Source organism: Cellulomonas gilvus ATCC 13127 (assembly GCF_000218545.1).
Taxonomy (GTDB): domain Bacteria; phylum Actinomycetota; class Actinomycetes; order Actinomycetales; family Cellulomonadaceae; genus Cellulomonas; species Cellulomonas gilvus.
In genome coordinates, this window is sequence record NC_015671.1 from 2,223,675 (window position 1) to 2,281,345 (window position 57,671).

Genomic DNA, 57,671 nt, shown 5'->3' on the forward strand with positions numbered 1-57,671 from the left:
TGCCCGAGCGGTCCTTCTGGGCCAGGCACCCGCCCACCGCGATCTGCATGCCGCCGGGCCTGCTCCGCTTGGTGCCCGCGAGCCTGCCCAGGTTGCCGTACAGCTTGTCCGCGGCGTTCTCGCGCACCGCGCACGTGTTGATCACGATGACGTCGGCGTCCTCGGCCGCGGCCTGCTCGGGGCTCGCCGCGACGTAGCCGGCCGCCTCGAGCATGCCGGCCATGTGCTCCGAGTCGTGCACGTTCATCTGGCACCCGAGCGTCTTGACGAGGTACGTCCGTCGGGGCGTCTGCGGGGTCGACGCGGTCGTGCTGGCGTCGGTCAGGGTCGTGGACATCACCGTCCAGGGTAGGCCCGGCCCGGGTGTGCGACGTCACCCGCCGCGGGGCTCTCGCCCGCCCCGGAGCCGGTCCGCCTCGGCCGCCTCGCACCGCAGTGGATGCGAGGTCGGACATTTCACCCTACGTTCGTCGGATGGTGGACGCGGCGACGGCACGGCACCCCGGGGGCCCGGCGGAGCAGACGAGGACGGGCACGCCCCTCGTCGAGCTCAGGGGCGTCGACAAGCACTTCGGCGACCTGCACGTCCTGCGGTCGATCGACCTGACGGTGGACCGCGGCGAGGTCGTCGTCATCATCGGCCCGTCCGGCAGCGGCAAGTCGACGCTCTGCCGCACGATCAACCGCCTCGAGACGTTCGACCACGGCACGATCCGCATCGACGGCCGGGAGCTGCCCGACGAGGGGCGCGAGCTCGCGCGGCTGCGCGCCGAGGTCGGCATGGTGTTCCAGTCGTTCAACCTGTTCGCGCACAAGACCGTGCTGGAGAACGTCACGCTCGGACCCGTCAAGGCCAAGGGCGTCAAGAAGGCCGTGGCCCGCGCCCGTGCGGTCGAGCTGCTCGAGCGCGTCGGCGTCGCGAACCAGGCGGACAAGCTGCCCGCACAGCTGTCCGGAGGTCAGCAGCAGCGCGTGGCGATCGCGCGTGCACTGGCCATGGACCCCAAGGTCATGCTGTTCGACGAGCCGACGTCCGCGCTCGACCCGGAGATGATCAACGAGGTCCTCGACGTCATGGTCGGCCTCGCACGCGACGGCATGACGATGCTCGTGGTCACGCACGAGATGGGCTTCGCGCGCCGCGCGGCCAACCGCGTCGTCTTCATGGACGCGGGCGAGATCGTCGAGGAGGCCGATCCCGAGACCTTCTTCACCGCGCCGACGAGCGCGCGCGCCCGCGACTTCCTGTCCAAGATCCTCACCCACTGACCCGACCCGGCCCGACCCGACCGCTCCCGCACGACACCCGCGACACCCGACACGAAGGGACTGCTCATGCGCACGAGACACCGGACCAGGACGCTCACCGCACTGACGCTCGCCGGAGCGCTCGCGCTCGCCGCGTGCTCGTCGGACTCCCCCGACGACGACGACGCGACCGGAGGCACCGGCGGCGACACCATCCGGATCGGCATCAAGTTCGACCAGCCCGGCCTCGGGTTCAAGGACGGCGACACCTACACCGGCTTCGACGTCGCGGTCGCGACGTACGTCGCGGACAAGCTCGGGTTCAGCGAGGACCAGATCGAGTTCGTCGAGTCCCCGTCCGCGCAGCGCGAGACCATGCTGCAGAACGGCCAGGTCGACATGATCTTCGCGACCTACTCGATCACCGACGAGCGCAAGGAGGTCGTGTCCTTCGCGGGGCCGTACTTCGTCGCCGGTCAGGACCTGCTGGTCGCGGCGGACGACAGCTCGATCAGCGGCCCCGAGGACCTCGAGGGCAAGAACCTGTGCTCCGTCACCGGCTCGACCTCGGCGCAGCGCATCAAGGACGAGTACGCCGCCGGGACCCAGCTCCTCGAGCAGCCGGGCTACAGCGAGTGCGTGACCGCGCTCACGGCCGGCACGGTGGACGCCGTGACGACCGACGACATCATCCTCGCCGGGCTCGCGTCGATCGCCGCGAACGAGGGCAAGGTCAAGGTCGTCGGCAACCCGTTCTCCGAGGAGAACTACGGCGTCGGCCTGCCCAAGGACTCCGACCGGTGCCAGGCCGTGACCGACGCGATCTCCGCGATGATCGAGGACGGGTCCTGGCAGAGCGCGCTCGACGAGAACGTGGGCGCCTCCGGGTACGTGCCCTCCGACGCGAACCCGCCGACGCCCGCGGCCTGCGGCTGACGCCTCCCCCGTGGTGCGCGCGCCGCCGCGCGCGCACCACGGGGCTGCTGCACCCAGCACCCGCGCCGGGCGGGACCCGACCCCGCGCGTCCCCACCAGACGGAAGGAGAGCCCGTGGACGACCTGACGTCGCTGTTCCGTGAGTTCGACGTGCTCGGCGCGTTCTGGGTGAACCTGCAGCTGACGTTCTGGGCGGCGATCTTCGCGCTGGTCATCGGGACGGTGCTCGCGCTCATGCGCATCTCCCCCGTGCCGAGCCTGCGGTTCGCGGGCACCACCTACGTCACGTTGCTCCGCAACACCCCGCTGACCGTCATCATCGTCTTCTGCGTGCTCGGGCTGTGGGGGCAGCTCGGCATCACGCTGTCCGGCGACTTCCAGCAGAACTTCTTCTGGCTCGCCGTGCTCGGCCTGACGGTCTACCACGCGGCGTTCGTGTGCGAGGCGCTGCGCTCGGGCGTCAACACCGTCCCGGTGGGTCAGGCCGAGGCCGCTCGCGCGATCGGGCTGGGGTTCGCGGCGAGCGCGCGGCTGGTCATCCTGCCCCAGGCGTTCCGGGGGGCCGTCGCCCCGCTCGGCAACGTGCTCATCGCGCTCACCAAGAACTCGACCGTCGCGGCCGCCGGGTCGGTCGTCGAGACGTCCAGCCTCATGCGCACCATGATCGAGGCCCGGGGCGACGTGACCGTCCTCGTGTTCCTCGTGTTCGCCGTCGGGTTCGTCCTGATCGTGGTGCCGATCGGGCTCGTGACCACCGCCCTGTCCCGGCGCTGGGCGGTGGCCCGGTGAGCGGCTCGGTGCTGTTCGACTCCCCCGGTCCGCGCGCCCGTCGGCGGATGGTCTGGATCAACGTCGTCGCGACGCTCGTCGTCGCCGGGATCGGCGCCTATGCGCTCGTCCTCCTGGACCGCAAGGGACAGCTCGCGGGCGCGTTGTGGCAGCCGCTGCTGACCGCGAACGCGTGGGAGAACTTCCTGCTCCCCGGGCTGCGGCAGACCCTCGTCGCGGCAGGGCTGTCGATCGTCACCGCCGGTGCCTTCGGCCTGGTGTTCGGGCTCGGCCGGCTGTCGGCGTCGCGTGCGGTGCGCTGGGTCAGCGGCGGGGTCGTGGAGTTCTTCCGCGCCGTGCCCGTGCTCCTCATGATGGTCTTCTTCTACCTGTTCCTTCCGCAGCTGGACGTCGTCGACCCCGTGGACCTCCCGCTCGTCGCGGTCGTGCTCGGGCTCACGCTGTACAACGGCGCGGTGTTCGCCGAGCTGGTGCGGTCGGGCGTGCACAACCTGCCCAAGGGTCAGCGGGAGGCGGCGCTGGCCACGGGCCTGACGCGTGGGCAGTCGTTGCGCCTGGTCGAGGTCCCGCAGGCGGTGATCGCGATGCTCCCCGCGATCGCGAGCCAGCTCGTGGTCATCCTCAAGGACACCGCGCTGGGCGCGATCATCACGTATCCCGAGCTGCTCGCCGCGGCCCGCCGCTTCGGGTCCGGCAACGGCAACATCCTGCAGTCGCTGGTCGTCGCGGCCGTCGTGTTCATCGTCATCAACTGGCTGCTCACCCGGCTCGCGGAGGTTCTCGCGGGGCGGGTCGGGCGCCGGACCGCGGGCCGCGCGCGCGCCGAGGCACCGAGCCTGGCGGCCACGGGCCGCGACGCGTCCTGACCGCGACCGGTCAGCCGGCCGTCGCGCTCGCCCTGATCTCCCGCACCACGGTCACCTTGATCTCACCCGGGTACGTCAGGTCCGCCTCGATGTGCCGCGCGATCGCGACCGCGAGCTGCGGCAGCGCGTAGTCGTCCACCTCGGTCGGCTCCACGACGACACGCACCTCGCGACCCGCCGACATCGCCAGAGCGCGCCGCACCCCCGCGTGCGCGGCGACGAGCGCCTCGAGCTTGTCCATGCGCTCGACGTACTGGTCGAGCTCCTGCCGCCGCGCGCCCGGGCGGGAGGCGGAGATCGCGTCCGCGACCTGCACCAGGACGCCCTCGACCGTCTCGACCGGGACCTCGTCATGGTGCGCCGCGATCGCGTTGACGATCTCCTCGGGCTCGCCGTGCCGGCGCGCCAGGTCGGCTCCGATCGTCGCGTGCGTCCCGGCGACCTCCTGCGTCAGCGCCTTGCCGATGTCGTGCAGGAACGCCCCGCGTCGCGCGACCACCGGGTTGGCGCCCACCTCGGCCGCGAGCGACGCCGCGAGCAGCGCCGTCTCCACGAGGTGCTCGAGCACGTTCTGCCCGTAGGAGGTCCGCAGCCGCAGCCGGCCCAGCGTCCGGATCAGCGTGGGGTGCAGCCCCTCGACGCCCGCACGCTCAGCCGCGTCGTGGCCTGCCGCGACCGCGCGCTCGTCCGCACCGGCGAGCGCCTCGGCGTACGCGGCCTCGATCCGCTGCGGATGGATCCGCCCGTCGGCCATGAGCGCCTCGAGCGTGATCTGCGCGACCTCGCGGCGCTCGGCGTCGAACGAGGAGAGCACCACCGAGTCCGGCTGCTCGTCGACGAGCACGTTCACACCCGTCAGCGCCTCGAAGTGCCGGATGTTGCGGCCCTCCTTGCCGATGATCCGGCCCTTCATCTCGTCCGACGGGAGGGCCAGGACCGTGATGGCCGACTGCGCGCTGGTCGCGACCGCGGTGCGCTGCACCGCCGTGGCCACGATCCGACGCGCCCGGGCCTCCGCGGTCCGGCGCGCCTGTGCCTCCGCGCGGCGCACCTGCGACGCCGCGTCGTTCTGCGCCTGCTCGGTGATGCGCCGGGTGAGCTCGAGGCGTGCGTCCTGCGCGGTGAGGCCGGACGCCTGCTCGAGATCCGTGAGCGCCTTCGCCTCGGCGTCGGCGAGCAGCCGGCGGGCCGCGTCCTCCGCGCGCGCGACCTGCGCGGCAGCGCGCCGCTCGGCGGCGGCGAGCTCGCGCTCGGCCACGCGCTCCGCCTCCGCCGCCGCCCTTTCGTGCTCACGCGCGCGCTTCTCGTGCTCGGCGGCCTGCGCCTGCTCGGCGACCGCGGCGAGCTCGCGCTCGCGTGCGCGCTCCTCCCGCCGTGCGGCGGCCTTGAGGTGGTTGCGCGCCTCCTCCTTGATGCCCGCGACGTCCTGGGCCGCCTGGGAACGCTGCGCGGCGGCCTCCCGGCGCGCCAGCAGCACCAGCAGCAGCGCGACCAGGCACGCGCCGAGCAGGCCGACGATCAACGCGATGTCGCTCTCCTGCACGCACTCCTCCGATCGCCCGTGGCTGGTCCGGTCGTCCGTCGGGGACGCGGATGCCGGTCGCGCGCCACGTCTGCGGCGCCCCCGCCGCGACCGGTGGCACGGCCATTCTCACGCACGCGACGCGCGCACGGGGGCAGCGGGGCCGCGCCGCGCCGGTCGGGCCTGCGCCGATCCGGTCCGTCGGCCCGTCGGACCGCGGGACCGCGATCGACCCGGGCGCGGCGGGACGTCCCTCGGCCGGCCTCCGCTCGGTCATCGACGCGCGCACCGCCCCGGACCCCGACGGCGGGCGTCAGTCGTCGAGCTCGAGCACGGTGGCGTCCGGGCTCGGGCGACCGCCCGGCTCGTCGCCGGCGGCCGCGAGCTCCTCCGCGACCACCCGGAACACCACGCCCGCGGGGTAGCCCTTGCGCCCGAGCACGCCCTGCAGCCGGCGGGCCTGCACCTCGGGCGCGAGCCCCCGCATGCCGCGCAGCTTGCGCCGCACGACGTCACGCGCGGCCGACTCCTCGTCGTCGGCGTCGATCTGACCGAGCGCCTCGACCGCGGTCTCGTCGTCGACGCCGCGCCGACGCAGCTCGAGCGCGATGGCCCGGCGCGACATGCCCCGCTCGGCGTGCCGTGTCCGCACGAGCATCTGCGCGTACTGCGCATCGTCGACCAGCCCGACCTCGGTGAACCGGTCGAGCACGCGCTCGGCGACCTCCTGGGGCACGTCGCGGCGCGCCATCGCCTCGGCGAGCTGCGCACGGCTGCGGGGCGCCGCCGTCAGCTGCCGCAGCGCGATGGCGCGTGCGACGGACTCCTGGTCGGGCTCGGCCTCCACGGCGGCGCTCCCCGTCGTCGGCGGCTCGCCAGCCGGCCGACGACGGGGACGCCCACCCGCCGCGCGCGAGCTCAGAAGTCGACCGCCGCGGCGGCGTCGGCCGGTGCGTCGATGCGCGCACCGATGCCCAGCTTCTCCTTGATCTTCTTGTCGAGCTCCTCGGCCAGGTCCGGGTTGTCGCGCAGGAACTTGCGCGCGTTCTCCTTGCCCTGTCCCAGCTGGTCGCCCTCGTAGGTGAACCACGCGCCCGACTTGCGGACGAACCCGTGCTCGACGCCCATGTCGATGAGCGAGCCCTCACGCGAGATGCCGACCCCGTACAGGATGTCGAACTCGGCCTGCTTGAACGGCGGCGCCATCTTGTTCTTGACGACCTTGACGCGCGTGCGGTTGCCGACGGCCTCGGTGCCCTCCTTGAGGGTCTCGATGCGGCGGATGTCCATGCGGACCGATGCGTAGAACTTCAGCGCCTTGCCACCCGTGGTCGTCTCCGGGGAACCGAAGAAGACGCCGATCTTCTCGCGCAGCTGGTTGATGAAGATCGCGGTGGTGCCCGACGAGTTGAGCGCGCCGGTGATCTTGCGGAGCGCCTGCGACATCAGGCGCGCCTGCAGACCGACGTGGCTGTCCCCCATCTCGCCCTCGATCTCGGCCTTGGGCACGAGCGCCGCGACCGAGTCGATGACGATGATGTCGATCGCGCCCGAGCGGATCAGCATGTCCATGATCTCGAGCGCCTGCTCACCGGTGTCCGGCTGCGACACGAGCAGCGCGTCGGTGTCGACGCCCAGCTTCTTCGCGTACTCCGGGTCGAGCGCGTGCTCGGCGTCGATGAACGCGGCGATGCCGCCCGCGCGCTGCGCGTTGGCGACCGCGTGCAGCGCGACCGTCGTCTTGCCCGAGGACTCCGGGCCGTAGATCTCGATGATGCGGCCCCGAGGCAGGCCGCCGATGCCGAGCGCGACGTCCAGCGCGATCGAGCCGGTGGGGATCACCTCGACGGGGGCACGGCCCTCGTCGCCGAGGCGCATGATCGACCCCTTGCCGAACTGGCGGTCGATCTGGGACAGGGCGGCCTCGAGGGCCTTCTCGCGGTCCTGCGGTGCGGGCATGGTGCTCCACCTTCGTCTCGGGCAGCTCTCGTGCTGCGCCTACGGGGGCTGGTCTCGTCGTCGCGGGTGACGCTATGCCCGACCACCGACATGCCGACCGCCCGGCCCGGCCCGCTGTGGACGGCTGCGCTCGCACGCGGCCTGGGGACGGGGTGCGACGCGGTCGTCCTCACCCACGGCACACCATAACCGAACAGACGTTCGACCGCGCCCGACACGCCGTCCGGCTACGCGACGCCCAGCCGGAGCTCGTCCCCGGGGTCGAGCACGTGCACCGCGCACCCGGGCGCGACGCGGCCCGCAGCCGCAGCGAACGCGGGGCCCGCCTCGTCCATCCAGCCCGGCGGCAGCCGCCGGGACACGGGCGCGTGCAGCGTGCCCCAGTGCACGGGGACCGCCGCGCGCGCCCCCACAGCCGCCACGGCGTGCGCGGCCTGCACGGGGTCCATGTGCCCGCCCGACAGCCGCGGACCCCAGCCGCCGACCGGGACGAGCGCGAGGTCGACGGTCCCGCCGAGCAGCGCCGGGACCTCGGACATCGCCGGGTGCGGTGCGGTGTCCCCCGCGAACCAGACCCGCACGTCCCCGCACCGCAGCACGAACCCGACCGCCGCGTTGGGCCGGTGCGGCATGGGACGGTGGCCGTGCTCGGCCGGGACGGGCATCACGCGCACGGACGTGCCGGGCACGTGCCACCACCGTCCCTCGGGCACTCCGATCCCGGCGAAGCCGTGGGCACGCAGCCAGCGCGCGTTCGCGGGCGCCGCGACCACGGGGACGTCCCCGAGCAGCTCGAGCGAGCCGATCTCGGCGTGGTCGTGGTGCAGGTGCGAGACGAGCGCGGCGTCGGCACCGCCCCAGTGCGCGGGCCGTGGAGCGCCACCCCGCCGACGCAGGAGGCCCGCGTGCCGGCGCAGGAGCGGGTCGGTGAGCACGCGGACCCGCCGCGGCGCTCCGTCCGCGTCATGACCCGGCAGGTCGAGGACCACGCTCGCGTGGCCCAACCAACGCACCACCAGGTCGGCCGGCGCGTCCGTCACGGCGAGACCTCCTCGAGCGGTGCGGCCGGCGCGTCGTCCAACCCGTCGCGCAGGCCGTGCCGTCGCGCCCACCGCACGAGCTGCTCGTGCACGGCCTCGGCGCCGACCAGCAGCCGCTCGTCGCCCACGCGCGTGCGCAGGTCGTCGTCGACCGGCCACTCCGTGGGGTGCAGCAGCATCGCGCGGTTCTGCGCGCCACCGATCCCGCCGTGCGAGCCGACCTGGCCCTCGAACGCGTGCACGTGCCCGCGCTCGGTGACCCTCGAGACCAGCAGCAGGTCACCCGTGTGCGGCAGCCGTGCGGCACGCGCCAGGTCCGCACGCCCGCGGGGCCCGTAGCCCGCGAGCGGGTCCTCACCCTCGCCGTCGCCGTCGGAGTCCTCGAGCGTCACGAACCCCCGTGCGCCGAACGCGACGAGCCCGCGCGCGGCGGTGTCGACGACCACCGCGCCGATCGCGGGCCGCGACGCGAGCCCGGCGACGAGGCCGGGCCACCGCTCCTCGAGCTCCTCGAGCACCAGCCGGTGGTCCGCGCGCGGGAACCAGATCAGGCCCAGGTTGCCCGAGCCCACCACGACCACGTCCGGCGTGCCCGCGGGCTCCCGGCCCGATCGCTCGCGCGCGTCGGGTCCTACCGCGCTGCTGCCGGCCGACCCGGTCACGCTCGTCACCAGGGCGTTCAGCGGACCCCAGTCCTCGCCGGTGCCGCTCTCCAGCCCCGCCGCGTCGGGCTCGGCCATGAGCGCGCGCACCGTCTCGAGCAGGCTGCACCCCTCGACCTGCTCGAAGGTCGCGCCGAGTGCCTGACCGTGGTCGGACAGGACCACGACGCGGTACGCACGCGGCGCGACCGCGAGCGCGTGCTCGAGCGTGCGGAGCACCCGGTCGAGCCCTTCGAGCGCGCGCATCGACTCCGGCCGCGTGGGGCCGGCGTGGTGCGCGATCTCGTCGTAGTCCACGAGGTCGACGAAGACCGCAGGGTCTCCGCGGACCACCGCCTCGGCCACGAGAGACGTGGCGAGGTCACGCATCAGCACGTTGGTCACGGCCCGCAGCAGGACGTACCAGCCGCCGCGCGAGATGCGCGGCTCGACCCCACGCACGTGCTGGCGACGGGCCTGGTACAGCTCCTTGACCATCTCGCCGACCGTGAGCGAGACCGCGCGCGCCAGCACGAACGGGCTCGCGAAGAACCGCACGAAGTCGGCTCCGGGCCCCAGCCCCGCACCGCTGCCGTCGGGCCCGCGCGTGCGGGCGCGGCTCATCACCGCGTAGCTGCGGGCCGCGTCGCCCGTGAACATCGTCTGCACGGCCGTGCCCCCGCCCGCGAGCAGGCCCCGGCCGGACGTGAGCCGCTCCTCGACCAGCGCGGCGTCGGCCGGGTGGTTGGTCACGACCAGGCGACCGAGCCCGCGGTCCCACCAGCGGAACGCGGGGACGGGTGTCGAGTCGCCGTGCAGCAGCCCCGCCTGGCTCGCGGGCGTCGTCGAGGGCACGCGCGCCCACCACGTCTCGAGCCGATGGGTGCCCTCGGTCAGCCACCGCTGCATGGTCGGGGCGAGACCCGCCTCGACCGCCTCCCGCAGCACGGGTTCGGAGACGCCGTCGAGCTGCACGACGAGCAGCCCGGGCGGACGGTCGGGATGCGGCACGGCGCCCGCACGGCGCGCCTTGTTGCGGGCACGCCGCAGCACGTCGCCGATCACGTAGTCCGAGTCGTTGGCGCCGATCAGCCAGCGGCCCGCCGCCATCACGACGGCGGACAGCACGATCACGACGGGCACGGCACCCGCACCCGTGACCTCGATCCCGGGCACGAGCATCAGCGCCGCCCACGCGATCGCCACCTGTCCGACCAGCCCGAGCAGAAGCGCACCCATCGCACCGAGCACGCGCGCGAGCGCACGCAGCGGCGCACGCACCACGAGGTCGCCCGCGGAGACGAGCACGGCCGCGAGCAGCACGCCCGCCGGGCCGGGTGCCGCGATGCCGTCCACCAGGGAGATCGCGGCGCCCAGGCCGAGCGCGGTGGTGACCAGGCCGAGCGTCGCGTCCGCGAGGTCGCCGAGCGTCGGGTGCCAGCGCGACCGGGTCCGCGGGCCGGCGGCCGGCGAGCCACCGGCACGGTCCGGGCCGACCTCGTCCGGCGCCCGGCTGGTGGTCATCGCCGTGGTGGCGCAACCCGACGCAGGTCCGCGCCCCAGCGTTCGCTCTCGGGGATGTCGAGCTCGTCGCACAGCGCGTGCCAGACGGTCCGCGGCTCGGCGCCGTCCTCCAGCGCCGCCGCCGCCGTCCGGTTCTCGAGCCCGCCCACCACGAGGTTCGCGACGATCTCCCGGCCGGGCGCGCTGCCCAGCACCTCCTCGACCAGCTCCCAGAACTCGCTGTACCTCACCCGGACAGCCTCGCACGTGGCGCCCACGATCGACGAGCGTGCGGGCACGTGACGCGCAGCGGGACGGCACGTGTGGGCGCCGGCTGACACCATGGCGCCGTGGTGCTGACCAGGTTCTCCGAGCCGACACGTGCGTGGTTCACGGGCGCGTTCGCCGAGCCGACGGCCGCCCAGGCCGGTGCATGGGAGGCGGTCGCGGGTGGCAGCCACGCGCTCGTGGTCGCACCCACCGGCTCGGGCAAGACGCTCGCGGCGTTCCTGTGGGCGCTCGACGGCCTGCTCACCGCCGAGCCGCCGCAGGACGCCGCCCACCGGTGCCGCGTGCTGTACGTCTCGCCGCTCAAGGCGCTCGCCGCCGACGTCGAGCGGAACCTGCGCTCGCCGCTCGTCGGGATCCGGCAGGCGGCGACTCGCCTGGGCCGCACGCTGCCGGACGTCAGGGTGGGTATCCGCACGGGTGACACGCCCCCGGCCGAGCGCCGGTCGTTCGCGACGACGCCGCCCGACATCCTCATCACCACGCCGGAGTCGCTGTACCTGGTGCTCACGTCGGGTGCGCGCGCGGGCCTGGCGGGCGTGCGCACCGTGGTGCTCGACGAGATCCACGCGGTCGCGGGGACCAAGCGCGGCGCTCATCTGGCGCTGTCGCTCGAACGCCTCGACGCGCTGCTCGAGGCCGGTCCGGGACCGGCGCAGCGCATCGGCCTGTCGGCCACCGTGCGACCGGTCGACGCGGTGGCCTCGTTCCTGGCGGGTGCGCGCCCGCCCGCCGAGGGCGGACGTGACACCGTCGTCGTGCAGCCGCCGTCGACCAAGGAGATCCGGGTCGACGTCGTCGTCCCGGTGCCGGACCTGACCGACCTGGCGGGCGTCGTGGCCGCGGCCGACCCCGTGTCCGAGCCCGACCTGACCGGTGCCGCCGCGGCGCCCGCGCGGCGCGCGTCGGTGTGGCCCCACGTCGAAGAACGCGTCGTCGACCTGGTCGCGGCGCACCGCTCGACGCTCGTGTTCACCAACTCGCGGCGCGGTGCCGAGCGGCTCACGTCACGCATCAACGAGGTGTGGGCGGGCCGCCAGGGGCTCGACGTCCCGGACGTGGGTGCCGCCCAGCCCGCGCTGGCGCCCGGTCAGTCGGGTGCGGCCGCAGGCATCGACACGCGGGAGGCGTCGGCGATCCTCGCGCGCGCGCACCACGGCTCCATGAGCCGCGCCGAGCGCACCCGCACGGAGAGCGAGCTCAAGGCGGGCGACCTGCCGGCGGTCGTCGCGACGTCCTCGCTCGAGCTGGGCATCGACATGGGCGCGGTCGACCTGGTGGTCCAGGTGGGCGCGCCGCCGTCGGTCGCGAGCGGGCTCCAGCGCATCGGGCGCGCGGGTCACCAGGTGGGCGCGGTCTCGCACGGCGTGGTGTTCCCCACCTACCGCGCCGAGCTGGTCGCGGCCGCCGTCACCGCGCAGCGCATGCGCATGGGCGACCTCGAGCCGTTGCACGTGCCCGCGAACCCGCTGGACGTGCTCGCGCAGCAGGTGGTCGCCATGGTCGCGGTCGAGGACTGGTCCGTGACCGACCTCGCGCGCGTGGTGCGGCGGGCGGCGCCGTTCACCCAGCTCGGCGACGCGACGCTGCGCGCGGTGCTCGACATGCTGGCGGGCCGCTACCCGAGCGAGGAGTTCGCCGAGCTGCGTCCGCGGGTGGTGTGGGACCGGGTGACCGACGTGCTCACGGGCCGGCCGGGTGCGCTGCGGCTCGCGGTCACCAGCGGGGGGACCATCCCGGACCGCGGCCTGTTCGGCGTGTTCCTGGCCACCGAGAGCTCGGGCGGCGTGCCCGTGGACCCGGAGACGAGCGGCGGCCGGGTGCGCGGCGGCAAGCGGGTGGGCGAGCTCGACGAGGAGATGGTCTACGAGTCGCGCGCCGGTGACACGTTCACGCTCGGGTCGAGCACCTGGCGCATCGAGCAGATCACCACCGACCGCGTCCTGGTGTCGCCCGCGCCCGGCGTGCCGGGTCGCCTGCCGTTCTGGAAGGGCGACTCACCCGGGCGGCCCGCGGAGCTGGGCCGCGCGATGGGCGCGTGGGTCCGCGAGCTCGCCACGGCGCCGGACGACGCGGCTCTCGCCACGGTCCAGGCGGCCGGGCTCGACCCGTGGGCGTCGGACAACCTGCTGGCCTACCTGCGGGAGCAGGTCGCCGCGACGGGTGTGGTGCCGAGCGACACCGCGCTGGTCCTGGAGCGGTTCCGCGACGAGCTGGGCGACTGGCGCATCGTGCTGCACTCGCCGTACGGGGCGCGCGTGCACGCACCGTGGGCCGTGGTCCTGGGCGCCCGGATGCGCGAGCGGTACGGCACCGATGCGGCGGTGATGCACTCCGACGACGGCATCGTGCTGCGCCTGCCCGACTCCGTCGACGCCGCGCTGGACGCCTGGTCGCTGGACTCCACCGCGCCCGTCACCGATGCGGGCGGGCCGGGCATCGAGCTGTCCGACCTGCTCCTGGACGCCGACGACGTGGTCGCGCAGGTCCGCGCCGAGCTCGGGTCGTCGGCGCTGTTCGGCGCGCGCTTCCGCGAGGCGGCGGGCCGGGCGCTGCTGCTCCCCCGCCGCCGGCCCGACCGCCGCCAGCCGCTGTGGCAGCAGCGCCAGCGCTCCGCGCAGCTGCTCGCCGTCGCGGCCCAGCACCCCGACTTCCCGATCCTGCTCGAGGCCGTGCGGGAGTGCCTGCAGGACGACTTCGACACGGCCTCCCTCGCGGCGCTCATGCGGGACGTGGCCGCGGGGCGCGTGCGCGTGGTGGAGGTCACCACGCCGTCGCCGTCGCCGTTCGCGCAGTCGTTGCTGTTCGGGTACACCGCGCAGTTCCTGTACGACGGGGACGCACCGCTCGCGGAACGCCGTGCCGCCGCCCTCACGCTCGACCCGACGCTGCTCGCGGAGCTGCTGGGCCAGGCCGGGCAGTCCGCGCTCGCCGACCTGCTGGACCCGCGCGCGGTCCTGGAGACCGAGGCCGAGCTCACCGGACGCGCACCCGAGCGCCAGGCGACGACGCTCGAGCAGCTCGCGGACGCCATCCGCCGGCACGGCCCGCTGCCCGCCGCGGAGCTCGCGGAGCGCGTGCGCCCCGAGGTGCGCGACCACGTGCCGACCTGGCTCGACGAGCTCGCGGCGGCACGGCGCGTGATCGCCGTCCGCGTCGGGGGCGTCGACCCCGCGCGTGCCGAGCAGTGGGCGGCCGTCGAGGACGCGGGCCGTCTGCGGGACGCGCTCGGCGTCGCGCTGCCCGTCGGCGTGCCCGAGGCCTTCACCGAGGTCCTGCCGGACCCGATCGGGGACCTGGTCCGGCGCCACGCGCGCACGCACGGCCCCTTCACGGCGACCGCGCTGGCCGAGCGGTACGGCTGGGGGGTGGCAGTCGCGGCGTCCGCGCTCGCACGGCTCGAGACCGCGGGCGCCGTGGTCCGGGGTCGCCTGCGTCCCGACGAGCTGGGCGGCACGGGCGACGAGTACTGCGACGCGGAGGTGCTGCGCACGCTGCGTCGCCGGTCGCTGGCCGCGCTGCGCTCGCAGGTCGAGCCCGTGGACCCGCGGGCGCTCGGGGTGTTCCTGCCGCGGTGGCAGTCGGTCGCACCCGTGCTCGGGTCGTCCGGCAGCGGGGTGCGGGGCGTGGACGGGCTGGCCCGCGTCGTCGAGCAGCTCGCGGGCTTCGCGGTGCCCGCCTCCGCTCTCGAGACGCACGTCCTGCCGGCCCGCGTCGTCGACTACCGACCCGAGATGCTCGACGAGCTCACGGCGGCCGGCGAGGTGCTCTGGGCGGGGCACGCCGCACTGTCCGGCCATGACGGCCTCGTCTCGTTGCACCCCACCGCGGTCGCCGATCTGACGCTGCCGCGGCTCCCCGCCCCGGGTCCCGACGAGCCGGACGTCGCGGCAGGTCCTGTGCACGCGGCCGTGCTCGCCGCGCTCGCGGGCGGTGGCGCCTGGTTCGCGGGCCCGCTCGCCGCCCGTGTGCGCGAGCTCCTCGGCTCCGACGCGGAGGCCGCGCAGATCGCGGACGGGACGGCACCCGGTGCCGGTCTGACGAGCGAGGCCGATGTCGTCGCCGCGCTGTGGGACCTGGTGTGGGCCGGCCGGGTGACCAATGACGGCCTGGCCCCGCTGCGGGCCTGGCTCGGCACGGGATCGACCGCGCACCGCACGCGCGCACCCGCGCCGCGCGGACGCACGATGCGACCGCGCCTCGGGCTGCGCGGTGCGCTCGCCGCCGGCCGGCCCGCGGGTCCACGTCCCGGTGCCGGCCCTGCCGCCGGTCGCTGGTCGCTCCTGCCGCAGCGCGAGCCGGACCCGACGCTGCGGGCGCACGCCCTGACCGCGCAGCTGCTGGACCGCCACGGAGTGCTCACCCGGACGGTCGCGCCGCTCGAGGGCATCGGCGGGACGTTCGCCGACGTCTACCGCGTCCTCGGGACGCTTGAGCAGGGCGGCCAGGTGCGGCGCGGCTACTTCGTGGAGCGGCTGGGGGGCTCGCAGTTCGCGCTGCCCGGTGCGGTCGACCAGCTCCGGACGGACGCGTCCGTCGTCACGCTCGCGCTGGAGCGCGCCGCGCAGCGCGCGGACGACTCCGCACCCGCCGCGCACGCGAGCGCCTCCCCGACCGTCGTGGTGCTCGCCGCGACCGACCCGGCCAACCCGTACGGCGCCGCGCTGCCGTGGCCCGCACCCCCCGCCGCACGCGAGGGGACGGATGCGGCCGCACGCCACCGCCCCGGGCGCAAGGCCGGCTCGCTCGTCGTGCTCGTCGACGGCGCACTGGTGCTGTACCTCGAGCGCGGGGGGCGGACCGTGCTCACGTTCGACGACGACACGCCGACCCTGGAGGCCGCGGCACGAGGTCTGGCCGCGGTCGCCCGCCGCACGGGACGTCTGACGGTGTCCCGCATCGACGGCGCCGGTGTGCTCGCCGACGGCGCGGCGCGCTCGGCCGCCGGTCGGGCGCTGGTCGCGGCCGGCTTCGCGACGACCCCGCGCGGGCTGCGCGTGGACGGTCCGCGGTGACGGGCACCGTGCGGGGCGGCCGTGCCCGAGGGTGACATCCTGCGCCGGGCGGCGGCGGGCCTCGACCGCGCGCTGGCCGGTCAGGTCCTGGTCCGAGCGGAGCTGCGCTGGCCGTCGGCCGCGGGTGTCGACCTGGTGGGACGCACGGTCCTCGGCACCACGCCGTACGGCAAGCACCTGCTGACGCGGTTCGACGACGGCCGCACGCTCCACACGCACCTGCGCATGGACGGGCACTGGCGGTTGGCGCGGACGGGCTCGTCGGAGGCCGCCGCGCGCGGCGGCGACGTGCGCGCGGTCCTGGCGTCCGCGACCTGGACCGCGGTAGGCCGGTCGCTCGGCATGCTCGACGTCGTGCGCACGCGCGACGAGTCGAGCCTGATCGGGCACCTGGGGCCGGACGTCCTGGCGGACGAGCTCGACCTCCCGGAGATCGGGCGCCGATGGACCGCCGCGGGCCGGACGCCGGCGGCCGAGGTGCTGCTGGACCAGCGTGTCGCGGCCGGCATCGGCACGATCTACTGCGCGGAGTCGCTGTTCGCGGAGCGGCTGTGGCCGTGGACACCGGCCAGCGAGGTCCCGGCGCCCGCGCGCCTGTACGTCGTGGCGCGACGGCAGATGCAGCGCTCGGTGGTGACGGGTGACGCCCCCGGCCAGGTCCACGGACGCGTGCGTCAGCCGTGCCGGCGCTGCGGGACGCCGATCGCGGTCGCACCGGCACGCCGCCCACCCATGGAACGTCCGGTGTTCTACTGCCCGTCGTGCCAGCGACCGCCGAGCACCTGACCCCGTCTGCGCCGCAGCCTGCACGCCGCACCGCGCGGGACCGCACGGACGTGCGACGAGGCGCCGGTGAGACGGACCCACCGGCGCCTGGTGCGCGACGACCCGCGGCCGGAGGCCGCGGGTCGGTCAGGCCACGGGTCGATCAGCCGACCGGTGCCAGCACCGGGCTGATCTCGGCGCGCGTGCGCGCCCAGCCGCCCTCGGTGCACCCCATGGACGCTGCGAGGTCCGCGGGGACGGTGTCGGGGATCAGGAGACCCTCGGCGACGGCGACGCGATCGCTGACCTCGCGCAGCACCAGGGACATCGGCACGTCGAGCGCCTCACAGATGCTGTGCAGAAGCTCGGACGACGCCTCCTTCTGCCCCCGCTCCACCTCGCTGAGGTAGCCCAGGGACACCCGCGCAGCCGACGAGACCTCACGAAGGGTCCGACCCTGGCGCTGACGCGCGTCCCGCAGCACGTCGCCGATCTCGCGACGGAGTACGACCATCGGGGCTCCCCCTCTCGTCTCGTCCCTCCGCTCGACGGTCCGGCCGTCGACGCGGTGTGCCGTCTGGTTCGGCACCTGGCCACCGTACCGCGCACCACCCGCACGTGCGGTCGGGCGACGCAGGGGCGGTCGAGTGTTCATCACGCCTGCTCCAACGTCGTCGCACGTCCCGGTGTTCCCCGCCCCGGCCGGGACGTCGGCGGCCGGCGTCCACGATTCACCCGGCCGTGTCTCGAGCGGTGGTCACCGCGCCGCCCGGTCGGGGGTCCAGGACGCTGCGCAGCAGGCCGAGCGCCGCATCCGCTGCGGCGTCGCGCACCTGCTCGCGGCTCCCCGGGAGCAGCAGCGAACGCACGACGCGCTCGTCCGGCGTGGCCACCGCGACGTGCACGGTGCCGACCGGTGCGTCTCCCTGCGGCTCGGGGCCCGCCACGCCCGTCGTGGCGACGCCGACGTCCGCCGCGAGCGTCCGCCGCGCACCCTCGGCCATCTGCGCGGCCACGTCGGGATCCACCGGGCCACGTGCGGCCAGCAGGTCCGCGTCGACGTGCAGCACGCGCGCCTTGAGGTCCGTCGCGTACGCGACGACCCCCCCGCGCAGCACCGCGGACGCCCCCGGGACCGCGACGAGCCGCGCGCACACGAGTCCCCCGGTCAGCGACTCGGCGACGCCGAGGGTCCAGCCGCGAGCGCCGAGCGCAGCCAGCACCGCGACCGCAGGGTCGCGCGACGTGCCGGCGGCACCGGTCACGGCAGCGCCCTCACACGCCCGGTCCGACGGTCGCCGTCCGGCGGACGCGCACCGCGGTGCGCACGTAGTCCATGCCGGTGACCACGGTCACCACGACCGCGCCCGCCATGACCACGCCGGCGAGCACCTCGACCGCGGCGGGCAGCGAGTCCAGCGGGAGCAGGTAGAGGCCGATCGCCACGGACTGCAGCACGGTCTTGAGCTTGCCGCCGCGCGAGGCGGGCAGCACCACGTAGCGCAGCAGGAACAGCCGCAGCACGGTGATCCCGAGCTCACGGACCAGGATGACGACCGTGACCCACCAGGGCAGGTCGCCCAGCGCGGACAGCAGCACCAGCGCGGTGCCGATCAGGAGCTTGTCGGCGATCGGGTCGAGCAGCTTGCCGAAGTCGGTGACCTGGCCGGTGCGGCGCGCGTACCAGCCGTCGATGCGGTCGGTCACCGCGGCGACCGCGAAGATCGCCGTCGCGAGCAGCCGGAAGCGGACGTCGTCACCCGCCAGGAGCGCCCACGCGAACACGGGCACCAGGAGGACGCGCAGGACCGTCAGCGCGTTGGCCAGGTTCCACGTCGGCGCAGGTGCGGGGCTCACCCGCACAGACTAGGTCGTGGCGCGCGTGCCCCTGCCGACCGGTGCGTGCGCGCGGCGCGTCCGCCCACCGGTCCCGACCCGGCCCCGCGACGGGCGGCTAGGGTCCCGGTGTGACACGACACGCCCGCGCGCACACCCGATCACCGCTGCTCGCGGGGCTGCTCACGCTGGTCCTGATCCTGGCGTGCGTGGGCGGTGCGGTCGCAGCGCTGCGGCCGTGGGAGCGGGATGCGGCGACGCCGCCGGACGCCGCGCCCACCACACCCGCGCGCTCGACGAGCCCCACCCCGACCCCCTCGCCGACGCCGGACCCCGACGCCGAGATGACGATCGTCGCGGCGGGGGACGTGCTGCCGCACCTGCCGGTCATCGCGTCCGCGACCCGCGGTGGCCGCGTCGACTTCGGCCCGCTGCTGGCGCCGATGGCGCCCTGGGTCGAGGGTGCGGACCTGGCGCTGTGCCACCTGGAGGTGCCCGTCGCGCCCCCGGGCTCGAGGCCGAGCGGCTACCCCGTGTTCGCCTCCCCCGTCGAGATCGCGCAGGGCCTGGCGGACAACGGCTGGGACGGCTGCTCGACCGCCTCCAACCACTCGGTCGACAAGGGCTTCGCGGGTGTCGCCGCGACGCTCGACGCGCTCGACGCGGCGGGGCTCGGGCACGTCGGCACCGCGCGGACCGAGCAGGAGGCCGCCCGGCCGCAGCTGTACCGGCTCGAGCGCGCGGGCCAGGAGGTCACGGTGGCCCACATCGCGGCGACGTACGGCACCAACGGCATGCCGGTGGACGCCGACAAGCCGTGGTCGGTCACGCGCATCGACGTGCCCGCGATGGTCGCGCAGGCCAAGCAGGCACGCGCCGACGGTGCGGACGTCGTCGTCGCGAGCGTGCACTGCTGCACCGAGTACCAGACCCCGCCCACGGCCGAGCAGGAGCAGGTGGCTCAGCAGCTGGCGGACTCGGGCGAGATCGACCTGTACATCGGCCACCACGCGCACGTGCCGCAGCCGATCGTGCACCTGGACGGCGGACCCGACGGGTCGGGCATGTGGGTCGCGTACGGGCTGGGCAACTTCCTGTCCAACCAGGACGGCGACTGCTGCACGCCCAAGACCGACTCGGGCGTGCTGCTGACCGCGCACCTGAGCAGTCCGGGCGCGTTCGCCGCCGACGGACGCGAGGCCGGGCCGGTCCGCGTCACGGGCGTCGAGTGGACCCCCATCACGGTCGACCGCCTGGGTGGGCACGTCGTGCACGCGCTCACGGACGTCGTCGACGGCGCCGGCACGCTGTCGGCGCGCGACGCCGAGCAGCGCACGGGCCGCGTCACCGAGGCGGTGGGCACCGCGGCCCCGCTGCGCCGCACCCCCGGTGAGCCGACGGGCCCCGCACCCGAGGTCGTCGGGCGGCCGAACGGCTGAGACGCGGCGCGTCAGGCCGAGCGGGGCGCGAGACCGGTGGCCGGGGGCGCGGCCCCGAGCGTCGCCGACGCGGGCTGCGCTCCCCCGTACAACCAGCCCTGCCCGTACCGCCACCCGTTGCGGTGCAGGTACTCGGCCTGCTCGGCGTGCTCGATGCCCTCGGCGATCGTGACCATCGCGAGCTCCCGCGCGAGCGCACCCAGGGCACGCACCACCTTGCCCGCCGTGGGGTCGTCGGGGATCCCGGACGTGAACGACATGTCCAGCTTGACGCCCGCGACGGGCAGGTCGCGCAGGTAGGACAGCGGCGAGACGCCCGTGCCGAAGTCGTCGAGAAGGATCGGCACACCCGCGGCGGAGAGCTGCGTGAGCTCGTGGCGGATGCGCGTGCCCGACGCCACGAGCGAGGACTCGGTCAGCTCGACGACGATGCGGCCCGCCATGAGCCGGTGCCGGGAGATCTCCGCGAGCAGCGTCGTGGCGAACTCCCCGTCCCCGAGCTGGTCGGCGGACACGTTGACCGACACCCAGGTGGTGCGGTCGGGGGACGACGCGACGAACTCGGCGACCTTCGTCGCGACGAACTGCCCGAGCGGCACCGCGAGCCCGGCCTCCTGCGCGAGCGGCAGGAACGCCGCGGGCAGCAGGAGCCCGCGGTACGGGTGCTGCCAGCGCACGAGCGCCTCGTACCCGACGACGCGCGTGTCGGCCAGGTCGACGATCGGCTGGTAGTGCACCACGAGCTCGTCGGCGTCGAGCGCCTCGCTCAGCTCGCGCAGCAGGTCGACGCTCGAGGACTTCGCCATGGACTGGTCGTAGACCTCGGTCCGCCCGCGCCCGGCGGCCTTGGCCTTGTAGAGCGCGGCGTCGGCCGCCGCGAGCAGCGTGGGTGCACCGCCCTGGATCGTGTCCGGCTCCGCGAGCGCGATGCCGATGCTCGCGGCCACGGGCAGGCGGCGCCGCGCCACGCGCACGGGCTCGGCCAGGCCCGCGTGGATCGCCGCCGCGACCTCGAAGACCGCCTTGGGTCCGTCGATGTCCTGCACCACGACCACGAACTCGTCGCCGCCGAGCCGCGCGACGGTGCCGCGCCGCGCGGTCGCCGCGCGCAGCACGCCCGCGACGTGCACGAGCACCTCGTCGCCCGCGGCGTGCCCGTACCGGTCGTTGATCTCCTTGAAGCCGTCCAGGTCGCACGCGAGCACCGCGACGCGGTCCACCACGCCCGGCTGCTCGAGCACCGACTGCAGCACCTCCTGCAGGAGCGTGCGGTTCGCCAGCCCCGTGAGCGGGTCGTGCATCGCGCGGTGCGTCAGCATCTCCGCCTGCAGCCGCGACTCGGTCGAGTCACGGACCTGGACGACGAAGTGGTCGGGCTCGCCCGACGCGGTCCGCACCAGCGCCGCGTCCAGCACCACCCACACCAGGTGGTCGTCGGCGCGCTGGTAGCGCTTCTCGATCGAGAACCGGTGCTGCCCGCCGCCCAGGAGCCGGTCCACCTCGAGGCGCTCGCTCGCACGCGACTCCGGAGTGCCGAGCGCCTCCATCGGGTACCCGCGCAGCGCCTCGACCGTGGTGCCCAGGAGCTCGGCGAGCGCGGCGTTCGCCTCGACCACGTGCCAGTCGAGGTCCACGAGGGCCATGCCGATCGGCGCGTTCTCCATCGCGACCCGGAACTGCATCTCCGAGCGCGAGAGCGCCGCCTCCACCTGCCTGCTGCCCGTGACGTCCACGAGCGTCGTCAGCACCGCGGGAGCGTCACCGTCCGCGGCCGCGACGAGCTGGCTCGCGACCTGCACCATGCGCGCCTGCGACCCGCCGCCCGGCGCCCCCGGCAGCAGGACCCCGACGAGCTGGGAGTCGACCGTGTAGCCCGCGCGGCCCGTGCGGTACCCGAGCACCGCCGCCGGGTTCATGGACAGGCCCTGCTCGTTGACCAGCACCACCGGCAGGTCGGTCAGGTGCCGGCCCACCGACGCGTCGTGCTCGACGCCGAGGATCGCCGCCGCACGCTCCGAGATGTCGAGCACCGAGCCGCCCAGCGAGACGACCAGCACGCCCTCCTTGGTCACGGCCTGCAGCGCGTCGTACCGGTGGCGGAGCTCACGCGACAGGTCGAGCAGGTCGTTGGCGCGCCGCACCTCCCGACGCTGCCGACCGAGCAGCACCAGGACCGCGATCAGCGCGAGGATCGCGATGACGGCGATCACCAGGGAGACCAGCCCGAACGTCGCGTCGGCGGTCGTCACCGCGTCGACGACGCCCGCCCACGACGGGGTGCGCGAACCGGGCGGGGCCGCCGGCGCGGTCACCGGCGGCCGCCGGACCAGTCCTGGTCCTCGTCCTCGAGGTCGTCGTGGTAGTCGGTCGCGACCGGCGGGCCGCCAGGCCCCGGCTCGTCGAGCTCGCCGCCCGGGTCGCCGCGCAGCATCGCGAGCGTGCCGGGCAGGTCGTCGGGCTGCACCAGGACCTCGCGGGCCTTGGAGCCCTCGGACGGGCCGACGATCTCGCGCGACTCGAGCAGGTCCATGAGGCGGCCGGCCTTGGCGAAGCCGACGCGCAGCTTGCGCTGCAGCATCGACGTCGAGCCGAACTGGCTCGTCACGACGAGCTCGGCGGCCTGCAGCAGCAGGTCGAGGTCGTCGCCGATGTCGTCGTCGACCTGCTTCTTGGCGGGGGCGACCGTGACGTCCTGCCGGTAGGACGGCTTGAGCTGCTTCTTGACGTGCGCGACGACCGCGTGGATCTCGGACTCCGCGACCCAGGCGCCCTGCGTGCGCATGGGCTTGGCCGCACCCATCGGCAGGAACAGCGCATCACCCTGGCCGATGAGCTTCTCGGCCCCGGGCTGGTCGAGCACCACGCGCGAGTCGGTCAACGAGCTCGTCGCGAACGCCAGCCGGGACGGCACGTTCGCCTTGATCAGACCCGTCACGACGTCCACCGACGGACGCTGCGTCGCCAGCACCAGGTGGATGCCCGCGGCACGTGCGAGCTGCGTGATGCGCTGGATCGACGCCTCGACGTCGCGCGGCGCGACCATCATCAGGTCGGCGAGCTCGTCGACGATGACCAGCAGGTACGGGTACGTCGCGATCTTGCGCTCCGAGCCCGGCAGTGGCTTGACCTTGCCCGCGCGGACGGCGGCGTTGAAGTCGTCGACGTGCTTGAACCCGAACATCGCGAGGTCGTCGTACCGCGCCTCCATCTCCCGCACCACCCACTCGAGGGCCTCCGCGGCCTTCTTCGGGTTGGTGATGATCGGGGTGATGAGGTGCGGGATGCCCTCGTAGATCGTCAGCTCGACGCGCTTGGGGTCGACCAGGACCATGCGCACCTGGTCGGGCGTCGAGCGCATGAGGATCGAGACGATCATCGAGTTCACGAAGCTCGACTTGCCCGCACCCGTGGCCCCGGCCACGAGCAGGTGCGGCATCTTGGCGAGGTTCGCCGTGACGTACCCGCCCTCGACGTCCTTGCCGACGCCGATCACCATCGGGTGGTCCGAGCGCTTGGCGGCGGCCGACCTCAGCACGTCACCCAGCGAGACCGTCTCGCGGTCCGTGTTGGGGATCTCGATGCCGATCGCGGACTTGCCCGGGATGGGAGACAGGATCCGCACGTCCGCCGATGCGACCGCGTACGCGATGTTCTTGGACAGCGCGGTGACGCGCTCGACCTTGATGCCCGGCCCGAGCTCGACCTCGTACCGCGTCACCGTCGGGCCGCGCGTGAACCCCGTGACCTTGGCGTCGATCTCGAACTGGTCGAGCACGCTCGTGAGCGACTCGACGACGCGGTCGTTCGCGGCCGAGCGGACCTTGTGCGGCGCACCCTTCGCGAGCGAGTCCTCCGAGGGCAGCGTGTACAGCACGTCGCCCTCGAGCATCGGCTGCTCACCCCGCGGCACACCCGCGGTCACCGGGGGCGTCAGCGTGTCGTCCGTCGCGGAGTCCCGCCCCGGCGCGACCGCCGTCGTGGCCTCGACCACGGCCGTCGGCTCCGTCGCGGGCTCGGCGTCCAGGATCTGCGTCGCGCCGTCGACGGGCGCACCCGCCCGGCTGCGGCGCGCGACCACGGCCGCACGCTCGAACGCCTCGTCACCCGCGTACGCGTCGAGCGCGTCCTCGTCGGGCTCGGCCGGCGCTTCGGCACGTCGTCGGCCCAGGAGCCCGCGACGACGACGCGGTGCCTCCTCGGGCTCGTCGAACGCGGTGTGCCCCGCGTTGATGACCAGCGGCGCGTCGTCGTCCGGCTCGTCCTGCTCGCCGTCCTTCTGGCCCGTGAGCCGCTGGTACACCGAGCGCAGGCGCGGCACGATCTGGTGCACGGGCGTCGCCGTCACGACGAGCACGCCGAAGAACGCCAGCAGCAGCAGCAGGATCACCGCGACCGCCGACGTCACGAGCGTCGCCAACGGCGTCCCGACGATGTACCCCAGCACACCGCCCGCGCCACGCAGCGCCTCGAAGTCGTCCGTCCCCGGTAGACCACGCCCGACCTGGACCAGCCCGCAGACCGCCAGCAGGATCGCCGTCAGCCCGATGCCCATCCGGCCGTTCGCCCGCGTGCGCTCCGGGTGCCGCATGAGCCGCACCGCGAACGCGAGCAGCAGGAGCGGGACCACCACGCCCACCACGCCGAACGTGCCGGCGACCACGTTGTGCACCACGTCACCGGCGCTGCCGGACAGCGACCACCACTCGCGGGCCGCCACCACGATCGCCAGGCCCAGGAGCGTGAACGCCAGGCCGTCCCGGCGGTGCGCCGGGTCCAGGTCCCGCGCGTCGCTGCCGACCCGCCGCGCCGCGCCGCCCACCAGGTGGGCGCCGCCCATCCACATGCCCTTGACGATGCGCAACGGCAGCGCGGGACGACGAGGGGCCGGTGCCGGGGCACGGCCCGACGGCCGCGATCCGGCCGGGCGCGCACGGCCCGACGACCCGGCCGCGGATGTGCCGGCGCTGCGCGCAGCGGGAGCGCCCGCGCGCGACCGGGGAGTCGTACGGGTCGCCATGCTCCTCACGTTAGCGGCGCGCAGCCCCGAGACGGCGTCGCGACGGGCCGTGTCGGCCTGCGGCTGCACTCCGCTGCAGCCGGGAGCCGCCTCAGGCCTCGATGACGACGGGGATGATCATCGGGCGGCGGCGCAGCCTGCCCGAGACCCAGCGGCCCACGATGCGGCGCATGACCTGCTGGAGCTGATGCGTGTCCGTGGCGCCCTGCGCGATCGCGGCCTCGAGCGCGCTCGTGAGCTCGGGCAGGATCGCCTCGAACACGTCGTCCTGCTCCGCGAAGCCGCGCGCGTGGATCTGCGGACCCGCGAGCACCTTGCCGTCGGCCGAGGACACCACGGCGAAGATCGAGATGAAGCCCTCGTCGCCCAGGATCCGCCGGTCCTTGAGCTCGGCCTCGGTGATGCCGCCGACGCTGGACCCGTCCACGTACACGTACCCGCAGGGCACGGCACCGACGACGGACGCGCGTCCGTCGACCAGGTCGATGACCACGCCGTCCTCGGCGAGCACCACGCGGTCGGCGGGCACACCGGTCTGCACCGCGAGCGCGGCGTTCGCCACCAGGTGACGCACCTCGCCGTGCACGGGCATGACGTTGCGCGGGCGCAGGATGTTGTAGCAGTACAGGAGCTCGCCGGCCGACGCGTGCCCCGAGACGTGCACCTTGGCGTTGCCGGAGTGCACCACGCGCGCACCGAGGCGCGTCAGGCCGTTGATCACGCGGAACACCGCGTTCTCGTTCCCCGGGATGAGCGACGAGGCCAGGATCACGGTGTCGCCGTGCCCGACCGAGACCTTGTGGTCGTTGTTCGCCATGCGGGACAGCGCGGCCATCGGCTCGCCCTGCGAGCCGGTGCACATGAGGACGACCTCGTCGTCGGGCAGGCCCTCGACCTGCTTGAGGTCGACGAGCACGTCGGCCGGCACCTTGAGGTAGCCCAGGTCCGCGGCGATCGCCATGTTGCGGACCATCGAGCGGCCGACCAGCGCCACCCGTCGCCCGTGCGCGGCGGCCGCGTCGAGGACCTGCTGCACGCGGTGCACGTGGGACGCGAACGACGCGACGATGATCCGCTTCTGGGAGTCGGCGAACACGCCGTCGAGCACGGGCCCGATACCGCGCTCGGGTGCGACGAAGCCCGGCACCTCGGCGTTCGTGGAGTCGACCATGAACAGGTCGACGCCCTTCTCCCCGAGGCGGGCGAACGCGCGCAGGTCGGTGATGCGCCCGTCGAGCGGCAGCTGGTCCATCTTGAAGTCACCCGTGTGCAGCACGGTCCCGGCACCCGTGGTCACGGCGACCGCGAGCGCGTCCGGGATCGAGTGGTTCACGGCGACGAACTCGCACTCGAACACCCCGAGCCGCTCGGTCTGCCCCTCCTTGACGGCGAGCGTCACGGGCGCGATGCGGTGCTCCTTGAGCTTGGCCTCGACGAACGCGAGCGTGAGCTGCGAGCCGATCAGCGGGATGTCCGCGCGCAGGCGCAGCAGGTACGGCACCGCACCGATGTGGTCCTCGTGCCCGTGCGTCAGGACGATCGCCTCGATGTCGTCCAGACGGTCCCGGATGTAGTCGAAGTCCGGCAGGATCAGGTCGACGCCCGGCTGGTGGTCCTCGGGGAACAGGACCCCGCAGTCGATGACGAGCAGGCGGCCGGCGTACTCGAGCACGGCCATGTTGCGGCCGACCTCGCCGAGCCCGCCGAGGGCGACGACGCGCAGCGCCCCCTCGGGCAGCGGCGGCGGGGTGGTCAGCTCGGGGTGCGGGTGGCTCAAGGCTCTCCCTCGGACGAGCGGGCCGGCCGGTGGCGCGGCCCGCGGCGGTCCCGGTGGTGCGGTCCGGGTGGACGTGGTCGCCGCGAACGGGTCGCGGTGGCGCTCAGGTGAGCGCGGGGTCGAGCAGGCCGGCCGTGCGCAGCACCCCGCGCAGGCCGGCGACCTCCTCGTCGGAGGCGGGGACGTAGGGCAGGCGGACGGTGCGTCGCGGCAGCATGCCGAGCGCCTCGAGAGCCGCCTTGGCGTACACGGCCTGGAAGCCCGGGCCGTTGAGGGCGGTGACGACGGGAAGGATGGCGCGGTACCCCGCGAGCACCGCGGCGGTGTCGCCCCGGTCCCACGCCGCGACGAGGCGTGCGACGTGCGGGCCGACGACGTGGGTCGCGACCCCGACGACGCCCGTGGCGCCGACGGACAGGAACTGCGGCAGCAGACCGTCGTCGCCGCAGTACCAGGCCAGGCCCGTGCGCTCGATCAGGCGTGCGGCGTTCACCGAGTCACCCGTGGCGTCCTTGACGGCCACGACGCGCTCGTCGGACGCGAGCTCCTCGACCGTGGCGTCCGCCAGGCGCACGCCCGCGCGGCCCGGGACGTCGTACAGCATCGTCGGCAGCTCGGTCGCGTCCAGCACCGCGCGCACGTGCGCGACGATCCCGGGCTGCGACGGCCGCGAGTAGTAGGGGCTGACGACGAGCAGGCCGTGCGCACCGGCCTCCGCGGCCTGCTCGGCCATGCGCACCGCGTGCAGCGTGTCGTTGGACCCGGCGCCGGCCACGACGAACGCGCGGTCGCCCACGGCCTCGACGACGGCCGCGATGAGCTCGGCCTTCTCGGGTGCGTGCGTGGTGGGCGCCTCACCCGTGGTGCCGTTCAGGACGATGCCGTCATGGCCGTGGTCCACGAGGTGACGGGCCAGCGCGACCGCGGTCTCGAGGTCGAGCCCGCCGTCGGGCGTGAAGGGCGTGACCATCGCGGACAGCACGGCCCCGAACGGTCGCGTGCTGGACGTCACCTGCGGCATGGCGCCCACCGTACCGCCCGGAACCGGTCGACGGGCCGCGCGATCCGGCCCGTGGGCACGCGATCCGGCCCGTGGGCACGCGATCCGGCCCGTGGGCACGCCGGGGCCCGACGGGACTCGCGGCGTCAGCGGCGGCGGTAGGACTGGAACCGGTAGCGCGCGCCACGCGTGGAGGTGTGCCAGCCGGCGGCCGGGTCGACCGCGGTCAGGCGCCACTGCGCGGGCGGCAGGTGCGGCGCGCACGTGTCCCCGTCGACGTCGTCGTCGACCACGGTGACCTCGATGCGGTCCGCGCGCGGCAGGGCGAGCGCGTAGACCGCTCCCCCGCCGACCACCCAGATCTCGTCGCCCCCGGCTGCCGCGGCCGCGAGCGCGAGCGCGTCGTCCAGGCCCGTCGCGACGCTCGCGCCGGGCAGCTCGAGCCCCGCGGTGCGCGAGAGCACGACGTTCGTGCGTCCGGGCAACGGACGCGACCGCGGGGGCAGCGACTCCCACGTGGCTCGTCCCATCACCACGGGGTGACCCGCCGTGAGCGCCTTGAAGTGCGCCAGGTCCTCGGGTATGTGCCACGGGAGCGCGCCGTCGCGCCCGATCACGCCCCGCGGGCTCTGCGCCCACACGAGCGCGACGCGGGGCGCTGCGGCCGGCACGGCGGTCATACGGCGATCGGCGCCTTGATCGTGGGGTGGTGCTGGTAGCCGACGACCTCGACGTCCTCGAACGTGTAGTCGAACAGCGACGCCGCTCGGCGCAGCCGCAGCGTGGGCGCGGGGTACGGCGTGCGCGTGAGCTGCTCGCGCACCTGGTCGACGTGGTTGTCGTAGATGTGGCAGTCACCGCCCGTCCACACGAAGTCCCCCACGTCGAGCCCCACCTGCTGGGCCACCATGTGGGTGAGCAGCGCGTACGACGCGACGTTGAACGGCACGCCCAGGAACAGGTCCGCCGAGCGCTGGTACAGCTGGCAGGAGAGCCGGCCGTCCGCGACGTAGAACTGGAACAGCGCGTGGCACGGCATGAGCGCCATCGCGTCGAGCTCGGCGACGTTCCAGGCCGACACGACGTGGCGCCGCGAGTCGGGGTCGGTGCGCAGGTTCTCGACGAGCTGCGCGAGCTGGTCGACGTGGCCGCCGTCCGGCGTGGGCCACGAGCGCCACTGCACGCCGTACACGGGGCCGAGCTCGCCGTCCGCGTCGGCCCACTCGTCCCAGATCCGCACGCCGTGCTCCTGCAGCCACCGGACGTTGGAGTCGCCGCGCAGGAACCACAGGAGCTCGTGGACCACGGACCTCAGGTGCACGCGCTTGGTGGTGACGAGCGGGAAGCCCGCGGACAGGTCGAACCGCATCTGGTGCCCGAACACCGAGCGCGTCCCCGTGCCCGTGCGGTCCGACTTCGCCGTCCCGGTCTCGAGCACCAGCCGCAGCAGGTCCTCGTACGGGGTCGCGACGGGTGCCGCGGGCGCGGCGGAGGGGGTGGTCATGCGCGCCACCGTACGTTCGCGCGCGCCTCGTGTCATGCACCGCTCACGGGCCGGTCGCGCGGCGTGCATGCGACCGGCCGCCCGCAGCGGAGGTGCGACGGGTCGGGCCGTCCGACACTGGGTTGATGAGCACCGACGACGCCGTCCCCCTGCCGCCCACGGTCGCCGCGCACGTCCCGACGGGGCTGCTGATCGGTGGCCGCTGGCGGCCGTCGACGAGCGCACGGACGTTCGAGGTGCGGGACCCCGCGACCACGGACGTGCTGTTCGACGTCGCGGACGCGACGCCGCAGGACGCGCTCGCCGCGCTCGAGGCCGCGAGCGACGCGTCCGACGAGTGGCGCGACGTGGCCCCGCGGGACCGCTCCGAGCTGCTGCGCGCGGTGTTCGAGACGATGACCGCGCGCGCGGGCGACCTCGCGGCACTCATCACCGCCGAGGGCGGCAAGCCCCTGGCCGAGGCGCGCGCCGAGGTCGCCTACGGCGCCGACTACGTGCGCTGGTACGCCGAGCAGGCCGTGCGGGCCGACGGGCTCGCACGGCGCGCGCCCGCGGGCGGCGGTCACCAGCTGGTGCTGACCCGCCCGGTGGGACCCGCGCTCCTGGTCACGCCGTGGAACTTCCCGCTGGCCATGGTCGCGCGCAAGCTCGCGCCCGCGCTCGCGGCGGGGTGCAGCGTCGTCGTGAAGCCCGCGCAGCTGGCCCCGCTGACCACCGCGTACCTCGCCGAGATCGTCCGCGCGGAGCTCGCCGAACGGGGGTTGCCGACGGGCGTGGTCAACGTGATCCCGTCGAGCGACGCGCGTGCGGTCACCGAGCCGCTGCTCGCGGACCCGCGGCTGCGCAAGCTGTCGTTCACGGGGTCGACGCAGGTCGGCGTCACGCTGCTGCGCGGGGCGGCCCAGCACGTGCTGCGCACGTCGATGGAGCTCGGGGGCAACGCCCCGTTCCTGGTGTTCGACGACGCGGACCTCGACGCGGCCGTCGCGGGTGCGGTGCAGGCCAAGATGCGCAACGCGGGCCAGACGTGCGTCGCGGCGAACCGGTTCCTGGTGCAGCGGGGCGTCGCCGAGGAGTTCACCCGGCGGCTCGTCGCGGCGTTCGACGGGCTCGTCGTGGGGCACGGCGCCGCGCGGGGCACGAGCGTCGGCCCGCTGATCGAGTCCGCGGCGGTGGACCGGGTCGAGCACGCGGTGTCCGCCGCGCACGACGCGGGGGCGCGCATCCGGCTCGGGGGCGAGCGCCCGCGGCGGCGCGGGCACTTCTACGCGCCCACCGTGCTGGACCGCGTCGCGCCCGACGACCCGCTGGTCACCGAGGAGGTGTTCGGACCCGTCGCCCCCGTGCTGACGTTCGACGACGAGGCGGACGCCGTTCGTCAGGCGAACGCGACGCCGTACGGGCTGGTGGCCTACGCGTTCACGCGGGACGTGGACCGCGTCCTGCGGCTGGCCGAGCACCTCGAGGCGGGCATGGTCGGGATCAACCGCGGCATCGTCTCGGACGCGAGCGCACCGTTCGGCGGCGTGAAGCACTCGGGGCTGGGGCGCGAGGGCGGCGAGGCGGGCCTCGAGGAGTACGTCGAGCGCGTCTACGTCGCGCTCTGACGCGGCACCGCGTCCGGGCGGACGGCGCACGGGGCGCGGGCGACGCTGTGCGAGAGTGACGCGGTGACGGACGACGAGCGGCGCGACGTGCGCGCGGCCCGCCGCCAGGCGCTCTCGGTCGCGCTGGCCACCGGCCTGTACGGCGTGTCCTTCGGCGCGCTCTCGGTGACCGCGGGCCTGGACCTCGCGCAGACCATGGCGCTGTCGCTCCTCATGTTCTCGGGCGGCTCGCAGTTCGCGTTCATCGGCGTGGTCGGTGCGGGCGGCACGGCCGGCGCGGCCGTCGCGACCGCCGGGCTGCTGGGCGTGCGCAACGGCCTGTACGGGCCGCAGGTCGCACCCCTGCTCGCGGTGCGCGGGCCCCGCCGTCTGCTGGCCGCGCAGCTCACGATCGACGAGTCGACCGCCGTCGGGACGGCGCACCCGCCCGGGCCAGCCGCGCGGGCCGGGTTCTGGTGGACCGGGGTCGGCGTGTTCGTGCTGTGGAACCTGTGCACGCTCGGGGGCGCGATGCTCGGCGACGCGCTGGGCGATCCGCGGCGGTACGGGCTCGACGCCGCCGCGGCCGCCGCGTTCCTCGCGCTCGTGTGGCCGCGTCTGTCGGGTGAGCACGCGCGGCTCGCGCGCGTCGTCGCGGGTGCCGCCGTGGTGGCCGCGCTGATGACCACGCCCGTGCTGCCCGCTGGCGTCCCCGTGCTCCTGGCCGCCGCGGTCGCGATCGGCGTCGGCATGCTCGCGCCCACCGACGCCCGGGGCGAGGCATGAGCCCGGCCGCGGTGTGGCTCGCCGTGGTCGCCGGTGCGGCCGTCGTGCTCGCGATCAAGCTCGTCGGCCACCTGGTGCCCGAGCACTGGCTCGCGCAGCCCCGCGTCGCGCGCACGGCCGCGCTCGTCACCGTGGCGCTGCTGTCCGCGCTGGTCGCCGTGCAGGCGGTCGCACAGGGGCAGGACCTGGTCGCCGACGCGCGCCTGCCCGCGCTCGCGGTCGCCGCCGTCGCCCTCGCGCTGCGCGCGCCCTTCGTCGTCGTCGTGCTGCTCGCCGCGGGGACGGCTGCGCTGCTGCGCGCGCTGGGCATGCCCTGACCCGGCGGGGACGGCGCCGTCGCGTTGTACCCTCGCCCGACCACGCCGCACCCCGCGGCCCGTCATCCGGAGGACCGATGGCCCAGGCCACCCCGTTGACCCGTCGCGCGCACCGGCCGGTGGGCACGCCGTGACGCTCTTCCGGGAGACCGCCGACGTCTCGGTGCGGCCCGCGGTGCCGGGCGACGAGGCGGCGATCGTCGCGATCCAGGTCGGGGCGTGGCGTCGCGCGCACGGCGACCTCCTGGGCGGCGCGCTCGACGCGCTGGACCTCGACGCGATGACGCGCCAGTGGGAGGCCGCGGTGCTGGCACCGCCGGCCGGGCACCGGGTGCTCGTCGCGTGCGACGGCGCGACCGTTGTCGGGTTCGCCTCGGTCGCACCGGTGCCCTCGGCCGACCCGGCGGGCGCGCCGGGCGGGCTGCTGCACGCGCTCGAGGTCGACCCCGAGCACCAGCGGGGCGGCCACGGGTCGCGGCTGCTCGCGGCGTGCGTGGACCTGCTGCGGCAGGACGGCGCGGACCAGATCCTCACGTGGGTGCTCGACGGCGACACCGCGCGCGCACAGTTCCTGCAGGGCGCGGGCCTCGGCCCCGACGAGACCGTGCGTGAGCTCGCATCCGGGCCGCTGCCCGACGGCGGCGAGCGCACGGTCCGCGAGCACCGGTGGTGGGCGACCATCTGAGCCGCGTGCCCCGCGGGGCCCTGCCGAGAACGCCGAGGCCGGGGTGGTCAGCGCGCGCGGAACAACGCGCGGGCGGTGCGCAGCGACTCGCGCGCGCGGCGGCGGTCACCCGCCGCGTCGTACGCGAACGCCAGGTGGTACCACGAGCGCCAGTCGTCGGGTGCGGCGTGCGTCGCCGCGCGGACCTCGTCGAACGCGGCGCGCGCCGCGGCACGGTCGACGCGGCCCCCGGGCGAGCGCGGCAGGTCGTCCACGGGCAGCTCGTCGGCGGCCGCGAGCGCGTCGGCCATGCGCTGCACGTCGAGCGCGAGCGACCACTCACGCCAGACGAACCACACGACCACGGGCGGCAGCCCCCACAGCGCGATGCCCATGACCACGCCGACCGGCTCGCCGCTGGTCAGCAGCGCGGTCGCGCGTGTCGCGACGAGCACCACGTACAGCGCGAGCAGCCCCGTGAGCGCGACCGCCGCGGCGATCGCGACGACGCGTGCGCGTGAGGGAGCCGTCGCCATCTCAGGCCAGGTCGAGCAGGTGCTCGAGCCCCACGGTCAGGCCGGGACGCCCGACGACCCTGCGCACGCCCAGCAGCACGCCCGGCATGAACGAGACCCGGTCGAACGAGTCGTGCCGGATGGTCAGCTGCTCACCCGCGTTGCCGAGCAGCACCTCCTCGTGCGCGACGAGGCCGCGCAGCCGGACGGCGTGCACGCGCACGCCGTCCACGTCGGCACCGCGCGCACCGTCGAGCGACTGCGTGGTCGCGTCGGGCACGGGCCCCAGGCCCGCGGCCCGCCGCGCCTCGGCGATCCCCTGCGCGGTGTGCCGCGCGGTGCCCGACGGCGCGTCGACCTTCTCCGGGTGGTGCAGCTCGACCACCTCGACGGACTCGAACCACCGCGCGGCCTGCCGCGCGAAGTGCATGGTGAGCACGGCGCCCAGGGCGAAGTTCGGGGCTACCAGCACACCGACTCCCGGCCGGTCGGCCAGGTGGTCACGCACGCGCGCCAGGGCCGCCTCGTCCCACCCCGTGGTGCCGACCACCGCGTGCACACCGGCGTCCACGAGCGCGTGCACGTTGCCCTCGGTCACCGACGGGACGGTGAAGTCGATCGCGACCTGGGCACCCGCCGCGGCCACGCGTGCGAGGTCGGCGTCGGCGTCGAGCGCCGCGACCAGCTCGAGGTCCGGCGCCTCCTGGACGGCTCGCACCGTCGTCGCACCCATGCGTCCCGCCGCGCCCAGCACGGCCACCCGGATCTGCTCACCCACGCGTGCACCCTATCCGCGTCCGCGCAGCCGTCCTCACCCGGCGGCGACGGCCGGCGGCTCCCCCGTCAGCGCGACCACGCGCTCCTCGAGCCGGTGCAGCTCCACGGGCGTCAGGCCCGTGAACCGCTCGACCTCACGCGGCGCCTGACCCGCGCGGGCGTACCACCGCAGCGCGGCGACGACGTCCGCCGGTGCGACGGGCCCGGGTCCAACCGCCTCGCGCACGAACCCCGTGAACCGGACCGCCGCGAGGTAGGCCGCGGGAGGTGCACCGAGGTGCCGGACGGACCAGCGGTGCACGTCGCTCACGGTGACCTCGAGCGCGCGTGCCAGGTCCGTCACCGTCACCAGCCCACGGCGCTCGTCGGCCAGCGCGAGCGCTTCCGCGAGCCGGTCGACCTCGTCGTCGACGGGCACGGCCGCGGCGCGCACGGCGAGCCCGTCCTCGAGCGCTCGCGCGGCGGCTGTGGCGTCCCCCGCGAGGAGCGCGGTCCGGGCGGCCGCCACGACGCCCGCGGGCAGCACGTCGGTCAGCGGGAGCCAGGTGTCGACCGCGCCGGTCACGCCCAGACGTGCGAGCGCGAGCGGGTGAAGTTGCAGCCCGAGGCGCACACCGCCGGCCCCGCCACGACGCACCACGGGGCGCGTGCCCAGGCCGCGCACGCCGTCCTCGTCGCGCGTCGTCGCTCCCGTGCGCGCGTCGGCCCGCGTGCCGGGCGGCCCGTCGGTGACCTGCAGCAACCCCCGTCCGTCCGGCAGCAGGAGCTCGCACTCCCCCTCCTGGTCCGTCACCACCCAGGCGTGCTCGACGAGCTCGGGGTGGGTCCCGGACAGGCGCCGGTACACGGTCGCGGTGGCCATGCGTCCATCATCGCGCGCCCGGCCGCTCCGGGAGCCCTGCCGCCGCGATGTCCGGATCCGCCCGGTTCGTGCTCCTGACCCGTACAGCGCGCTCGCCGTGCCCGCGTCGTCGCGGGGTCAGGGACCGGCGGACGCGGCATCGAGCCGAAGGAGTGCACGATGAGCATGCGCTCACGCGTGACGAACGACCCGGAGGGCCGCACTGCGGCCCCTCCCCCTGCGGTCCGCGGTCGTGCGGGCCGGACCCGCCGACGCAGCACCGGCCACGCCGTCGCGGCCTGTACGGCCGCGTTGGCGCTCGTGGTCGCGGGCGGCGTCCAGGCCACCGCGGCGGTCACGGCTGCTCCCGACGGCTCGTCGGTCCAGTCCGGACCTGCGCGCGCCGAGTTCGAGGGGTACGTCGGCTACGGGAAGGACCTCGGCGTGACCGCCGCGGTCGACACCCCGAAGGCCACCGGGCTCGGCCCGGTCGGCACGCCGGGGCACGACACGCCGGACGTCCCGGGGACGACCACGCCGACGCGCCGCGCGCTCCCGTCGGTCGCGCCGCTGCCGTCCGCACCGGACGCCGACGCGGTGGCCGCGGTGCGCGCGCGGATCGCACGGGACGGCGAGGCGCGCGTCACGGTGACCGCCGCGGGCTCGCTCCGCCGCGACCTCGGCCGCACGGCCGCATCCCTGTCCGCGCAGCACGAGCTCACCGACCAGGCGCAGGCCGGCCTCGACGCGACGCTGCGCGGCACGGGCGCACGTCTCGAGGGACTCGACCCGCTGCTGCCCGCGGGGGTCTGGACCATCACGCGCGAGGGCCTCGACGCGCTCCTGGCAGACGCGCGCGTCGGCTCGGTGTCGCTGGACGGGCACGCCGAGGCGAACCTCGCCTCGAGCACGGGCGTCATCGACTCCGACCTGCTCAACGCCGCCGGGATGCTGGGCAACGACTTCGACGGAGCCACGGGCGGGGCGTACCAGGTCGCCGTCATCGACTCGGGCGTGGACGGCGGGCACGCCGCGTTCACGGGCCGCATCGTCTCGCAGGCGTGCTACGTCACGGACTCGTCGTGCCCCGGCGGCACCAACGCGTCCACGGCCGTCGGCAGCGGCGAGGAGTGCACGCACTCCACCGACTGCGACCACGGCACGCACGTCGCGAGCATCGCGGCGGGCCAGTCGTTCACGGGCGGCCACGAGGGCGTCGCCCGCGGCGCCGGGATCGTGGCGGTCAAGGTCGCGCAGGACAACCCGTCGAGCGCGCGCTGGACGGCCCAGTTCTCGTCGATCAACAACGCGCTCGCCCGCGTGTGGACGCTCAAGACGTCGACGAACCCGAAGATCGTCTCGGTCAACCTGAGCATCGGCACCGACACCGTGTTCGCCCCGGGGGACGCGGCCTGCGCCGCGGTCTCGCCGACGACGAACACGTGGTTCTCGCTGCTGCAGGGCCAGGGCGTGGCCGTGGTGGTCGCGGCCGGCAACAACGGGAGCAGCACCGGGATGAGCTTCCCGGGCTGCCTCACCACGGCCTTCGCGGTCGGCGCGACGAGCGACACGGACGTCCCCGCGTCGTTCACCAACTCGACGTCCGACCTGCGGTGGTGGGCGCCGGGAGTCGGTATCGACGCGGCGGTCCCCACCGGGACCAACCACGCGTCCAAGAACGGCACCTCCATGGCCGCGCCGCACGTCACGGGTGCGTTCGCGCTCCTGCGCGAGTGTGTCGACGGCAACGGCGTGCCCCTCACCAACGCCGCGGCGGCCGCGAACCTGGACGCGACCGGCGTGGACGTCACGCGTGCGGGCGTGACCAGGAAGCGGATCAACGTGCTCGACGCGGCGACCCGCACCGTCAACAACAACGACTTCGCCGCCGCCGAGGTGCTCACGGGCAACGGCCCGTTGAACGACTTCGACTTCACGGTCTGCTCCGACGCGGAGCCCGGCGAACCGGGACCGTTCAGCGTCGACAACGGCGTCTGGTGGCGGTGGACGCCGGCCACCACCGGCACGGCGACGATCTCCACCGAGGACAACGGCACGAACGTCACGACGTTCGACACGACGCTCACGGTGTACACGGGCGCCACGCTCGCCACGCTCACGCCCGTGGCGTGGGACGACGACTCCGGGACGGGCGCACGCAGCCTGGTGCAGCTGCCGGTCAACGGCGGGACCACCTACCGCATCAAGGTGGACGGGTTCGCGGCGACCAACGGCCTGCTCAACCTGCACGTCGAGAACGGACCGCCGCCGCTGTGCTTCGGCGTCGCGGCGACACTCGTCGGGACTCCGGGTGCCGACGTGCTCACGGGCACCGCGGGCGACGACGTCGTCGTGGCCGGCGCGGGCGACGACCGCATCCGGGGCCTGGCGGGCAACGACCGGATCTGCGGCGACGCGGGTGACGACACCGTGCTGGGCGGCGACGGCACCGACCTGGTCCTCGGCGGCTCGGGGGCGGACACGATCCGTGGCGAGGCGGGCGACGACACGCTCGTCGGCAACCCCGGCTCAGGCTCGACCGACGACGTCGGCGACCTCATCGAGGGCGGCCCGGGGAACGACTTCCTGGACGGCTGGACCGGCGACGACACCCTGGCCGGAGGCCCGGGTGACGACCAGATCCGCGGCGAGGCGGGCACCGACACGGTGACGTACGCGGCCTCGACCACGGCGGTGCAGATCGACCTGGCGATCAAGGTGGCGACCGGCGAGGGCTCCGACACGTTCGTCGGCGTCGAGAACGCGACCGGCTCGTCGTTCGGCGACCGGGTGCGGGGCAGCAACCTGCCCAACGTCCTGCGCGGCGGTCCCGGTCACGACAAGGTCGGCGGCGTGGGCGGTCCGGACGTGCTGTACGGCGGCCCGGGCAACGACCAGGTCCGCGGCGGGCTCGGGATGGACCGGCTCTACGGCGAGGACGGCAACGACTCGCTGTACGCGGAGGACGGCGAGGACTCCGCGGACGGCGGGCCCGGCAAGGACGTCGTCGACGGCGGCACGGACACCGACGTCGTGCACGGCGGCACCGGTGACGACACGGTGCGCGGCGGCACGGGTGACGACCGGGTCTACGGCGACGACGGCCACGACAAGGCCTTCGGCGACGCGGGCCGCGACAAGGTCTACGGCGGCAACGGGAACGACGGCCTCACCGGCGGCAACGGCGTCGACTCGTGCTCCGGCGGCGCCGGGACCGATACGGGCGCCTCGTGCGAGTCGATCACGGGCATCCCGTGACCCGACCGGCCTGACGTCCGGCACGACGACAGCGGGACCGGTCGAGGACCGGTCCCGCTGCCGTGCGTCGTCCGGCCGTCAGTCCCCGAAGGGGCCGACGCGCACGATGGAACGGGGTCGCGACGCGAGCTCGGCGGCGAGCTCCTGCACGTCCGCGACCGTGACCGCACGCACGCGTTCGAGCGACTCGTCGATGCTGAGCAGCTCGCCGTGCACCAGCTCGGCCTTGCCGAGCCGGCTCATCCGCGAACCGGAGTCCTCCATGCCGAGCACGAGCCCGCCCGAGAGCTGACCGACCGAGCGGGCGAGCTCGGCCGGGCTGATGGGCTCGGCCGCGAGCCGCTCCCACTCGGCGACCATGAGCGCGACGACCTCGTCGACCTTGCCCGGCGTGCAGCCCGCGTACAGGCCGAACACCCCGGTGTCGGAGTGGCCGGATGCGAACGAGTACGTCGAGTACGCCAGGCCCCGCTTCTCGCGCACCTCCTGGAACAGGCGCGACGACATGCCGCCGCCGAGCACGGCGTTGAGCACCGAGAGCGTGAACCGTCGGTCGTCCGTCGCGGTGAGCGACGTGCAGCCGACGATGACGTTCGCCTGCTCGGTCGGGCGACGCACCGAGCGCTCGACGCCGCTCGCGGGCAGCCCTTCGGCGCCGGCGACGATACCCGCGGCCGGTGCACGACGGCCGCGCGGCTCGGCCTGCGCGGCGAGGTCCCAGCCACCCGCGGCGAGCGCCTCGGCGACCTGCGCGCACAGCGCGTCGTGGTCGACGCCACCGGCCGCGCTCACGACGAGCGAGGACGGCTGGTAGTGCCACCGGTAGTGCTCCCACACCGCGTCACGCGGGACCGCGCGGATGGTGTCCGGGGTTCCGCCGATGGGCCGGCCGAGCGGGTGCTCACCCAGCACGACGGACGCGAACTGCTCGTGCACGACGTCGCTCGGGTCGTCGTCGTTCATGGCGAGCTCTTCGAGGATCACGCCGCGCTCGGTCTCGAGCTCGTCGGCCTCGAGCCGTGCCGAGGTCACCATGTCGGTGATCACGTCGACCGCCATGGGCAGGTCGGTGTCGAGCACGCGCGCGTAGTAGCACGTGTGCTCCTTGCCGGTCGCGGCGTTCGCCTCGCCGCCGACGGCGTCGAACGCCTCGGCGATGTCCATCGCGGACCGGCGCGCGGTGCCCTTGAACAGCAGGTGCTCGAGGAAGTGCGTCGAGCCGAAGTGGCCCGACTCCTCGTCACGCGAGCCCACGCCGACCCAGGCACCCACCGTGGCGGAGCGCAGACCCGGCATGTGCTCGGTCAGGACCCGGACCCCGCCGGGCAGGACCGAACGACGCACGTGGGCGTCGCCGTCCTGCCCGGCGGCCTGCTCGGCGTCCGGGTGACCCGGACGCACGAGCGGAAGGTCGAGCGGCACGTCAGGCGTCGGCCTTCTCGGCGTCGTCGGCACCGGCCTGCTCGGCCGCCTCGTCGATCACGGCGTGCAGCGAGAGCTTGCCGCGGGGGTCGATCTCACCGATCTCGACCTGGACCTTCTGGCCGACGGCCAGGACGTCCTCGACGTTCTCGACGCGCTTGCCGCCCACGAGCTTGCGGATCTGGCTGATGTGCAGCAGACCGTCCTTGCCCGGCGAGAGCGAGATGAACGCGCCGAACGTCGTGGTCTTGACGACCGTGCCGACGAAGCGCTCCCCGATCTCCGGCATGTGCGGGTTGGCGATCGCGTTGATCGCCGCGCGCGCGGCCTCCGCCGACGGACCGTCGGTGGCGCCGATGTAGACCGTGCCGTCGTCCTCGATCGAGATGTCGGCGCCGGTCTCCTCCTGGATCTGGTTGATCATCTTGCCCTTCGGGCCGATGACCTCGCCGATCTTGTCGACCGGGACCTTCACCGTGATGACGCGCGGCGCGAACGGGCTCATCTCGTCGGGCACGTCGATCGCCTCGGCGATGACGTCGAGGATCGCCAGGCGCGCCTCCTTGGCCTGCGTCAGCGCACCGGCCAGCACCGAGGCCGGGATGCCCTCGAGCTTGGTGTCGAGCTGGATCGCGGTGACGAACTCGCGCGTGCCGGCGACCTTGAAGTCCATGTCACCGAACGCGTCCTCGGCCCCGAGGATGTCCGTGAGCGCCGCGTAGCGCGTCTGGCCGTCGACCGTGTCGGAGACCAGACCCATCGCGATGCCCGCGACGGGCGCACGCAGCGGCACACCCGCGTTGAGCAGCGACAGCGTCGAGGCGCACACCGAGCCCATCGAGGTCGAGCCGTTCGACCCGAGGGCCTCGGAGACCTGACGGATCGCGTAGGGGAACTCCTCGCGGCTCGGCAGGACCGGCATGAGCGCGCGCTCGGCGAGCGCGCCGTGACCGATCTCGCGGCGCTTGGGCGAACCCACGCGGCCGGTCTCACCGGTCGAGTACGGCGGGAAGTTGTAGTTGTGCATGTAGCGCTTGCGCGTCTCCGGGGAGAGCGTGTCGAGCTGCTGCTCCATGCGGAGCATGTTCAGCGTCGTGACGCCCAGGATCTGCGTCTCGCCACGCTCGAACAGCGCCGAGCCGTGCACGCGGGGCAGGACCTCGACCTCGGCACCGAGCGTGCGGATGTCCCGCAGGCCACGGCCGTCGATCCGGAAGCCGTCGGTGAGGATGCGCTGGCGGATGAGCTTCTTCTGCACGGACCGGTACGCGGCCGACAGCTCCTTCTCACGGCCCGCGAACTGCTCGGCGAGCTGGGCCACGACCTCGGCCTTGATCTCGTCGAGCCGGTTCTCGCGCGTCTGCTTGTCGGCGATCGACAGGGCCTCGCCCAGCGGACCGGCGGACGCGGCCTCGACCGCGTCGTACGCGTCGGCCTGGTAGTCCGGGAACGTCGGGAAGACCTGGGTCTCCTTGGCGGCCTTCGCGGCGAGCTCGGCCTGCGCCTCGACCAGGACCCGGATGAACGGCTTGGCCGCGTCCAGACCCGCCGCGACGATCTCCTCGGTGGGCGCGGTCGCACCCTCCTGGATGAGGTTCCACGACTTCTCGGGCGCCTCGGCCTCGATCATCGCGATCGCGACGTCCGACGAGCCGTCGGCGGCGGTCACGACGCGGCCCGCGACGACCATGTCGAACGTCGCGCGCTCACGCTCGGAGTAGCGCGGGAACGCGACCCACTGGCCGTCGACGAGCGCGATGCGCACGCCACCGACGGGGCCGGAGAACGGCAGGCCCGACAGCTGCGTCGAGATCGACGCGGCGTTGATCGCGAGCACGTCGTACGCGTCGTCGGGGTGGATCGCCAGGACCGTGATGACGACCTGGACCTCGTTGCGCAGGCCCTTGACGAACAGCGGGCGCAGCGGGCGGTCCACCAGGCGGCACGCCAGGATCGCCTCGGTCGAGGGACGGCCCTCACGGCGGAAGAACGAGCCGGGGATCTTGCCGGCGGCGTACTGCCGCTCCTCGACGTCGATCGTCAGCGGGAAGAAGTCGAACTGCTCCTTGGGGTGCTTGCCGGCCGTGGTGGCCGACAGCAGCATCGTGTCGCCGTCCAGGTAGGCGGCGGCGGAGCCGGCGGCCTGCTTGGCCAGGCGGCCCGTCTCGAAGCGGACGGTGCGGGTGCCGAAGCGACCGTTGTCGATCACGGCCTCGGCGAACTGGATCTCGGGACCCTCCACGGGTGCCCTCCTTGTCCTCGAAGGCGCCGGTCGGACCCCGGCGGTCTTCGATCGAGGACCACGGAGCGAGGCTCCGGAGACCACTACCGAGGACCGGACAGGCGGACCGACGCGGTGGATGGTGCTGTGGTGCGCCGCCGGGCCCAGCCCGGCGGGTCGTGCGATGGCACCGGAGCGATCATGCCCGGTCCCGTCGGGCCGCGCGCGCGACGCGCGGGCTCGACATGCGAAGCAGCCCGGACCCCCGAGGGGATCCGGGCTGGTCCGGAAGTTCAGCGACGCAGACCGAGGCGCTCGATGATCGAGCGGTACCGGTTGATGTCGATCTTCTGCAGGTAGCCGAGCAGTCGGCGACGACGACCCACGAGCAGCAGCAGGCCGCGGCGGCTGTGGTGGTCGTGCTTGTGCTCCTTGAGGTGCTCGGTCAGGTCCTTGATGCGCTGCGTCAGGACAGCGATCTGGACCTCGGGGGAACCGGTGTCGCCCTCGTGCGTGGCGTACTCGGTCATGATGGCCTGCTTGGTGGCGGCGTCGAGGGACACGGCTCTCCTTGATGGTTCGTTGCGCGGTGCGCCGGGGCATGTCCACCCGGGCTCTCTGGTTCCGCGGCCGATCAGACGGCCTGGCAACTCTACCAGCAGTCGGCCGTGCACCCGTCGACGCCGGTCAGGACGGTCGGCGCTCCCCCGGTGCCAGGATCGTGCGCACGCGCGCCACGTCGTCGTCCATCTGCGTGAGCAGCGCGTCGACCGAGTCGAACCGCAGCGTGGCGCGCAGCCGCTCGACGAGGTCGAGCACGATCTCCTCGTCGTACAGGTCCAGGTCCGTGCGGTCGAGCACGTACGCCTCGACACGGCGCTGCACGCCGTCGAACGTCGGGTTGGTGCCGATCGAGACCGCGGCGGGCAGCGCGGGCTCGTCGGGCCCGACCGGCGTGCCGTCGGCCCGACGCGTGCGCCGCAGCCAGCCCGCGTACACGCCGTCCGCGGGCACCATGCCGTCCGCGTCCTGCGCCAGGTTCGCGGTCGGGAAGCCGAGCTCGCGGCCCCGTGCGTCGCCGTGCACCACCACGCCCCGGATCCGGTGCGGACGGCCCAGCACGTGCGCCGCCTGCACCACGTCGCCCGCCGCGAGCGCCTCGCGCACCCAGGTCGAGGACCAGCGTCGGTGCTGCCCCGGTGCGGCCGCGGGGCCGGCGCCGCCGGCCGCAGTGCTCGGCGTGATGTCGTCGATGACCTCGACCTCGAACCCGTGCTCGCGGCCGAGCGCGACCATGGTCGACAGGTCGCCGGAGTTCTGCCAGCCGAACCGGACGTCCCGGCCGACGACGACCGTGCGGGCGCGCAGGCCCTCGACCAGGTACCGCACCACGAAGTCGCGCGGGGACTGGCGCGCGAAGTCGAGCGTGTACGGCAGCAGGAGGACGGCGTCGAGACCCGTCTGCTCGAGCAGGTCGAGCCGGTCGGCGTCGCCCGTGAGCAGCTCGGGTGCGTGACCCGGCTGGTGGACCTGCAGCGGGTGCGGCGTGAACGTCACCGCGACCGCGGCCGAACCCGCGGCGCGCGCGTCGTCGGCCATGCGGCGCAGCACGCTCGCGTGGCCGCGGTGCACGCCGTCGAAGTTCCCGATCGTGACGACGCAGGGGCCGAAGTCGGGGGGGACCTCGGACAGGTCGGACCAGCGCAGCACGCGCCGATCATGCCACCGCGCGCCGCCGCCGGGTGCACGCGACCGCGCCGCGGTGGGCGGACGGCCCGCGCTCGCTCGACGCGGGCCGCCCGCGGTGGCGTCGGCCGCGGTGCGGGACACGGGGGTCCCGGCACCGCGGCCGACGGTTCAGCGCACGGCTCGGCGGCCGGTCAGCGGACCCGGAGCAGCGCGGCCTTCGACCACGCGGACCCGAGCGCGTTGCGCGCGACCACCTTGTACTGCGCGCCGTCGAGCGACCGGCTCGCGACGAGCGTGAGCCGCGTGCCCGTCGCACCGGGCACGGCCTTCCAGCTCGAGCTCCCGGGCGCCTTGACGTACCACGTGAGCGTCGCGGCCGGGTAGGCCAGCACGGTCGCCGAGAGCGTCACCTTCTGACCGGCACGCACGGTCGTGCCGTCGGGGTGGTCGACGAACCGCGGAGCGGCGCGCACCAGCGTGACCTTCGCGGCACGCGACGTCGCCGAGCCCGCGCGGTTGGTGAACACCGCGCGGTACCGGACGCCGTCGGTCGCCCGCGTGACCGCGACGACGAGCGTGCGCGAGGTCGCGCCCTTCACGTCCGTCCACGTCGACGAGCCGGGCCGCTGCTGCTGCCAGCGCACCGTCGGCGTCGGGTAGCCGGACGCGTCGGCCCTGAGCGTGACCTTGCGCCCCAGCGCCGCGGATGCCGACGCCGGGTGCGTGGTGACCACGGGCTTGACCGCACGGACGCGCAGCGTGGCGACGTCGCTCGTGGCGGTGCCGGCCGAGCTGGTGAACACCGCGCGGTACTGACGCCCGTCGGTGGCGGCGGTCGCCGTGACCGTCAGCGACGGGCTCGTCGCACCCGCGACCGTCTTCCACGTGCCGCCGGGCGCCCGCCACTGCCACGTCACCGTGGGTGCGGGGGTCCCGCTCGCCGCGGCCGTGAACGTGGCCTTGGCCCCCAGCGCGACCGTCACGGACGCGGGCTGCGTGGTCACCACGGGCGCCTGGGCCGTGACGCCCGCACCCAGGTCGTCGACGAACGAGACGACCCACGCCAGCGGCGCGTTCCAGTTGATCGTGAGCTCGTTGACCGACCACGCCTCGATGCTGTCGACGTAGCACAGCTGCGGGGCGCACTCGTGGCCCTCGGGGTAGAGCCCGTTCATCACAGGATCCCACGTGCCGCGCTTGGAGTTCGGTCCACCTGCGACCGTGCCCGGCATCGGCGGCACGAGCCACCGGCTGTGCTGGTGGCTCGAGAACGTCGTGCCGTAGCCCGTCACGTAGGAGTTGTTGAGCGCGTTGCGCCCGAGCAGGTAGTCCATCGACTCGACGACGGCCGCCGCGAACGCCGGCTCACCCGTCAGGTCGTACGCGGTCGCCAGGATCACCTGCGTGTTGAGCACCATCGAGTTGGAGCCCCACTCGTAGGAGAGGTCCTCGCCGCCCGGGTAGGCCGTGCCGAAGGCCTCGGCCTGCTGCCACGCGAGGTACTTCTGCGCGCCCTCGACCACCGAGGCACGCACCGCGGCCCTGGTCGGCAGCTCGCTCGGCACCGTGGCCAGGTCCATCCGGCCGAGCGCGGCGACCGCGCCCCAGCTGAACGCACCGCGCGTCCAGATGTCGTCGTCGGCGTGCTCGCTCGCCAGCACGTCCGCCTCGTACTCGTCGGCGGCCGTGGTCAGGTACAGCTCGGCCGCGGCCCAGTAGAACTCGTCGGACACGTCGGCGTCGTCGTACGGGCCACCGCCGTTGGCGCCGGCCGAGGCCGGTGCGTACAGGTCGGGCACGCGCTGCGCGGCCGCGTACGCGGTCTCGGCGGCCTCGAGCAGCTCGTCCGCGAACGCGGCGTCGTACGCACGGAACAGGCGCGCGCCCTGCGCGGCCGTGGCCGCCAGGTTGAGCGTGGCCGCGGTCGACGGGCGGTGCAGGCGGCGCTGCTGCGGGTCGGCGGACGGCAGCAGGTCCAGGCCCGTCCAGCCCACGTCGTGGATCTTGTGGTGCACCAGGCCGTCCAGCGACCGGTCGTCGGTGTCCGAGACCGTCATGCCGGAGCCCGCAGGCACCTGCATCGCCAGGAAGAACTCGAGCTCCCAGCGCGCCTCGTCCAGGACGTCCGGCACGCCGTTGCCGCTCTCGTCGGCCGGCACGTCGAGCGTGCCGTCCGCGAACGCGTCGTCGCTCGCGTGGTCCACGTGCAGCGTGCGCTCGTACGCGCTCATGAGCTGCGCGACCGAGATGCCGCCGTTCACCACGTACTTGCCGTGGTCGCCCGCGTCGTACCAGCCACCGACGACGTCGAGCGAGTACCCCTGCGGGCACGTCCACGACCCGTAGGACCACGACGCACCGTCGTCGGCCGCCGTAAGGCACGCGACGTCCTGGTCGCCCTTGTTGACGGCACCGTCGGGCCCGTCCACGTGGCCCGCGGGCCGGTCGTAGCGGTCGTCGGGGACGTCCACCGCGATGCCCGAGCGCACCGGGTAGTAGTAGTTGAGCGCGTCGTAGCGGAACTGCTCGTACAGGTCGTCGCCGATCGCGAACGGGTCGCTGCGGTCCTCGCCGACCACCAGGGTGTAACCCTGGCCCGCCGCGGTGACGTCGCTGAAGTCGATCGTCTGCACCGTGAGCTGCGACGTCGGGTCCACCCCCGCGGGCGTCGCCTCACCCTCGGCGACGACGGCGTGCGAGGCGTCCTGCAGCTGCCACGCGAGCGGCGTGGCCGACTCGCTCACGACCGTCGCGTTCTTGGGCCCGTTCGTGAGGTAGCCGAGCTGGTTGACGCGCACCGGACCGCGCGTGTCGGGCTCGTACGGCGGCGGCGGGGTCGCGACCTTCTTGAGCGACAGGCTCGTGATGCAGAACGTGAAGTCGCCGCGCGCGCCCATCTGGAGCGCGACCTGTCCCACGCCGACCGCGGGGTCGGCCGACTCCGCGGGGAACGTGAACGTGGACGTGAACGCGAGCGCGTGCTCGGTCAGGTCCGTGCTGAGCTCGGTGTTGTCGACGAACGCGGTCCGCCACGGTGCCGCGTTCTCGCCGACGACCGTGCGGATCGTCGCGCCGTTGGACGCGCTCGCGGTGTACGTGAGCTCGTAGTTGCCGCCCTCCTCGATCGGCAGGCCGTTGAGCACCAGCCCCGCGTACGTGCCGGCGGTCCCGGGGACCTCGAAGCACAGTGGCTCGCCCTCGCCGGCCTCCGACGTGACCGTCCAGCCGTCGTTGGTCCAGCCGTCGGGCAGCACGCCGTCGAACGTCGTGTCGGGCACGAGCTCCTGGCCGCTGTCGATCACGAAGTCGTCGATGCAGAGCGTGTAGTCCTGGGCCTGCGCGCCGAGCTGGAACGAGATGTTCCCGCTCCCGGAGAACTCGGGCTCCCACGTGAAGGAGTAGGCGTCGGTCTCGGTGCCGACCGAGACCGACGAGGCCACGTCGTCGGGGTAGCCGATGCCACCGCGCAGGTTGACCGTGACCGGGGACGTCGCGTGCGCGGTGAACCCGACCGTGTACCGGTCACCCGCGGCGAAGTCGATGTCGTCGTGCTGGATCGCGACGTCCCACGGCTCGTCGGTCCCGGCGGGGACGACCACGCACAGCTCGCCGTCGACGACGCCGGTCGACATGGCGGGTCCTCCCCCGTAGCCGTACCAGCCCTGGGTGCCGTCGGAGAAGTCATGCACCTCGTCGAGGGGGTCGGCGGCCGCCAGGGGGGCGACGGCGACGCCGATCACGAGAGCGCCGGCGGCCACGCCACCGACGAGCGAAGCAGTGCGCGCGTGCCCGGACCGGGGCGCACGCCAGGGGTACTTCGAGGAAACCACGCTGTCTCCTGAGCGGTTCGGCAGCGCTCCCACGGGAGGCGGACACGACACCCGATCGTCGCTGCTGAGCGGAAGGTAGTCGCGCCGCCGCTGTTCCGGAACCGGTCCCAAGCCTCGTGAATCGATTAACCACCCGATCAGGCGGGCGCGAGCACCAGCACCGGTCGGGTGCGCCCGTCACGGTCCGCGAGCAGCGCGACGAGCGTGCCGCTCGGCCCGATGCCCGCCACGACCTGGTCCACCACGCTGTGCGCGCGAGCGTCGGCGGGTGCGGCGCATCCGATGGCCTGCCCGTACCCGAGCGCGCGCTCCTCCTGCTCGGTCAGGGTGCGCACGGGGAACGTGGCCCGCGCCGCGTCCGCGAGCGGCGTCACGGTGAGCGGCACGTCGTCGGGCGTCGCGCCGAGGTCCTCGAGCGTGCGGGCCTCGGACAGCAGGTAGCCGCCCACGCGCGTCCGGCGCAGCGCGGTCAGGTGGCCCCCCACACCGAGCGCCGCACCCAGGTCGCGCGCCAGCGCCCGCACGTACGTGCCCGACGAGACCACCACGCGCACGTCGACGTCGAGGACAGCGTGGCCGTCGACCGCGGATGAGCGGGCGGGCCCGACCTCGAACTCGTGCACGGTGACGGGCCGTGCCGCCAGCACGACCTCCTCGCCGTCGCGCACGCGCGCGTACGCGCGCCGGCCGTCGACCTTGATGGCCGAGACCGCGCTGGGCACCTGCAGGACGGCACCGGTCAGCGTGCGGGCGGCGGCGGCCACGTCCTGGAGCGTCACGTGCCCGGCGTCGACCACCGCGACCACGTCACCCTCGGCGTCCTCGGTCGTCGTCGTCACGCCCAGGCGGATGGTCGCGCGGTACTCCTTGTCCGCACCCACCACGTACGTGAGGAGCTTGGTGGCGCGTCCGATGCCGACCACCAGGACGCCCGTGGCCATCGGGTCGAGCGTGCCGGCGTGGCCCACCTTGCGGGTGCCGGCCAGCCGCCGCATGCGCGCGACCACGTCGTGCGACGTCAGGCCCTGCAGCTTGTCGACCACCACGAACCCGTCGGGCGCGGTGGGTCGGCGCGGCCGGTCGGCGGCCGGGGGGCGGTTCACTCGGCGACCCGCTGCGCCGTGAGCGCCACGCAGTCCGTGAGCCCGTCGAGGCCCTCGTCCTGACCGCGGTGCGCCTCGGCGTCGACCGCGACGAGGACGTTCAGCAGCATGCCGAACGCCACGAACTGGCGGGCCTCGTCGGGCGTCGCACCCGTCCGCTCCGAGTAGAGCCGGAACGACTCCCCCAGGCAGTGCCGCGCGGCGCGCCCGACCTCGTCCTCGGTGCCCGCGATGAACCCGTGCATGAGCAGCCGCAGGAGGTCACGGTCGACGATCAGGGACAGGTAGGCCTGACCCATGAGCCGCTCGGCGTCCGGGCCTGCGGGCACCGCGCCCAGCGCGGTCAGCACCTCGCCCGTCGCGGCCTGGTACGCCGCCGCGAACAGCTCACGCTTCGACCCGAACAGGCGGACCACGTAGGGCTGCGAGACGCCCGCAGCGCGCGCCACCTCGTCGGTCGTCGCACCGTACCCGCCCTCGGCGAACACCCGCCGCGCGGCCGCCAGGATCTGCTCGCGGCGCTGGTCGGAGGACATGCGACCGCTCGACGCGGTCGTCTCCGTGGCTGAGCTCATGGTTGACAGGTTATCAGCCGATGCCTACGGTCCACCTTGTTAGTAATCACTCAATGCCACCTTGCAGGGAGCCCTCATGTCCGACACCCTCCCGGGGCCGGTCCCGGCAGCCGCCGGCCGTTCGCGGCGTCCGGTCGGCACCGCAGTCGCGCTGCTCGCGGCGTCGCTGCCCATGTTCATGGCCACGCTCGACAACCTCGTCATGACCACCGCCCTGCCCGTGCTGCGCACCGAGCTCGACGCCTCGCTGCAGGAGCTGCAGTGGATGGTCAACGCGTACACGCTCTCGTTCGCGTCGCTCATGATCGCGGCGGCCACGCTGGGCGACCGGCTCGGACGACGCCGCGTGTTCGTCGGCGGAATCGCGCTGTTCGCGCTCGCCTCGGTCGCGTCGGCCCTCGCGGGGTCGCCCGAGCAGCTGATCGCCGCCCGCACGCTCCAGGGCGTCGGCGCGGCGGCCGTCATGCCGCTGTCCCTCACGCTCCTGGCCGCCGCGGTGCCGCCCGCGCGCCGCGCCATGGCGATCGGCATCTGGGGAGCGGTGTCCGGCGTGGGCGTCGCGCTGGGCCCGGTCATCGGCGGTGCGGTGGTCGAGGGGATCTCCTGGCAGGCCATCTTCTGGATCAACGTCCCCGTCGCCGTCGTCGCGGTCCCGCTCGTCCTGCGCGCACTGCCCGAGTCGCGCGGGCGCCGGCAGCGCATCGACGTGCCCGGGCTCCTGCTGGCCGGGTCGGGCGTGCTCGCGGTGGTGTGGGCCGTGGTCAACGGCAACGACCACGGCTGGGGCTCGGGTCGCGTCGTCGGCGCTCTGGTCGCCGGCGCGGTCCTGCTCGTCGGCTTCCTGCGCCGGGAGGTCGGGACCGACCACCCGCTCGTCCCGCTCCACCTGTTCCGCGTGCGCTCGTTCTCGGTCGCCAACGGCAGCGCGTTCCTGTTCTCGGTGGGCGTGTTCGGCACGGTGTTCGTGCTCTCGCAGTACCTGCAGGTCGCGATGGGCTACAGCCCGCTCGAGGCCGGGCTGCGCACGCTGCCGTGGACCGCCGCGCCGATGCTCGTCGCGCCCGTCGCCGGGCTCCTCGCACCGCGCCTCGGCGTCCGCCCGCTGCTCACCACCGGGCTCGCGCTCCAGGCCGTGGGACTCGCGTGGATGGCGGCCGTCGTCAGCCAGACCTCGGGCTACGCGGACATCGTCCCGGGCCTCGCGCTCGCCGGCATCGGCATGGGCCTGACGTTCGCGCCCGCCGCGACCGCCGTGCTCGCCGACATGGCACCGGACGACCACGGCACCGCGAGCTCGGTCAACGCCACGCTGCGCGAGGTGGGCGGTGCGATCGGCGTCGCCGTCATCGTGGCCGTGTTCCAGGCGGCCGACGGCACGCTCACCCCGGACGGCTACGTCCAGGGCCTGCAGCCCGCGGCGTTCGTGGGCGCCGCGACCGTCGGCGTCGGCGCACTGGTCGCGGCCCTCATGCCCCGCGCCACCGGGCGTCTGGCGGGCACGGTCGTCTCGACCGGCGAGGTGCAGCACGCGCCCACCGACGTCGCCCCGCAGCACGACGACGAGCCGGTGCTCGCGGGCCGCTGACCCCGGACGCGCCAGGAGGCGGGACCCTGCTGGGTCCCGCCTCCTGGCGTACGTCGGTGAGGTCAGGGACGCTCGCCGTGCTCCTCGTCGCCCTCGCCCGGGCGCCGGTAGGGGTCCGCATCGCCCGCGTAGGTCGCCGCGGCAGCGAGCCGCTGCACCTCCGCGTCCCGACGAGCGGCCGCGGCCAGCGCCTCCTCGAGGTGCGCCGCCGTCTCCGGCACCGCGTCGAGGTGGAACGCGAGCGTCGGCGTCAGCCGGATCCCGGTCTGCTTGCCGACCTCGGACCGGATGATGCCCTTGGCGGACTCGAGCGCCTTCGCGCTGTCCGCGCGCGCCTCGTCGTCGCCGAGCACCGTGTAGTACACGTCCGCATGCTGCAGGTCGCCGGTCACCCGGACCTCGGTGACCGTCACGAACCCGAGCCGCGGGTCCTTCACACGCGTGTCGAGCATCTGCGCGACCACCTGCTGGACCCGCTCGGCCAGCTTGCGCGCCCGTCCGGTATCTGCCACCAGATCTTCCTTCCGCTAGGACCGGCCCGACCACCGCCCGCCCTCGGCGCCGCCGGGGAGAGCGGAGGGCGTCGGGGCCCTCGAGAGAGGACCCCGACGCCCGAACCGGTCAGGACCGGGGCTTCTCCCGCATCTCGAACGTCTCGATGATGTCCTCGAGCTGCAGGTCGTTGTACGAGCCGAGACCGATACCGCACTCGTAGCCCTCGCGGACCTCGGTCGCGTCGTCCTTGAACCGCTTGAGCGACTCGATCGTGAGGTTGTCCGCGATGAGCTTGCCGCCGCGCAGCACGCGCGCCTTGGAGTTCCGTCGGATCTCCCCGGAGCGCACGATCGAGCCGGCGATGTTGCCGAACTTCGAGGAGCGGAAGATCTCGCGGACCTCGGCGGTGCCGAGCTGCGCCTCCTCGTACTCCGGCTTGAGCATGCCCTTGAGCGCGGCCTCGACGTCGTCGATCGCCTGGTAGATGACCGAGTAGAAGCGCACGTCGACGCCCTCGCGGTCGGCCAGCTCCTCGACGCGCTCGGCGTACTTGACGTTGAACCCGATGATGATCGCCGAGTCGACGGTCGCGAGGTTGACGTCGTTCTGCGTGATCGCACCCACACCGCGGTGGATGACGCGCAGCTCGACCTCCTCGCCCACGTCGATCTTGAGCAGTGCGTCCTCGAGCGCCTCGACGGCACCGGACACGTCACCCTTGATGACCAGGTTGAGCGTCTCGACCTTGCCCTGCGCGAGCGCCTGCGTGAAGTCCTCGAGGCTGATGCGCTTGCGACGCTTGGCCAGGAGTGCGGCACGCTCGGCGGCCTCACGCTTCTCGGCGATCTGGCGGGCCGTGCGCTCCTCGGGCGCCACCAGCAGGGTGTCACCCGCGGACGGCACCGAGGCCAGGCCGAGCACCTGGACGGGACGCGACGGACCCGCCTCGGTGACGGTCACGCCGTGCTCGTCGAACATCGCACGCACGCGGCCGTAGGCCGTGCCCGCGACGATCGCGTCGCCGACGCGCAGCGTGCCGGACTGGACCAGGACGGTCGCGACCGAGCCGCGGCCCTTGTCGAGGTTCGCCTCGATGGCGACGCCGCGCGCGTCCTTGTCCGGGTTGGCGCGCAGGTCGAGCGCGGCGTCCGCGGTGAGCAGCACCGCCTCGAGCAGCTCGTCGATGCCCATGCCCTGCTTCGCGGACACGTCGACGAACATCGTGTCGCCGCCGTACTCCTCGGCCACCAGGTTGTACTCGGTGAGCTGCTGGCGGATCTTGGCGGGGTTGGCCCCCTCCTTGTCCACCTTGTTCACCGCGACCACGATCGGCACGTTCGCGGCCTGCGCGTGGTTGAGCGCCTCGATGGTCTGCGGCATCACGCCGTCGTCCGCCGCGACCACGAGGATCGCGATGTCCGTGACCTGGGCACCACGCGCACGCATGGCGGTGAACGCCTCGTGACCCGGGGTGTCGATGAACGTGATGGGACGCTCGCGGCCCTCGTGCTCCTTGGTGACCTGGTAGGCACCGATGTGCTGCGTGATGCCGCCGGCCTCGCCCGCGACGACGTCCGTCGAGCGGATCGCGTCGAGCAGCTTGGTCTTTCCGTGGTCGACGTGACCCATGACGGTGACGACCGGCGGACGCGGGGCGAGGTCCTCGTCGGACTCGCCCGCCTCCTCGGCCTCCAGGTCGATGTCGAAGGCCCCGAGCAGCTCGCGGTCCTCCTCCTCGGCGGAGACCATCTCGATGACGTAGCCGAGCTCGGTGGCCAGCGCGCCGAACGTGTCCTCGTCGAGCGACTGCGTCGCGGTGGCCATCTCACCGAGGTGGAACAGCACCGTGACGAGCGACGCCGGGTTGGCGTCGATCTTGTCCGCGAAGTCGTTCAGCGACGAGCCGTGACGCAGGCGGACGACGGTCGAGCCGTTGCCGCGCGGGACCTGCACGCCGCCGAGCGACGGCGCCTGCATCTGCTCGAACTCCTGGCGCTTGGCCCGCTTCGACTTCCGGCCACGGACGGGACGACCGCCTGCGCGGCCGAACGCACCCTGCGTCGAGCCACGACCGGCACCGCCGGGACGACCGCCACCGCCGCCGGGGCGACCGGCGAAGCCGCCGCCACCACCGGCACCGGGCGCACCGCCACCACCGGGACGACCGCCGTAACCGCCGCGACCGCCGCCCGCGCCACCGGCACCACCCGGGCGCGCGGGACGCTCACCGGGACGGCCGACGCCCGAGGACGTGCGGCCGGGCATCATGCCGGGGTTGGGACGCGGGCCGCCGGGACGCGGCGCCGGACGGGGACCGCCGGGGCGGTCGGTCGCGGCGGCGCCGGGAGCGGCGGCCTCGGCACGGCGCTCGCCGGGCCGGGGCATGCCCTGCGAGGGCGCGAAGGGGTTGTTGCCCGGACGCGGCCCACCGGGACGCCCGCCGGAGCGGTCGCCGCCGGGACGGTCGCCGCCGCCACCGGGACGGGGCATGCCCTGCGAGGGCGCGAACGGGTTGTTGCCGGGACGGCCCGCGGGACGCGGCGCACCGGGACGCGCACCGGGTGCGGCCGGGCGGCCGCCCGTGCCACCTGCTGCGGGCTGGCGCGGCGCCGCCGGAGCGGGCGCCGGGGCCGAGGGTGCCGGCGCCGCGGGTGCGGGCGTCGCGGCGGGGGCCGACGGCGTGGCGGCGGCCGGGCGGGCCGGCGCCGGGGCGGCCGGAGCGGGTGCGGCCGGAGCCGCGGGTGCGGCAGCCGCGGGTGCCGGGGCGGCGGGCGCCGGCGCAGCCGGACGGGCCGCTGCCGGGGCAGCCGGACGCGCCGGGGCCGGTGCCGCGGAGGCACCCCCGGACGCGGGGTAGACGTCGCGCAGCTTGCGCACGACGGGCGGCTCGATCGTCGAGGACGCCGAACGGACGAACTCACCCATCTCGGTGAGCTTCGTCATGATGGTCTTGCTGTCGACCCCGAGCTCTTTCGCGAGCTCGTAGACGCGAAGCTTGGCCACTTCTCTCCTGTCTCGGTCCGCCCGAGACAGGGTCGGACCGTCGTTAGTGCTGGGTGCTCATGGCAGGGCACTCATCGGTGCGTGCTCATCGGGAGGCCATCGGCTTCCAACCCGCTTCCTTCATCGACGGTCGACGCCGGGGAGACCGGCGCCGTGACCTGCTGCTCGAGGTGGTCCCGCACGGCAGTGGCGTCGGGGGGCTCCTGCAGCCGCAGGGCCCGCCCGAACGCGCGACGGCGCGTCGCGAGCTCGAGACAAGCAAGTTCGGGGTGCAGCCAGGCACCCCTGCCCGGCATCCGGCGGCCGACGTCCACGACCAGCGCGGGCGAACCCGCGGGGGACGTGGCGGCGACCACCCTCAGCAGGGCGGATCGTGGTCCGGTGGCTCGGCATCCCACGCACGTGCGCACCGGGCCCGACGACGTCCGCGCCGAGGCGTCGGAGGAGTCGAGGGGACCCGTGGTTGCACGCGAAGCCGCGCGCGGGGACTGCCGGGCGTCCGGCCCAGCCTCCAGGAGTCTACCCCCGCGGCGGCTCACCGCGCCCCGCTCACGCGTCGGCGGGCCCCGCCGGCGCCTCGGCGTCCGAGCGGATGTCGATGCGCCAGCCCGTGAGCTTCGCGGCGAGGCGGGCGTTCTGGCCCTCCTTGCCGATGGCCAGCGAGAGCTGGTAGTCGGGCACGACGACACGTGCGGCGCGTGCGGCCTCGTCGACCACCGTGACCGAGACCACGCGCGCGGGCGACAGCGCGTGCGCGACCATCTCCGCGGGGTCGTCCGAGTGGTCGACGATGTCGATCTTCTCGCCGTGCAGCTCGGCCATGACCGCGCGCACGCGGCCGCCCATCGGGCCGATGCACGCGCCCTTGGCGTTGACGCCCGCGACGTTGGCGCGCACGGCCATCTTGGTGCGGTGTCCCGCCTCACGCGCGAGCGCCGTGATGTCGACCGTGCCGTCCGCGACCTCGGGCACCTCGAGCTCGAACAGCTTGCGCACCAGGTTGGGGTGCGAGCGCGACAGCGTGACCTGGGGCCCACGCGAACCGCGCGCGACCTCGAGCACGTAGCCGCGGATCCGCTCGCCGTGCACGTACTGCTCGCCCGGCACCTGCTCGTGCGGCGGCAGCACGGCCTCGGTGCCGCCCACGTCCACGAGCACCACGCGCGGGTCGGGGCCCTGCTGGATCACCCCGCCCAGGACCTCGCCCTCCTTGCCGCGGAACGTGCCCAGCACCTGGTCGTCCTCGGCGTCGCGCAGGCGCTGCACGATCACCTGGCGCGCGGTCGCGGTCGCGATCCGCCCGAAGCCCGCGGGCGTGTCGTCGAACTCGGGCGCCTCGGCGACGGGCTGCCCGTCCTCGTCGGCCGCGGGCGTCTCCCGGGCCCACACGGTCACGTGCCCCGAGCGGCGGTCCAGCTCGACGCGCGCGCGCTGGTGCGCACCGGGCGTGCGGTGGTAGGCGGACAGGAGCGCCTGCTCGATCGCCTCGACCAGCACGTCGAGGCTGATCTCACGCTCGCGCTCGAGCGAGCGCAGCGCCTGCATGTCGATGTCCATCAGCTCTCCAGTCCGGCGTCGTCCGCGCCGTCGTCGTCAGCGGGGCCGAGCCCCGCCAGGTCCACCTCGACGCGTGCCTCGGTCACGTCCCCGAACGGGATGGTCACCGGCGCGCCGATCTTCGGCGGGCGTCCCTTGACGCCCGGTGTCACGGGGACGACGACGATGCCGTCGTCCGTCAGCTCCTGCAGGCGTCCGGTCGTGGTGCCGGACGCGGTCCGCACCCGGACGGCCCGGCCGACGGCGCGCGCGTAGTGGCGGCGCTCCCGCAGCGGGGCGTCCGCACCGCGTGTCCCGACCTCGAGCGTGTACTCCCCCGCGACGGGGTCGCTCGCGTCGAGCGCATCGGAGATCGCGGACGTCGCGTCGGCGACGCGGTCCAGGTCCAGCTCACGCTCGTCGTCCTCGGCGAGCCCGAGCGACACCTCGACCACCTGCCGACCACCGGCCCGGCGGACGTGCACGTCCTCGACCACGAGCCCGAGGGCCGTCACGGCCGGCTCGATCACGTCCTTCACCCGCTGCGTCGGTGCGACCACGACCAGGACCGCCTCCCTTCGCCTGTGCGGGGCCGGCGCGTGCGCGACCCGTTTGTGGTCACCCAGCGTAACGAGTTCCCGGGCTCGCGGAGCGCAGTGCCCGGGCGCACGGGGCCCGCATGGCAGGATCGCCCGCGATGACCACGCCTGACGCCGCCCGATCCACCCGCACCGACGTGGCGGGCGTCACGTCCGCGCGCCTCGGTGCGGCGCTCCTCGCCGCGCTCGTGGCCCTGGTCCTGGCGGGTTGTGGGCTGCGCCCCGAGACCCCGCCCCCGGTCGAGCCGTCGCCGGACGCGGTCGAGCAGGTGCGCGGACGCACCGTGGCGGACGCGCTCGAGATCGCCGACGCCGCGACGTCCGCCGCCGCCGGGGCGGACGTGGACGACGAGCTGCGCGCGCTGCTCGAGCAGGTCGCGCAGGTCGCCGACCAGCACGCCGAGCAGCTCGGCGGCACCTACGACTCGGGCCTCCCGCGTCCCGAGGTCACCCCGACGTCGGCGCGCGCCGCCGTGCTCGCGACCCCGGCGGACGTGCTCGGGATGCTCGGCGAGGCCGCGGACGAGGCGCTGCGCGACGCCGACGCGCTCGAGGACGGCGCGCTCGCACGCCTGGTCGGTTCGGTCGCGGTCAGCCGCGCCGACCTCGGCGCGCGCCTCGCGGACGCGCTCGAGGTCGACTCCCCCGCACCCGTCCCGGCCGACGAGCAGACCGTCCCCGAGACGGTGGCGCCGGAGTCCGCCGCGCCGCTGGCCCGCGCGCACGACGAGGCCGGCTTCGCGTTCGAGGTCGTGGCCGCCCACCTCACGGGCAAGCAGCGCGCGGCCGCACGCGAGGCTGCGCAGCGCGCGCGCACGCTCGGCGCCGCATGGGCCACGGCGGCCGGGATCGCCGACGGCCCGCAGGACCCGCGGCTCGCGGCGTACGCGCTGCCGGTGGGCCTCGACGACGACGCCGTGCTCGACCAGCTCGAGCGCACGGTGCTCGGCGGTGTCGCCGACGCGTACGCCGCCGCGCTCGCGCGCGAACCCGCGGGCGGCCGCGTGGCCTACCTCGACGGTCTGCTGCGCGCGGTCACCGACGCGCGCGCGGCGGGCGCGGCGGCCGCCGCCTTCCCGGGGCTGCCCGAGCAGGCGGAGGCCGCCGCCTCCTGACCGTCCGCGTCAGGCCTGCGCGTTGGCGGAACCGGTCAGCAGCGCGCTCACCCGCGCCGCGACCTCGTCGACCACGTCCGCCACGGGCACCTGGACGCTCTCGCCACCGACGCGCGGCCGCACCTCGACCACGCCGTCGGCCAGGCCCCGGCCCACGACCACCACGAGCGGGACGCCGAACAGCTCGGCGTCGGCGAACTTGACGCCCGGCGAGACCTTGGGCCGGTCGTCGTACAGCACCTCGACGCCGCGGTCCGCGAGCGCCCGCGCGATGTCCTCCGCGGCGGTGAACACCGCCGCGTCCTTGCCGGTCGCGACGACGTGCACGTGCGCGGGTGCGACGTGCGCGGGCCAGGCCAGACCCTTCTCGTCGTGGTGGGCCTCGGCGAGCGCGGCCAGCACACGCGTGACCCCGATGCCGTACGAGCCCATGGTCACGACCTGCGCCTTGCCGTTCTGGTCGAGCACCGTCAGGCCCAGGGCCTGGGCGTACTTGCGTCCGAGCGCGAAGATGTGGCCGATCTCGATGCCGCGCGCGAGCTCGAGCGGACCCGACCCGTCGGGCGCGGGGTCGCCCGCGCGCACCTCGGCGGCCTCGACCGTGCCGTC

General features: G+C 74.5%; 46 protein-coding genes (2 of these 46 cut by a window edge). 14 read left to right on the forward strand and 32 right to left on the reverse strand.

Translation table 11 applies throughout. From position 1 onward, the window contains the following. Positions 1-337: the 5' portion of a tRNA (N6-isopentenyl adenosine(37)-C2)-methylthiotransferase MiaB gene (gene miaB, locus CELGI_RS10280; protein WP_013884057.1), read on the reverse strand. It extends 1,220 nt beyond the left edge of the window; the window shows 337 of its 1,557 coding nt (coding positions 1-337); its start codon is at positions 335-337; the stop codon falls past the left edge of the window. Positions 338-474: 137 nt separating this feature from the next. On the opposite strand from miaB, the gene CELGI_RS10285 reads away from it, so the two are divergent. The 4 genes from CELGI_RS10285 to CELGI_RS10300 all read left to right on the forward strand — a co-directional run bounded on the left by CELGI_RS10285 (position 475) and on the right by CELGI_RS10300 (position 3,839). Then, entirely contained in the window at positions 475-1,269 is a 795-nt protein-coding gene (locus tag CELGI_RS10285; RefSeq protein ID WP_013884058.1) for an amino acid ABC transporter ATP-binding protein, read from the forward strand. Between the two features lie 66 nt (positions 1,270-1,335). Continuing rightward, complete coding sequence (locus CELGI_RS10290; protein WP_013884059.1) at positions 1,336-2,184, forward strand: glutamate ABC transporter substrate-binding protein; 849 nt, start codon at positions 1,336-1,338, stop codon at positions 2,182-2,184. A 114-nt stretch (positions 2,185-2,298) separates the two neighbouring features. Further along, entirely contained in the window at positions 2,299-2,973 is a 675-nt protein-coding gene (locus CELGI_RS10295; protein WP_013884060.1) for an amino acid ABC transporter permease, read from the forward strand. After that, positions 2,970-3,839: an amino acid ABC transporter permease gene (locus CELGI_RS10300; protein WP_013884061.1), complete on the forward strand. Its 870-nt coding sequence runs from the start codon at positions 2,970-2,972 to the stop codon at positions 3,837-3,839. The genes CELGI_RS10295 and CELGI_RS10300 overlap by 4 nt, the downstream gene beginning before the upstream one ends. Before the next feature lie 10 nt (positions 3,840-3,849). On the opposite strand, the gene rny is transcribed toward CELGI_RS10300, so the two are convergent. From rny to CELGI_RS10335, 6 genes are all read right to left on the reverse strand, one after another. Then, complete coding sequence (gene rny, locus CELGI_RS10305; protein WP_013884062.1) at positions 3,850-5,382, reverse strand: ribonuclease Y; 1,533 nt, start codon at positions 5,380-5,382, stop codon at positions 3,850-3,852. A 292-nt stretch (positions 5,383-5,674) separates the two neighbouring features. Further along, the gene (locus tag CELGI_RS10315; protein ID WP_013884064.1) at positions 5,675-6,208 is read right to left on the reverse strand and encodes a regulatory protein RecX; all 534 of its coding nucleotides are present in this window, start codon (positions 6,206-6,208) and stop codon (positions 5,675-5,677) included. A 71-nt stretch (positions 6,209-6,279) separates the two neighbouring features. Beyond that, positions 6,280-7,320 carry a recombinase RecA gene (recA, locus tag CELGI_RS10320; protein ID WP_013884065.1) on the reverse strand — a complete coding sequence of 347 codons (1,041 nt, stop codon included), beginning with the start codon at positions 7,318-7,320 and terminating at the stop codon, positions 6,280-6,282. Positions 7,321-7,547: 227 nt separating this feature from the next. After that, a complete protein-coding gene (locus CELGI_RS10325; protein WP_013884066.1) occupies positions 7,548-8,360 on the reverse strand; it encodes an MBL fold metallo-hydrolase in 813 nt (270 codons plus the stop codon). Further along, positions 8,357-10,525 (reverse strand): phage holin family protein, encoded by a 2,169-nt coding sequence (locus CELGI_RS10330; RefSeq protein ID WP_013884067.1) that lies wholly within the window; start codon positions 10,523-10,525, stop codon positions 8,357-8,359. Before CELGI_RS10330 ends, CELGI_RS10325 begins: the two co-directional genes overlap by 4 nt. After that, a complete protein-coding gene (locus CELGI_RS10335) occupies positions 10,522-10,755 on the reverse strand; it encodes a DUF3046 domain-containing protein (protein ID WP_013884068.1) in 234 nt (77 codons plus the stop codon). Before CELGI_RS10335 ends, CELGI_RS10330 begins: the two co-directional genes overlap by 4 nt. A gap of 99 nt (positions 10,756-10,854) precedes the next feature. Between CELGI_RS10335 and CELGI_RS10340 the strand changes: the two genes are divergently transcribed. Together CELGI_RS10340 and CELGI_RS10345 are read left to right on the forward strand one after the other, a co-directional pair. Continuing rightward, positions 10,855-15,807 (forward strand): ATP-dependent helicase, encoded by a 4,953-nt coding sequence (locus tag CELGI_RS10340; protein WP_013884069.1) that lies wholly within the window; start codon positions 10,855-10,857, stop codon positions 15,805-15,807. 21 nt (positions 15,808-15,828) lie between these two features. Next, positions 15,829-16,593 (forward strand): DNA-formamidopyrimidine glycosylase family protein, encoded by a 765-nt coding sequence (locus tag CELGI_RS10345; protein WP_013884070.1) that lies wholly within the window; start codon positions 15,829-15,831, stop codon positions 16,591-16,593. Between the two features lie 142 nt (positions 16,594-16,735). Here the strand turns inward: CELGI_RS10345 and CELGI_RS10350 are convergent, their stop codons facing one another. The 3 genes from CELGI_RS10350 to pgsA all read right to left on the reverse strand — a co-directional run bounded on the left by CELGI_RS10350 (position 16,736) and on the right by pgsA (position 18,429). Further along, positions 16,736-17,086, reverse strand: a complete 351-nt coding sequence (locus tag CELGI_RS10350) for a helix-turn-helix domain-containing protein (protein WP_041574175.1) — start codon at positions 17,084-17,086, stop codon at positions 16,736-16,738. A 217-nt stretch (positions 17,087-17,303) separates the two neighbouring features. Continuing rightward, positions 17,304-17,837 (reverse strand): CinA family protein, encoded by a 534-nt coding sequence (locus CELGI_RS10355; RefSeq protein ID WP_013884072.1) that lies wholly within the window; start codon positions 17,835-17,837, stop codon positions 17,304-17,306. A gap of 10 nt (positions 17,838-17,847) precedes the next feature. Beyond that, positions 17,848-18,429, reverse strand: a complete 582-nt coding sequence (gene pgsA / locus CELGI_RS10360; protein WP_013884073.1) for a CDP-diacylglycerol--glycerol-3-phosphate 3-phosphatidyltransferase — start codon at positions 18,427-18,429, stop codon at positions 17,848-17,850. 110 nt (positions 18,430-18,539) lie between these two features. On the opposite strand from pgsA, the gene CELGI_RS10365 reads away from it, so the two are divergent. Beyond that, positions 18,540-19,847 carry a CapA family protein gene (locus CELGI_RS10365; RefSeq protein ID WP_013884074.1) on the forward strand — a complete coding sequence of 436 codons (1,308 nt, stop codon included), beginning with the start codon at positions 18,540-18,542 and terminating at the stop codon, positions 19,845-19,847. 11 nt (positions 19,848-19,858) lie between these two features. Here CELGI_RS10365 and CELGI_RS10370 read toward each other — a convergent pair whose 3' ends face one another. The 6 genes from CELGI_RS10370 to CELGI_RS10395 form a co-directional block, all read right to left on the reverse strand. After that, positions 19,859-22,159, reverse strand: a complete 2,301-nt coding sequence (locus CELGI_RS10370) for a putative bifunctional diguanylate cyclase/phosphodiesterase (protein ID WP_013884075.1) — start codon at positions 22,157-22,159, stop codon at positions 19,859-19,861. Continuing rightward, positions 22,156-24,864, reverse strand: a complete 2,709-nt coding sequence (locus CELGI_RS10375; protein WP_081465360.1) for a DNA translocase FtsK — start codon at positions 24,862-24,864, stop codon at positions 22,156-22,158. Before CELGI_RS10375 ends, CELGI_RS10370 begins: the two co-directional genes overlap by 4 nt. A 91-nt stretch (positions 24,865-24,955) precedes the next feature. Further along, positions 24,956-26,641, reverse strand: a complete 1,686-nt coding sequence (locus CELGI_RS10380; protein ID WP_013884077.1) for a ribonuclease J — start codon at positions 26,639-26,641, stop codon at positions 24,956-24,958. A gap of 103 nt (positions 26,642-26,744) precedes the next feature. Continuing rightward, a complete protein-coding gene (gene dapA / locus CELGI_RS10385; protein ID WP_013884078.1) occupies positions 26,745-27,662 on the reverse strand; it encodes a 4-hydroxy-tetrahydrodipicolinate synthase in 918 nt (305 codons plus the stop codon). A 125-nt stretch (positions 27,663-27,787) separates the two neighbouring features. Next, a complete protein-coding gene (locus CELGI_RS10390; RefSeq protein WP_013884079.1) occupies positions 27,788-28,321 on the reverse strand; it encodes a dihydrofolate reductase in 534 nt (177 codons plus the stop codon). Next, positions 28,318-29,145: a thymidylate synthase gene (locus tag CELGI_RS10395; protein WP_013884080.1), complete on the reverse strand. Its 828-nt coding sequence runs from the start codon at positions 29,143-29,145 to the stop codon at positions 28,318-28,320. The genes CELGI_RS10390 and CELGI_RS10395 overlap by 4 nt, the downstream gene beginning before the upstream one ends. A gap of 125 nt (positions 29,146-29,270) precedes the next feature. On the opposite strand from CELGI_RS10395, the gene CELGI_RS10400 reads away from it, so the two are divergent. From CELGI_RS10400 to CELGI_RS10415, 4 genes are all read left to right on the forward strand, one after another. Then, a complete protein-coding gene (locus CELGI_RS10400) occupies positions 29,271-30,752 on the forward strand; it encodes an NAD-dependent succinate-semialdehyde dehydrogenase (RefSeq protein ID WP_013884081.1) in 1,482 nt (493 codons plus the stop codon). Between the two features lie 63 nt (positions 30,753-30,815). After that, positions 30,816-31,517 (forward strand): AzlC family ABC transporter permease, encoded by a 702-nt coding sequence (locus tag CELGI_RS10405; RefSeq protein WP_013884082.1) that lies wholly within the window; start codon positions 30,816-30,818, stop codon positions 31,515-31,517. Continuing rightward, entirely contained in the window at positions 31,514-31,834 is a 321-nt protein-coding gene (locus CELGI_RS10410; RefSeq protein ID WP_013884083.1) for an AzlD domain-containing protein, read from the forward strand. Before CELGI_RS10405 ends, CELGI_RS10410 begins: the two co-directional genes overlap by 4 nt. 130 nt (positions 31,835-31,964) lie before the next feature. Further along, complete coding sequence (locus tag CELGI_RS10415) at positions 31,965-32,519, forward strand: GNAT family N-acetyltransferase (RefSeq protein WP_013884084.1); 555 nt, start codon at positions 31,965-31,967, stop codon at positions 32,517-32,519. A 47-nt stretch (positions 32,520-32,566) separates the two neighbouring features. Here CELGI_RS10415 and CELGI_RS10420 read toward each other — a convergent pair whose 3' ends face one another. Genes CELGI_RS10420 through CELGI_RS10430 form a run of 3 tightly spaced genes read right to left on the reverse strand, consistent with a single transcriptional unit; the run spans position 32,567 to position 34,652 of the window. Continuing rightward, entirely contained in the window at positions 32,567-33,034 is a 468-nt protein-coding gene (locus CELGI_RS10420) for a hypothetical protein (RefSeq protein WP_013884085.1), read from the reverse strand. 1 nt (position 33,035) lies between these two features. Continuing rightward, positions 33,036-33,791 (reverse strand): 4-hydroxy-tetrahydrodipicolinate reductase, encoded by a 756-nt coding sequence (dapB, locus tag CELGI_RS10425; RefSeq protein WP_013884086.1) that lies wholly within the window; start codon positions 33,789-33,791, stop codon positions 33,036-33,038. Between the two features lie 33 nt (positions 33,792-33,824). Then, entirely contained in the window at positions 33,825-34,652 is an 828-nt protein-coding gene (locus CELGI_RS10430; RefSeq protein ID WP_013884087.1) for a hypothetical protein, read from the reverse strand. A 159-nt stretch (positions 34,653-34,811) separates the two neighbouring features. Here CELGI_RS10430 and CELGI_RS16530 point away from each other — a divergent pair, with 159 nt between their 5' ends. Continuing rightward, positions 34,812-37,889, forward strand: coding sequence for a S8 family serine peptidase (locus CELGI_RS16530; protein ID WP_013884088.1), 3,078 nt, complete (start codon positions 34,812-34,814; stop codon positions 37,887-37,889). Between the two features lie 78 nt (positions 37,890-37,967). Here the strand turns inward: CELGI_RS16530 and CELGI_RS10440 are convergent, their stop codons facing one another. The 7 genes from CELGI_RS10440 to CELGI_RS10470 form a co-directional block, all read right to left on the reverse strand. After that, positions 37,968-39,311 carry a M16 family metallopeptidase gene (locus tag CELGI_RS10440; RefSeq protein WP_013884089.1) on the reverse strand — a complete coding sequence of 448 codons (1,344 nt, stop codon included), beginning with the start codon at positions 39,309-39,311 and terminating at the stop codon, positions 37,968-37,970. Between the two features lies 1 nt (position 39,312). After that, positions 39,313-41,553, reverse strand: coding sequence for a polyribonucleotide nucleotidyltransferase (locus tag CELGI_RS10445; protein WP_013884090.1), 2,241 nt, complete (start codon positions 41,551-41,553; stop codon positions 39,313-39,315). Between the two features lie 272 nt (positions 41,554-41,825). Continuing rightward, complete coding sequence (gene rpsO, locus CELGI_RS10450; RefSeq protein WP_013884091.1) at positions 41,826-42,095, reverse strand: 30S ribosomal protein S15; 270 nt, start codon at positions 42,093-42,095, stop codon at positions 41,826-41,828. Positions 42,096-42,219: 124 nt separating this feature from the next. Beyond that, on the reverse strand, positions 42,220-43,242 hold the full coding sequence (locus tag CELGI_RS10455; RefSeq protein ID WP_013884092.1) for a bifunctional riboflavin kinase/FAD synthetase: 1,023 nt from the start codon (positions 43,240-43,242) through the stop codon (positions 42,220-42,222). A 170-nt stretch (positions 43,243-43,412) separates the two neighbouring features. Then, entirely contained in the window at positions 43,413-47,051 is a 3,639-nt protein-coding gene (locus CELGI_RS10460) for a glycoside hydrolase family 9 protein (RefSeq protein WP_013884093.1), read from the reverse strand. A 137-nt stretch (positions 47,052-47,188) separates the two neighbouring features. Continuing rightward, the gene (gene truB, locus CELGI_RS10465) at positions 47,189-48,154 is read right to left on the reverse strand and encodes a tRNA pseudouridine(55) synthase TruB (RefSeq protein WP_013884094.1); all 966 of its coding nucleotides are present in this window, start codon (positions 48,152-48,154) and stop codon (positions 47,189-47,191) included. Further along, complete coding sequence (locus tag CELGI_RS10470) at positions 48,151-48,729, reverse strand: TetR/AcrR family transcriptional regulator (RefSeq protein ID WP_245528087.1); 579 nt, start codon at positions 48,727-48,729, stop codon at positions 48,151-48,153. The genes truB and CELGI_RS10470 overlap by 4 nt, the downstream gene beginning before the upstream one ends. A gap of 76 nt (positions 48,730-48,805) precedes the next feature. Here CELGI_RS10470 and CELGI_RS10475 point away from each other — a divergent pair, with 76 nt between their 5' ends. After that, positions 48,806-50,314 (forward strand): MFS transporter, encoded by a 1,509-nt coding sequence (locus CELGI_RS10475; RefSeq protein WP_013884096.1) that lies wholly within the window; start codon positions 48,806-48,808, stop codon positions 50,312-50,314. A 62-nt stretch (positions 50,315-50,376) separates the two neighbouring features. Here the strand turns inward: CELGI_RS10475 and rbfA are convergent, their stop codons facing one another. The 5 genes from rbfA to CELGI_RS10500 all read right to left on the reverse strand — a co-directional run bounded on the left by rbfA (position 50,377) and on the right by CELGI_RS10500 (position 55,908). Continuing rightward, positions 50,377-50,826, reverse strand: a complete 450-nt coding sequence (rbfA, locus tag CELGI_RS10480; RefSeq protein WP_013884097.1) for a 30S ribosome-binding factor RbfA — start codon at positions 50,824-50,826, stop codon at positions 50,377-50,379. A gap of 109 nt (positions 50,827-50,935) precedes the next feature. After that, on the reverse strand, positions 50,936-53,812 hold the full coding sequence (gene infB, locus CELGI_RS10485) for a translation initiation factor IF-2 (RefSeq protein ID WP_013884098.1): 2,877 nt from the start codon (positions 53,810-53,812) through the stop codon (positions 50,936-50,938). 71 nt (positions 53,813-53,883) lie between these two features. Next, on the reverse strand, positions 53,884-54,351 hold the full coding sequence (locus CELGI_RS10490; RefSeq protein ID WP_321572163.1) for a YlxR family protein: 468 nt from the start codon (positions 54,349-54,351) through the stop codon (positions 53,884-53,886). A 10-nt stretch (positions 54,352-54,361) separates the two neighbouring features. Beyond that, complete coding sequence (nusA, locus tag CELGI_RS10495) at positions 54,362-55,369, reverse strand: transcription termination factor NusA (protein ID WP_013884099.1); 1,008 nt, start codon at positions 55,367-55,369, stop codon at positions 54,362-54,364. Then, positions 55,369-55,908 (reverse strand): ribosome maturation factor RimP, encoded by a 540-nt coding sequence (locus tag CELGI_RS10500; protein ID WP_013884100.1) that lies wholly within the window; start codon positions 55,906-55,908, stop codon positions 55,369-55,371. The genes nusA and CELGI_RS10500 overlap by 1 nt, the downstream gene beginning before the upstream one ends. A 137-nt stretch (positions 55,909-56,045) precedes the next feature. On the opposite strand from CELGI_RS10500, the gene CELGI_RS10505 reads away from it, so the two are divergent. After that, positions 56,046-57,062, forward strand: a complete 1,017-nt coding sequence (locus tag CELGI_RS10505) for a DUF4439 domain-containing protein (RefSeq protein WP_013884101.1) — start codon at positions 56,046-56,048, stop codon at positions 57,060-57,062. Between the two features lie 9 nt (positions 57,063-57,071). Here CELGI_RS10505 and CELGI_RS10510 read toward each other — a convergent pair whose 3' ends face one another. Beyond that, positions 57,072-57,671: the end of a proline--tRNA ligase gene (locus tag CELGI_RS10510; RefSeq protein WP_013884102.1), read on the reverse strand. It continues 1,212 nt past the right edge of the window; the window shows 600 of its 1,812 coding nt (coding positions 1,213-1,812); its start codon lies off the right edge, out of view; it ends in the stop codon at positions 57,072-57,074.

What these genes read in the sequence shown, in the direction of transcription:
- dapA (WP_013884078.1), bottom strand. Translation starts at nt 27,662, where the DNA reads ATGCCGCAGGTGACGTCCAGCACGCGACCGTTCGGGGCCGTGCTGTCC.
- CELGI_RS10470 (WP_245528087.1), bottom strand. Translation starts at nt 48,729, where the DNA reads ATGAGCTCAGCCACGGAGACGACCGCGTCGAGCGGTCGCATGTCCTCC.
- CELGI_RS10375 (WP_081465360.1), bottom strand. Translation starts at nt 24,864, where the DNA reads ATGGCGACCCGTACGACTCCCCGGTCGCGCGCGGGCGCTCCCGCTGCG.
- CELGI_RS10290 (WP_013884059.1), top strand. Translation starts at nt 1,336, where the DNA reads ATGCGCACGAGACACCGGACCAGGACGCTCACCGCACTGACGCTCGCC.
- CELGI_RS10430 (WP_013884087.1), bottom strand. Translation starts at nt 34,652, where the DNA reads ATGGCCACCGCGACCGTGTACCGGCGCCTGTCCGGGACCCACCCCGAG.
- CELGI_RS16530 (WP_013884088.1), top strand. Translation starts at nt 34,812, where the DNA reads ATGAGCATGCGCTCACGCGTGACGAACGACCCGGAGGGCCGCACTGCG.
- nusA (WP_013884099.1), bottom strand. Translation starts at nt 55,369, where the DNA reads ATGGACATCGACATGCAGGCGCTGCGCTCGCTCGAGCGCGAGCGTGAG.
- CELGI_RS10420 (WP_013884085.1), bottom strand. Translation starts at nt 33,034, where the DNA reads ATGGCGACGGCTCCCTCACGCGCACGCGTCGTCGCGATCGCCGCGGCG.
- CELGI_RS10505 (WP_013884101.1), top strand. Translation starts at nt 56,046, where the DNA reads ATGACCACGCCTGACGCCGCCCGATCCACCCGCACCGACGTGGCGGGC.
- CELGI_RS10350 (WP_041574175.1), bottom strand. Translation starts at nt 17,086, where the DNA reads ATGGTCGTACTCCGTCGCGAGATCGGCGACGTGCTGCGGGACGCGCGT.
- CELGI_RS10410 (WP_013884083.1), top strand. Translation starts at nt 31,514, where the DNA reads ATGAGCCCGGCCGCGGTGTGGCTCGCCGTGGTCGCCGGTGCGGCCGTC.
- CELGI_RS10475 (WP_013884096.1), top strand. Translation starts at nt 48,806, where the DNA reads ATGTCCGACACCCTCCCGGGGCCGGTCCCGGCAGCCGCCGGCCGTTCG.
- CELGI_RS10330 (WP_013884067.1), bottom strand. Translation starts at nt 10,525, where the DNA reads ATGACCACCAGCCGGGCGCCGGACGAGGTCGGCCCGGACCGTGCCGGT.
- recA (WP_013884065.1), bottom strand. Translation starts at nt 7,320, where the DNA reads ATGCCCGCACCGCAGGACCGCGAGAAGGCCCTCGAGGCCGCCCTGTCC.
- CELGI_RS10395 (WP_013884080.1), bottom strand. Translation starts at nt 29,145, where the DNA reads ATGACCACCCCCTCCGCCGCGCCCGCGGCACCCGTCGCGACCCCGTAC.
- CELGI_RS10285 (WP_013884058.1), top strand. Translation starts at nt 475, where the DNA reads ATGGTGGACGCGGCGACGGCACGGCACCCCGGGGGCCCGGCGGAGCAG.
- CELGI_RS10390 (WP_013884079.1), bottom strand. Translation starts at nt 28,321, where the DNA reads ATGACCGCCGTGCCGGCCGCAGCGCCCCGCGTCGCGCTCGTGTGGGCG.
- CELGI_RS10400 (WP_013884081.1), top strand. Translation starts at nt 29,271, where the DNA reads ATGAGCACCGACGACGCCGTCCCCCTGCCGCCCACGGTCGCCGCGCAC.